This window comes from Kitasatospora misakiensis (assembly GCF_042656005.1).
Classification (GTDB): domain Bacteria; phylum Actinomycetota; class Actinomycetes; order Streptomycetales; family Streptomycetaceae; genus Kitasatospora; species Kitasatospora misakiensis.
In genome coordinates, this window is record NZ_JBHSOF010000053.1 from 1 (window position 1) to 55,358 (window position 55,358).

Annotated in this window: 52 protein-coding genes and 1 riboswitch (1 of these 53 running past the window's edge); of the genes, 32 read left to right on the forward strand and 20 right to left on the reverse strand. The window is 74.3% G+C overall.

Annotated elements, in window-relative coordinates; genetic code table 11:
- Positions 1-67: 67 nt before the first annotated feature.
- A complete protein-coding gene (locus tag ACFP3U_RS30170) occupies positions 68-1,222 on the reverse strand; it encodes an alpha/beta hydrolase (RefSeq protein ID WP_380228900.1) in 1,155 nt (384 codons plus the stop codon).
- Positions 1,223-1,600: 378 nt separating this feature from the next.
- On the opposite strand from ACFP3U_RS30170, the gene ACFP3U_RS30175 reads away from it, so the two are divergent.
- The 7 genes from ACFP3U_RS30175 (at position 1,601) to ACFP3U_RS30205 (ending at position 8,409) form a co-directional block, all read left to right on the forward strand.
- Positions 1,601-3,439, forward strand: a complete 1,839-nt coding sequence (locus ACFP3U_RS30175; RefSeq protein WP_380228901.1) for a phosphatidylglycerol lysyltransferase domain-containing protein — start codon at positions 1,601-1,603, stop codon at positions 3,437-3,439.
- Positions 3,440-3,594: 155 nt separating this feature from the next.
- Complete coding sequence (gene folP, locus ACFP3U_RS30180) at positions 3,595-4,467, forward strand: dihydropteroate synthase (RefSeq protein ID WP_380228902.1); 873 nt, start codon at positions 3,595-3,597, stop codon at positions 4,465-4,467.
- Between the two features lie 26 nt (positions 4,468-4,493).
- On the forward strand, positions 4,494-4,994 hold the full coding sequence (locus tag ACFP3U_RS30185) for a nuclear transport factor 2 family protein (RefSeq protein ID WP_380228903.1): 501 nt from the start codon (positions 4,494-4,496) through the stop codon (positions 4,992-4,994).
- Positions 4,995-5,251: 257 nt separating this feature from the next.
- Positions 5,252-5,611, forward strand: coding sequence for a dihydroneopterin aldolase (gene folB, locus ACFP3U_RS30190; protein WP_030309935.1), 360 nt, complete (start codon positions 5,252-5,254; stop codon positions 5,609-5,611).
- 62 nt (positions 5,612-5,673) lie between these two features.
- Complete coding sequence (gene folK, locus ACFP3U_RS30195) at positions 5,674-6,273, forward strand: 2-amino-4-hydroxy-6-hydroxymethyldihydropteridine diphosphokinase (RefSeq protein WP_380228904.1); 600 nt, start codon at positions 5,674-5,676, stop codon at positions 6,271-6,273.
- A 261-nt stretch (positions 6,274-6,534) separates the two neighbouring features.
- Positions 6,535-7,029 carry a DUF3180 domain-containing protein gene (locus tag ACFP3U_RS30200; RefSeq protein ID WP_380228905.1) on the forward strand — a complete coding sequence of 165 codons (495 nt, stop codon included), beginning with the start codon at positions 6,535-6,537 and terminating at the stop codon, positions 7,027-7,029.
- 123 nt (positions 7,030-7,152) lie between these two features.
- Entirely contained in the window at positions 7,153-8,409 is a 1,257-nt protein-coding gene (locus ACFP3U_RS30205; protein ID WP_380228906.1) for a hypothetical protein, read from the forward strand.
- Between the two features lie 167 nt (positions 8,410-8,576).
- Here ACFP3U_RS30205 and ACFP3U_RS30210 read toward each other — a convergent pair whose 3' ends face one another.
- On the reverse strand, positions 8,577-9,152 hold the full coding sequence (locus tag ACFP3U_RS30210; protein ID WP_380228907.1) for a TerD family protein: 576 nt from the start codon (positions 9,150-9,152) through the stop codon (positions 8,577-8,579).
- A 112-nt stretch (positions 9,153-9,264) separates the two neighbouring features.
- Positions 9,265-9,762, reverse strand: coding sequence for a hypothetical protein (locus tag ACFP3U_RS30215; RefSeq protein WP_380228908.1), 498 nt, complete (start codon positions 9,760-9,762; stop codon positions 9,265-9,267).
- 70 nt (positions 9,763-9,832) lie between these two features.
- Between ACFP3U_RS30215 and arfB the strand changes: the two genes are divergently transcribed.
- Positions 9,833-10,267 (forward strand): alternative ribosome rescue aminoacyl-tRNA hydrolase ArfB, encoded by a 435-nt coding sequence (gene arfB / locus ACFP3U_RS30220; RefSeq protein ID WP_380228909.1) that lies wholly within the window; start codon positions 9,833-9,835, stop codon positions 10,265-10,267.
- A 50-nt stretch (positions 10,268-10,317) separates the two neighbouring features.
- On the opposite strand, the gene ACFP3U_RS30225 is transcribed toward arfB, so the two are convergent.
- The gene (locus ACFP3U_RS30225) at positions 10,318-10,845 is read right to left on the reverse strand and encodes a flavin reductase family protein (RefSeq protein WP_380228910.1); all 528 of its coding nucleotides are present in this window, start codon (positions 10,843-10,845) and stop codon (positions 10,318-10,320) included.
- A gap of 394 nt (positions 10,846-11,239) precedes the next feature.
- Here ACFP3U_RS30225 and ACFP3U_RS30230 point away from each other — a divergent pair, with 394 nt between their 5' ends.
- Both ACFP3U_RS30230 and ACFP3U_RS30235 read left to right on the forward strand, forming a co-directional pair.
- Positions 11,240-13,114, forward strand: a complete 1,875-nt coding sequence (locus ACFP3U_RS30230) for a GGDEF domain-containing protein (RefSeq protein WP_380228911.1) — start codon at positions 11,240-11,242, stop codon at positions 13,112-13,114.
- 180 nt (positions 13,115-13,294) lie between these two features.
- Entirely contained in the window at positions 13,295-14,266 is a 972-nt protein-coding gene (locus tag ACFP3U_RS30235) for a carbohydrate-binding protein (protein ID WP_380228912.1), read from the forward strand.
- Positions 14,267-14,348: 82 nt separating this feature from the next.
- Here ACFP3U_RS30235 and nagA read toward each other — a convergent pair whose 3' ends face one another.
- Positions 14,349-15,521, reverse strand: coding sequence for an N-acetylglucosamine-6-phosphate deacetylase (gene nagA / locus ACFP3U_RS30240; protein WP_380228913.1), 1,173 nt, complete (start codon positions 15,519-15,521; stop codon positions 14,349-14,351).
- Positions 15,518-16,462, reverse strand: a complete 945-nt coding sequence (locus ACFP3U_RS30245; protein WP_380228914.1) for an ROK family protein — start codon at positions 16,460-16,462, stop codon at positions 15,518-15,520. The genes nagA and ACFP3U_RS30245 overlap by 4 nt, the downstream gene beginning before the upstream one ends.
- Positions 16,463-16,813: 351 nt before the next feature.
- Here ACFP3U_RS30245 and ACFP3U_RS30250 point away from each other — a divergent pair, with 351 nt between their 5' ends.
- From ACFP3U_RS30250 to otsB, 3 genes are all read left to right on the forward strand, one after another.
- Positions 16,814-18,097, forward strand: a complete 1,284-nt coding sequence (locus ACFP3U_RS30250) for an extracellular solute-binding protein (protein ID WP_380228915.1) — start codon at positions 16,814-16,816, stop codon at positions 18,095-18,097.
- A gap of 73 nt (positions 18,098-18,170) precedes the next feature.
- Positions 18,171-18,458: a DUF3263 domain-containing protein gene (locus tag ACFP3U_RS30255; protein WP_380228916.1), complete on the forward strand. Its 288-nt coding sequence runs from the start codon at positions 18,171-18,173 to the stop codon at positions 18,456-18,458.
- A 97-nt stretch (positions 18,459-18,555) separates the two neighbouring features.
- Positions 18,556-19,407: a trehalose-phosphatase gene (gene otsB, locus ACFP3U_RS30260; protein ID WP_380228917.1), complete on the forward strand. Its 852-nt coding sequence runs from the start codon at positions 18,556-18,558 to the stop codon at positions 19,405-19,407.
- Here otsB and ACFP3U_RS30265 read toward each other — a convergent pair.
- Positions 19,382-20,860, reverse strand: coding sequence for an alpha,alpha-trehalose-phosphate synthase (UDP-forming) (locus tag ACFP3U_RS30265; protein ID WP_380228918.1), 1,479 nt, complete (start codon positions 20,858-20,860; stop codon positions 19,382-19,384). The genes otsB and ACFP3U_RS30265 overlap by 26 nt on opposite strands.
- Before the next feature lie 38 nt (positions 20,861-20,898).
- Positions 20,899-21,906: a glucosyl-3-phosphoglycerate synthase gene (locus tag ACFP3U_RS30270; RefSeq protein WP_380228919.1), complete on the reverse strand. Its 1,008-nt coding sequence runs from the start codon at positions 21,904-21,906 to the stop codon at positions 20,899-20,901.
- A gap of 175 nt (positions 21,907-22,081) precedes the next feature.
- Positions 22,082-22,215, forward strand: a riboswitch (SAM riboswitch).
- A gap of 18 nt (positions 22,216-22,233) precedes the next feature.
- On the opposite strand from ACFP3U_RS30270, the gene thrC reads away from it, so the two are divergent.
- From thrC to ACFP3U_RS30305, 7 genes are all read left to right on the forward strand, one after another.
- Positions 22,234-23,514: a threonine synthase gene (gene thrC, locus ACFP3U_RS30275; protein WP_380228920.1), complete on the forward strand. Its 1,281-nt coding sequence runs from the start codon at positions 22,234-22,236 to the stop codon at positions 23,512-23,514.
- A gap of 64 nt (positions 23,515-23,578) precedes the next feature.
- Positions 23,579-23,854, forward strand: a complete 276-nt coding sequence (locus tag ACFP3U_RS30280; protein WP_380228921.1) for a MoaD/ThiS family protein — start codon at positions 23,579-23,581, stop codon at positions 23,852-23,854.
- A 586-nt stretch (positions 23,855-24,440) separates the two neighbouring features.
- The gene (locus tag ACFP3U_RS30285; protein WP_030289665.1) at positions 24,441-24,644 is read left to right on the forward strand and encodes a cold-shock protein; all 204 of its coding nucleotides are present in this window, start codon (positions 24,441-24,443) and stop codon (positions 24,642-24,644) included.
- Positions 24,645-25,004: 360 nt separating this feature from the next.
- On the forward strand, positions 25,005-26,627 hold the full coding sequence (groL, locus tag ACFP3U_RS30290) for a chaperonin GroEL (protein ID WP_380228922.1): 1,623 nt from the start codon (positions 25,005-25,007) through the stop codon (positions 26,625-26,627).
- 149 nt (positions 26,628-26,776) lie between these two features.
- Complete coding sequence (locus ACFP3U_RS30295) at positions 26,777-27,136, forward strand: hypothetical protein (protein WP_380228923.1); 360 nt, start codon at positions 26,777-26,779, stop codon at positions 27,134-27,136.
- A gap of 210 nt (positions 27,137-27,346) precedes the next feature.
- Positions 27,347-28,096, forward strand: a complete 750-nt coding sequence (locus ACFP3U_RS30300; RefSeq protein ID WP_380228924.1) for an ABC transporter ATP-binding protein — start codon at positions 27,347-27,349, stop codon at positions 28,094-28,096.
- The gene (locus ACFP3U_RS30305; RefSeq protein WP_380228925.1) at positions 28,093-30,843 is read left to right on the forward strand and encodes an FtsX-like permease family protein; all 2,751 of its coding nucleotides are present in this window, start codon (positions 28,093-28,095) and stop codon (positions 30,841-30,843) included. The genes ACFP3U_RS30300 and ACFP3U_RS30305 overlap by 4 nt, the downstream gene beginning before the upstream one ends.
- Here the strand turns inward: ACFP3U_RS30305 and ACFP3U_RS30310 are convergent.
- A complete protein-coding gene (locus ACFP3U_RS30310; RefSeq protein ID WP_380228926.1) occupies positions 30,840-31,565 on the reverse strand; it encodes an HD domain-containing protein in 726 nt (241 codons plus the stop codon). The genes ACFP3U_RS30305 and ACFP3U_RS30310 overlap by 4 nt on opposite strands.
- 73 nt (positions 31,566-31,638) lie before the next feature.
- Here ACFP3U_RS30310 and ACFP3U_RS30315 point away from each other — a divergent pair, with 73 nt between their 5' ends.
- The 3 genes from ACFP3U_RS30315 (at position 31,639) to ACFP3U_RS30325 (ending at position 33,848) form a co-directional block, all read left to right on the forward strand.
- Positions 31,639-32,031 (forward strand): PadR family transcriptional regulator, encoded by a 393-nt coding sequence (locus ACFP3U_RS30315; RefSeq protein ID WP_380228927.1) that lies wholly within the window; start codon positions 31,639-31,641, stop codon positions 32,029-32,031.
- Complete coding sequence (locus ACFP3U_RS30320) at positions 32,028-32,999, forward strand: hypothetical protein (RefSeq protein WP_380228928.1); 972 nt, start codon at positions 32,028-32,030, stop codon at positions 32,997-32,999. The genes ACFP3U_RS30315 and ACFP3U_RS30320 overlap by 4 nt, the downstream gene beginning before the upstream one ends.
- Positions 33,000-33,161: 162 nt before the next feature.
- A complete protein-coding gene (locus ACFP3U_RS30325) occupies positions 33,162-33,848 on the forward strand; it encodes a copper homeostasis protein CutC (RefSeq protein ID WP_380228929.1) in 687 nt (228 codons plus the stop codon).
- A gap of 48 nt (positions 33,849-33,896) precedes the next feature.
- Here the strand turns inward: ACFP3U_RS30325 and ACFP3U_RS30330 are convergent, their stop codons facing one another.
- The gene (locus ACFP3U_RS30330) at positions 33,897-35,984 is read right to left on the reverse strand and encodes a HelD family protein (protein WP_380228952.1); all 2,088 of its coding nucleotides are present in this window, start codon (positions 35,982-35,984) and stop codon (positions 33,897-33,899) included.
- A 299-nt stretch (positions 35,985-36,283) separates the two neighbouring features.
- Here ACFP3U_RS30330 and ACFP3U_RS30335 point away from each other — a divergent pair, with 299 nt between their 5' ends.
- On the forward strand, positions 36,284-36,445 hold the full coding sequence (locus ACFP3U_RS30335; RefSeq protein ID WP_380228930.1) for a hypothetical protein: 162 nt from the start codon (positions 36,284-36,286) through the stop codon (positions 36,443-36,445).
- A 46-nt stretch (positions 36,446-36,491) separates the two neighbouring features.
- On the opposite strand, the gene ACFP3U_RS30340 is transcribed toward ACFP3U_RS30335, so the two are convergent.
- Together ACFP3U_RS30340 and ACFP3U_RS30345 are read right to left on the reverse strand one after the other, a co-directional pair.
- Positions 36,492-38,129 (reverse strand): DNA repair helicase XPB, encoded by a 1,638-nt coding sequence (locus ACFP3U_RS30340; RefSeq protein WP_380228931.1) that lies wholly within the window; start codon positions 38,127-38,129, stop codon positions 36,492-36,494.
- Positions 38,130-38,269: 140 nt separating this feature from the next.
- Positions 38,270-38,674, reverse strand: a complete 405-nt coding sequence (locus tag ACFP3U_RS30345) for a hypothetical protein (protein ID WP_380228932.1) — start codon at positions 38,672-38,674, stop codon at positions 38,270-38,272.
- Between the two features lie 129 nt (positions 38,675-38,803).
- Here ACFP3U_RS30345 and ACFP3U_RS30350 point away from each other — a divergent pair, with 129 nt between their 5' ends.
- Positions 38,804-39,067: a hypothetical protein gene (locus ACFP3U_RS30350; protein ID WP_380228933.1), complete on the forward strand. Its 264-nt coding sequence runs from the start codon at positions 38,804-38,806 to the stop codon at positions 39,065-39,067.
- A 69-nt stretch (positions 39,068-39,136) separates the two neighbouring features.
- On the opposite strand, the gene ACFP3U_RS30355 is transcribed toward ACFP3U_RS30350, so the two are convergent.
- On the reverse strand, positions 39,137-41,641 hold the full coding sequence (locus ACFP3U_RS30355) for a helicase-associated domain-containing protein (protein WP_380228934.1): 2,505 nt from the start codon (positions 41,639-41,641) through the stop codon (positions 39,137-39,139).
- Positions 41,642-42,067: 426 nt separating this feature from the next.
- Between ACFP3U_RS30355 and ACFP3U_RS30360 the strand changes: the two genes are divergently transcribed.
- The 3 genes from ACFP3U_RS30360 (at position 42,068) to ACFP3U_RS30370 (ending at position 45,204) form a co-directional block, all read left to right on the forward strand.
- Entirely contained in the window at positions 42,068-43,015 is a 948-nt protein-coding gene (locus tag ACFP3U_RS30360) for a hypothetical protein (protein WP_380228935.1), read from the forward strand.
- Between the two features lie 132 nt (positions 43,016-43,147).
- Complete coding sequence (locus ACFP3U_RS30365; protein ID WP_380228936.1) at positions 43,148-44,782, forward strand: alkaline phosphatase D family protein; 1,635 nt, start codon at positions 43,148-43,150, stop codon at positions 44,780-44,782.
- A 47-nt stretch (positions 44,783-44,829) separates the two neighbouring features.
- A complete protein-coding gene (locus tag ACFP3U_RS30370) occupies positions 44,830-45,204 on the forward strand; it encodes a VOC family protein (RefSeq protein ID WP_380228937.1) in 375 nt (124 codons plus the stop codon).
- On the opposite strand, the gene ACFP3U_RS30375 is transcribed toward ACFP3U_RS30370, so the two are convergent.
- The 4 genes from ACFP3U_RS30375 to ACFP3U_RS30390 all read right to left on the reverse strand — a co-directional run bounded on the left by ACFP3U_RS30375 (position 45,201) and on the right by ACFP3U_RS30390 (position 48,908).
- The gene (locus ACFP3U_RS30375; RefSeq protein WP_380228938.1) at positions 45,201-45,857 is read right to left on the reverse strand and encodes a potassium channel family protein; all 657 of its coding nucleotides are present in this window, start codon (positions 45,855-45,857) and stop codon (positions 45,201-45,203) included. The genes ACFP3U_RS30370 and ACFP3U_RS30375 overlap by 4 nt on opposite strands.
- Before the next feature lie 173 nt (positions 45,858-46,030).
- Positions 46,031-46,339 (reverse strand): Sec-independent protein translocase subunit TatA, encoded by a 309-nt coding sequence (gene tatA, locus ACFP3U_RS30380; RefSeq protein ID WP_380228939.1) that lies wholly within the window; start codon positions 46,337-46,339, stop codon positions 46,031-46,033.
- 209 nt (positions 46,340-46,548) lie between these two features.
- Positions 46,549-47,187 carry a class I SAM-dependent DNA methyltransferase gene (locus ACFP3U_RS30385; protein WP_380228940.1) on the reverse strand — a complete coding sequence of 213 codons (639 nt, stop codon included), beginning with the start codon at positions 47,185-47,187 and terminating at the stop codon, positions 46,549-46,551.
- 164 nt (positions 47,188-47,351) lie between these two features.
- Entirely contained in the window at positions 47,352-48,908 is a 1,557-nt protein-coding gene (locus tag ACFP3U_RS30390; protein ID WP_380228941.1) for an MFS transporter, read from the reverse strand.
- A gap of 135 nt (positions 48,909-49,043) precedes the next feature.
- Between ACFP3U_RS30390 and ACFP3U_RS30395 the strand changes: the two genes are divergently transcribed.
- Positions 49,044-49,670, forward strand: coding sequence for a TetR/AcrR family transcriptional regulator (locus tag ACFP3U_RS30395; RefSeq protein WP_380228942.1), 627 nt, complete (start codon positions 49,044-49,046; stop codon positions 49,668-49,670).
- Between the two features lie 58 nt (positions 49,671-49,728).
- On the opposite strand, the gene ACFP3U_RS30400 is transcribed toward ACFP3U_RS30395, so the two are convergent.
- Entirely contained in the window at positions 49,729-50,046 is a 318-nt protein-coding gene (locus ACFP3U_RS30400) for a cupin domain-containing protein (protein WP_380228943.1), read from the reverse strand.
- A gap of 163 nt (positions 50,047-50,209) precedes the next feature.
- On the opposite strand from ACFP3U_RS30400, the gene ACFP3U_RS30405 reads away from it, so the two are divergent.
- The gene (locus ACFP3U_RS30405; RefSeq protein ID WP_380228944.1) at positions 50,210-50,476 is read left to right on the forward strand and encodes a hypothetical protein; all 267 of its coding nucleotides are present in this window, start codon (positions 50,210-50,212) and stop codon (positions 50,474-50,476) included.
- Between the two features lie 100 nt (positions 50,477-50,576).
- On the opposite strand, the gene ACFP3U_RS30410 is transcribed toward ACFP3U_RS30405, so the two are convergent.
- The gene (locus ACFP3U_RS30410) at positions 50,577-51,734 is read right to left on the reverse strand and encodes an acyl-CoA dehydrogenase family protein (protein ID WP_380228945.1); all 1,158 of its coding nucleotides are present in this window, start codon (positions 51,732-51,734) and stop codon (positions 50,577-50,579) included.
- A gap of 322 nt (positions 51,735-52,056) precedes the next feature.
- Between ACFP3U_RS30410 and ACFP3U_RS30415 the strand changes: the two genes are divergently transcribed.
- On the forward strand, positions 52,057-53,265 hold the full coding sequence (locus ACFP3U_RS30415; RefSeq protein WP_380228947.1) for a TetR/AcrR family transcriptional regulator: 1,209 nt from the start codon (positions 52,057-52,059) through the stop codon (positions 53,263-53,265).
- A 67-nt stretch (positions 53,266-53,332) separates the two neighbouring features.
- Here the strand turns inward: ACFP3U_RS30415 and ACFP3U_RS30420 are convergent, their stop codons facing one another.
- Positions 53,333-53,647, reverse strand: a complete 315-nt coding sequence (locus tag ACFP3U_RS30420) for a hypothetical protein (RefSeq protein ID WP_380228948.1) — start codon at positions 53,645-53,647, stop codon at positions 53,333-53,335.
- A gap of 391 nt (positions 53,648-54,038) precedes the next feature.
- On the opposite strand from ACFP3U_RS30420, the gene ACFP3U_RS30425 reads away from it, so the two are divergent.
- Positions 54,039-55,358, forward strand: partial view of a threonine/serine exporter family protein gene (locus ACFP3U_RS30425; protein ID WP_380228949.1) — the 5' portion only. 519 nt of this gene lie beyond the right edge of the window; only the first 1,320 of its 1,839 coding nucleotides appear in the window; it begins with the start codon at positions 54,039-54,041; the stop codon falls past the right edge of the window.

The following is a 55,358-nucleotide window of genomic DNA, read 5'->3' on the forward strand; positions in this document are numbered from 1 at the left end:
CGATGCACGCACCCCAACGCCGCCCCGCCCGCCCTCCGGGCGGACGACGGGGGTTTGAAGACGGGCCCTAGCCGAGGTGGTGGCCCAGCCACTCCAGGGTGGCCGGGAGCTCGCGCACCCAGCTCTCGAAGTTGTGGCCCCCGTCGTCCAGGTACAGCGACTCGACCTGGAACTGCGGGTTGCCGGCCGCCACCTGCTGGGCCAGCTCGACGAACTGGACGGTCTGCGGGTAGTCGGCCTCCTTGCGGGTGGAGACCACCAGCATCGACAGCGCCGGGGCGGGCAGGTTCTGCAGCCGCCAGGTGAGGTCGCTCTGCTCGGTCAGCGTCCGGTCCCCGCCGAACAGGCTGCCGCCGGTGAACTGGTCCTCGACGACCTTCACGTCGCCGTGCAGCGCGGCCGTGACGCCGAACACGTTCGGGAAGCGCATCGCCAGCCGCAGCGCGCAGCTGCCGCCGGTCGAGTAGCCGAAGACCGCCCAGTCGGCGGGGGAGCGGCCGATCCGGTAGGCGGAGTGCAGCGCCTCGGGGACGTCCTTGGTGAACCAGGTCTCGGTGCGCGGCCCGCCGGCGACGTCCACGCACTCGGTGTTCCGCGGCGGGGTGAGGGTGGGGCGGGAGAGGACCACGATGGTCGGCTGCATCTTGCCGGCGCGCTGGAGCTCCACCGCCTGCTGGACGACCGGCAGCTCCTTCATCAGGTTGACGGTGATCCCCGGGTAGCCGGCGACGGCCAGCAGGACCGGGAACCGGGTCAGCGCGAGTTTGGGGTCGAAGTACTCCGGAGGCAGATAGACGAACATCTGATCGGACAGTCCGGTCTCCTTTCCGTTGACCCGGACCGACTCGACCCTGCCGACCTCCTCGGGTGCCCCTTTGGGAAGGTCCCCGACGGTCTCCATACCGCCCTCGTTGGTCGGCTGGACCAGTTCGGCGCCGGCCGGCGCGCCGCCCTTGTGGTTCTCGTTGCTGGTGAGGGCGAGCTTGGTGCCGCCGGAGCCGAGCAGGTCGTCCCATGAGGTGTAGAACCCGAAAGAGTTGTTGACGCAGAGCGCCAGCACCGCCAGCACCGACACCTGAGTGACCGTCATCAGGCCCACCCGGCCGAGCACCGGCAGCGGCCGCTGCCGGGCCAGCCGGGGCCACAGCCACAGGGTGATCACGAGCGCCGCCGAACCCAGGGCAAGCAGCGAGTTCATCAGCGCGTCGCTGGTCAGTTCCATGCAGTCGGCCTTCCGGTGGGGCACTGTCGGTGCAGGCTTCATCGTCTGGCGGTACGTCAGCCCGGGCCACCGCGGATAGGCTGTCCGGACGCCGGGAAGGGTCCGGGAGCCCGACGGCGCTCGTGCGCAACCGACGCCCTAAAATGCGGCGTCCACCGTACGTAGCACGTACGCGGGGGCTCGTCGCGCCACGCGGCGAGGGGCTCCCGGCACCCACCCCTCGGCTCAATTCGCAGCGTCCCCAGGGCGCCGGTTTACCCTTCGTTGCCGGTTCCTTGGTGTGCGTCTTGCCAGATGAAGGAAAACGCATGAAGGTCCATCACGGCTCCCACCCCGGAGTGACGGGACACCCCGCGACAGCCTCTACGCTGAACCCCCATGAGCGTTCCCGTGTCCGTTGAGTCGAGCCCCGAGCAGCCGCAGCGCCGTCGCGGCCTGCAGACGCTTCGTACCCAAGCGGCCGCCGTTCCGAGGGCCTGGCTCCCGGGTGCGGTCGGCTATGCCTGTCTGCTGATCGGACTGGTCGACATCGCCAGCGCGGTGTTCCCCAAGCTCCGGCACACCAAGGTGCACACCTTCGCCGGGCAGCTGCCCGGCGGCACCACGACGCTGGCCGCGGCCGGCACCCTGATGATCGGCCTGCTCCTGGTGCTGCTCGCGCACGCGCTGCGGCGCCGCAAGCGGCGCGCCTGGCGGGTGGTCTGCGTGCTGCTGCCGGTGGGCGCGGCGCTGCACCTGCTGCGCTGGCACCAGCTCGGCCCGGCGGTCATCTCGCTGGTGCTGTTCGCGGTCATGCTGGTCCACCGGCGCGAGTTCTACGCCAAGGCCGACCCGCGCACCCGCTGGCGCGCGGTGGTCAACCTGGTCGTGATGGGCACCGTGAGCGTGCTGATCGGCCTGCTGATCGTGAGCACCCGGACCAAGTACGAGCTGGGGCACCCGGGCCTGTACCAGCGGCTGGAGCACGTCCTCTACGGGCTGTTCGGCTTCGAGGGCTCGGTGCACTACAACTCGGACCGGATGGAGGACCTGGTCGGGTACCTGCTCGGCGCGATGGGTCTGATCACCGCCCTCACCACCACCTACCTGGCCCTGCGGCCGGAGAAGCCGAAGCCGGAGCTGACCGCCGAGGACGAGGTCAAGGTCCGGGCGCTGCTGGAGCGGCACGGCGAGCGGGACTCGCTCGGCTACTTCGCGCTGCGCCGGGACAAGAGCGTGCTGTTCTCGCCGACCGGCAAGGCGGCGATCTCCTACCGGGTGGTCTCCGGCGTCATGCTGGCCTCGGGCGACCCGGTCGGTGACGTCGAGGCCTGGCCGGGCGCGATCAAGGTGTTCATGGCCGAGGCCCGGGAGCACGCCTGGGTGCCGGCCGTGATGGGCTGCAGCGAGGTCGGCGGCGAGGTCTGGACCCGCGAGGCCGGGCTGGACGCGCTGGAGCTGGGCGACGAGGCGATCGTCGACACCGCGTCCTTCTCGCTCTCCGGGCGGGCCATGCGCAACGTCCGCCAGATGGTCAAGCGGATCGAGCGCAACGGCTACTCCTGCCAGGTCCGCCGGGTCGCCGAGCTCAGCTTGGAGGAGAAGCAGCGGATCGCCGACGCCGCGGCCCGCTGGCGCGGCACCGACACCGAGCGGGGCTTCTCGATGGCGCTCGGCCGGTTCGGCGACCCGGGCGACGACGACTGCGTGGTGGTCACCGCCCACAAGGCGCCGGAGGAGGGCGAGACCGGCGACGACCTCAAGGCCGTGCTGCACTTCGTGCCCTGGGGCGAGGACGGCATCTCGCTGGAGCTGATGCGCCGCGACCGGGCGGCCGACCCGGGCCTGAACGAGCTGCTGATCGTCGCCGCGCTGCAGGCGGTGCCGGCGATGGGGGTGCGCCGGGTGTCGCTGAACTTCGCGATGTTCCGCTCGGCGCTGGCGCGCGGCGAGCGGATCGGCGCGGGACCGGTGCTGCGCGCCTGGCGAGGGCTGCTGGTCTTCCTGTCCCGCTGGTTCCAGATCGAGTCGCTGTACAAGTTCAACGCGAAGTTCCAGCCGGAGTGGGAGCCGCGCTTCCTGGTCTTCCCGAACACCCGGGACCTGCCGCGGATCGGCTTCGCGGCGATGCAGGCGGAGGCCTTCATCACCCTCGGCATGCCCCGCTTCGGCCGCCGGCCGCAGCGCCAGGGGACGCTGGCGGGCGGGGCCCGGCCGGAGGTCACCGAGGCCGCCTGACCCCTGCGGAACGCCGCCGGGCCCCGTCGAGGACCTCCTCGGCGGGGGCCGGCCGGCTTTCCGGGGCGGGGCGCGGGCAGGGCGTGGGGACGGGCTCCGGGCGGCTGCGGGGCGGGTGCCGGGTGGCCGGGTGCGGGCCGCCGGATAATGGGGTTATGAGCAATTCGGTGCCCTACTCGCTGCCCTCCGGACTGCCGCGGCTGGACCGTTGCGCCGTCATGGGCGTGGTCAACGTGACCCCCGACTCCTTCTCGGACGGCGGGCTGTGGCACGACCCCGCCAAGGCGATCGCCCACGGCCTCGCGCTGCGCGCCCGCGGCGCGGACCTGGTCGACGTCGGCGGCGAGTCCACCCGCCCCGGCTCGCAGCGGGTGCCCGAGGAGGAGGAGCTGCGCCGGGTCGTCCCGGTGGTGCGCGAGCTGGCCGCCGCCGGGGTGCTGGTCTCCGTCGACACCATGCGGGCCTCGGTGGCCGAGCGGGCGGTCGAGGCCGGCGCGGTGGTCGTCAACGACGTCTCCGGCGGCCTGGCCGACCCCGCGATGGCCCGGGTGGTGGCCGAGACCGGCGCGCCGTTCGTGGTGATGCACTGGCGCGGGCAGTCCGCCGACATGGACCGGTTGGCCGTCTACGGCGACGTGGTCGCCGACGTGGTCGGCGAGCTCACCGCCCGGGTCGACGCGCTGCTCGCCGCCGGGGTCAAGGAGGACCAGCTGATCCTCGACCCGGGGCTCGGATTCGCGAAGACCGCCGAGCACAACTGGGCGCTGCTCGGCCGGCTCGACGAGCTGACCGCGCTCGGCCGTCCCGTCCTGGTCGCCGCATCGCGCAAGCGGTTCCTGGGTACGCTGCTGGCCGACCCGGAAACCCGGGAACTGCGCCCGGCCCGGGAGCGCGACGACGCCACCGCCGCGGTGTCGGTGCTGTCGGCGCGGGCCGGGGCCTGGGCGGTGCGGGTGCACGACGTGTCCGGGACGGCGGACGCCGTCCGGGTGGTCGCGGCCTGGCAGCGCGCGGCCCGGCAGGGGTGAGCGCGCTTGGCGAAGACGGGAGGGTCATGGCAGGTGACGGCAGGTTGAGCGGGGAGACGGCGGGCCGGCGGTCCGCCGAGGCGGACCGCGAGGCGGTCCTGGAGGCCAACCGGACGCTCTACGAGGCGCTGGAGAACGGCGACCTCGCGGTGGTCGAGGACGCCTGGCTGGGCGCCGCGGAGGCGGACGACAAGGGGGGCGTGGTCTGCGTCCACCCGGGATGGCCGGTGCTGCGGGGGCGGGCGCAGGTGACGCGCTCCTACATGCTGATCATGGCGAACACCGAGTACATCCAGTTCATCCTCACGGACGAGGAGGCGGAGGTGCACGGCGATGTGGCCCTTGTCACGTGCACCGAGAACATCCTTTCCGGCGGCGAGGCGGAGGAGGAGGGCGAGCTCGGTCCGCTGGTCGGCGGAAAGGTCGTGTCGACCAATCTCTTCCGGCGGACGCCGGCCGGGTGGAAACTGTGGTCGCACCACGGTTCACCCGTTCTGACCAGCGCCGACGAGGACGACGAGGACTGATTCCGGGAACCGGCGGAAAACCGGGGGAAATCATCGCCGGCCGGTGGTCGGGGAATTCCCGGCAGGCCACCGAGCGTTCATGTCAATCGCCATTGCGGCGTGCGTGACGACGGTTAGTGCCGGGTAGGACGGTCGGGTGTTGTCGGCGTGCGCGGGTAGATTCGAAAAATCAGCGGCGGGCGCGACGCCCGTCTCCGCCCTGCCCGCCCACCTCGTCCGGGGCGGGGCCCGTCCGACTGGGAGCAGTGATTCGTTTGCTGGACCGCGTCACCCTGCGGGGCCTGCGTGCCCGGGGCCACCACGGCGTCTTCGAGCGCGAACGGGCCGAGGGCCAGACCTTCGTGGTGGACCTGGTGCTGTACCTGGACACCCGTCCGGCCGCCGCCGGCGACGACCTGACCCGTACGGCGCACTACGGCATCGTGGCCGAGGAGGTCACCGCGATCATCGCCGGCGAGCCGGTCGAGCTGATCGAGACGCTGGCCCAGCGGATCGCGGACCAGTGCCTGAAGCACGAGCCGGTGGAGGAGGTCGAGGTGACCGTGCACAAGCCGGACGCCCCGATCACCGTGCCGTTCGACGACGTGACCGTGACCATCCACCGGACCCGCGGGTGATCCGTCCCGCGCGTCCGGTGCCCGCCGCAGAGCGGCCCGTCTCACCCCCAAGGGATAGCGCGATGACCACAAGTGACCCGACCGCCTCGCCGAGCGCCTTCGACCTGGAGCAGCGGGTGGACTCGGTCGACACCACCCTGCACAGCCAGCGCTGCGCCGTGATCGCCCTCGGCTCCAACCTGGGCAACCGCCTGGACACCCTCCAGGGGGCCGTGGACGCCCTCGCGGACACGCCCGGGCTCAAGATCAAGGCCGTCTCCGCGGTGTACGAGACGGACGCCGTGGGCGGCCCCGCGGAGCAGCCCGCCTACTACAACGCGGTGGTGGTGCTCCGCACCTCGCTGCCGCCGCACGACCTGCTGGACCGCGGCAACGCGATCGAGGACGCCTTCGGCCGGGTCCGCGACGTCCGCTGGGGCCCGCGCACGCTGGACGTCGACATCCTGAGCTACGAGGGCGTCGTCAGCGAGGACCCGCGGCTGCTGCTGCCGCACCCGCGCTCGCACGAGCGGGCCTTCGTGCTCGCCCCGTGGCTGGACGCCCAGCCGGAGGCCGAGCTGCCCGGGCACGGGCCGGTCGCGGCGCTGCTGGCGGCGCTCGGCGGCGCGGACGCCCAGGGTGTCCGGCGGCGCGAGGACATCCGGCTGACGCTGCCGGAGTAGGGCCGGACCGCCGGGGCCCGCTCGCTTGCGGCTGGGCCGCTCCGCGTCGCCGCGGCGGGTCGGGGAACTCGGGCGGGGCCGCCGACCGTCCCCATAGGTGTCCGCCCCGGTCCGGGTCCGCTCCGGGCCGGGCCGGGTACGGTGGCCTGACGCCGCCGTACCGGTGACCCCGGGGCGGCCGGTTCCGTCGTCGCCCGCCGCCCGCCGCCCGCCCCCGTCGCCGTCGCTGTCGCCCGTTGCCCGGGAAAGGACCTTGTCCGAGTGAAGCTGCTTCGCCTCCGCCTGCTGGTCGGCATCACCGCCGTCACGACGGCGCTGTCCTGGGCCGGTGCCAAGCTCTGGGCCTCCCTGGACACGCTGCCCGCCGTGCCGGGCGCGGCGCCGGTGGTGCTGGCCGCGGTGGCGGTGATCCTGCTCGCGACCGCGCTCTCGCTGCGCTCGCGGCTGAAGGCGGCGCGGGAGCGGCAGCCCGGGGCGAAGGGGGTGGACCCGCTGGGCGCCGCCCGCGCGGTGGTGCTCGGGCAGGCCAGCGCCCTGGTCTCGGCGGTGGTCACCGGCATCTACGCGGGCGCCGGGATCCACCTGCTGGGCGAGCTGGACGTGCCGGCCCGCAAGGACCAGGCGATCACCGCCGGGTTCGCGGTGCTGGCCGGCGTGGCGGTGATCGCGGCGGCGCTCTGGCTGCAGCACATCTGCAAGCTGCCGGAGAACCACGACGACCCGGGCGCGCACGGACCGGCGGCCACCCACCGCTGACCAGGCAATTTCCGGTGATCTTGAGTGATTTCCCGGACGCCTCCGGTTATTCCGGCACGGTGTCAAGGGCCGAAGCCGACCCTGGGCTGACACGGCCCCAATTCGCACGCTAGTTTCTTGGGCATGTCTCGCGGACGCCACCGTCATTCCTCCGTCCTCGGCCGGGTCTTTCCCCCCACCGCCGCCGGCGTGCTTCTCGTCGCCGCGCTGGGGGCGCTGCTGTTCAGTCAGGACACCGTGCTGGTCCGCTCGGTGGGCGCTGCCGCGGTGCTCGCGACGCTCGGCTTCGCCGTGCTGCTGCGGCAGCGCGACCGGGCCGCCCGGGCGGCGGCCGAGGTCTCCGTGGCGCAGCGGCTGCGGGCCGAGGAGCGGTTCGAGGAGCAACTCGCCGAGGCCGAGTACGCGGCCGAGGTGGCCGAGGAGCGGGCGACCCGCTTCGGGCGGCGGCTGACCGCCGAGAAGTCCCGGCTGGCGAAGGCCGAGACGGAGATGGCCCGGCTGCTCAAGGAGCGGGCCGTGATGGTCGCCGAGCAGGCGCTCAAGGAGGCCGAGGCGGCCCAGCGGGCGCTGGCCGCGAGCCGTCCCAGGTACCCGGCCAGCCCGGCCGCCTACGTTCGGGCCGGGGCCGCGCTGCGGCAGCTGGAGCGGCGGGCGGCGCAGCAGGAGGCGCAGCGCGAGCGGGAGGCCCGGCGGGAGGCGGAGCGCGCCGCCGAGCGGGAGCGCGCGGCGGGTGCGGAGGTCGCGCTGCGGGCGCGGTCGGTGCCCGCGACGACGTCCGCGACCTCCGCAGTGGCGGCCTCGCCGGTGCCCGAGCGGGTCGTGCCGGCGGTTCCGGCTCCGGTCGCCCCCGCGGTGCCCGCGCCCGGGGCGGCGCCGTCCGCGGCCGCCGTCCCGGCTCCCGCCGCCCCGGTCCGGCCGGTGCTGACGGCGACCGTGGGGCAGCTCGGCGGATCGCCCGCCGCGCAGTCGGTGCGGCCGGCCGAGCGGCAGCGCCCGCGGTCGGCGGCGCAGGCGGCGCCGCGTCCCCAGGGCTTCAGCTTCTTCGGGCGGGGCGCCGGCGCGGTGGCCCGGCCGACCGCGCCGACGCCGGCCGTGGGCAGCGTCGCGGAGCTCGGCGAGCGGGCGGACCTGGCCGACGTGGTCGGGGACGAGGTGGTCGCCGCCCAGGCGCAGGCCGAGGAGCGGTCCCAGGCCCAGGCCCAGGCACAGGCACAGGCCCAGGTCCGGACACAGGCGCCGGCCGGTCGTCCGGAGGCCTCCGAGGAGCGGACCCAGGTGCTGCCGCTGGTCGGCGCGACGGCCGGGCCGGAGGTGGTCGATCTGACCCCGCACGACGAGACCGAGCAGATCGAGGTGCCGGAGCTCCGCGCCTCCCGCTGAGGCGGCGCCCGGCGGTCGTCGAGCGGACGTCGAGCGGCGCGGGTGGACGGAGTGCCGTCCCGCCCGCGCCGCTCCGTCGTCCCGCGGGCGCGGTGCCCCGGAACGACGCGGCGCCCGCCCCGCCGGGTGGCGGGACGGGCGCCGGACGGCACCGCAGCGGCGGAGCGTCAGATCTGGACGCCGAAGTCCTGGGCGATGCCGGCCAGGCCGGAGGCGTAGCCCTGGCCGACCGCGCGGAACTTCCACTCGGCGCCGTTGCGGTAGAGCTCGCCGAAGATCATGGCGGTCTCGGTGGCGGCGTCCTCGGAGAGGTCGTAGCGGGCGATCTCGGCGCCGCCGGAGGCGTTCACCACGCGGATGTAGGCGTTGCGGACCTGGCCGAAGTTCTGCGACCGGGCGACGGCGTCGTAGATCGAGACCGGGAAGGTGATCCGGGCGGCCTCGGCCGGCAGCGTGGCGAGGCTGACGTTGATCGCCTCGTCGTCGCCGGCGCCCTCGCCGGTGCGGTTGTCACCGGTGTGGACGACGGTGTTGTCCGGGGTGCTGGTGTTGTTGAAGAAGACGAAGTGGCTGTTGGACAGCACCTTTCCGTCCGCGTTCAGCACGATGGCGCTGGCGTCCAGGTCGAACTCGGCACCGGTCGTGGTGCGGACGTCCCAGCCGAGGCCGACGGTGACCGCGGTCAGGCCGGGGGCCTCCTTGGTCAGCGAGACGTTGCCACCCTTGGAGAGGCTCACTGGCATGGTGTGTGCTGTCCCTTCGATTGCTTGTTGCCGGGGATAACGCGGGAACCGCGAGAGTTGGTTCCGCGCGGCCGGGGCTTTCCGCCGCCGGCACGGCTTCGGGTATTCCCCGTCAGACGCGGCGGAACCTGCCCTGGAGTTCCCAGATGACCGGATTGTCGGCGAGATCCGGGTGCATGTCGAAGAGGTCGGCGAGGGTGTCCTGGAGAAAGTCCCGGGCCTCGCGGCGGAGGTCCCCGTGGCGCACCACGGCGGGCGGCTCGTCCGGCAGCCAGGTGGCGGTGACCTCGACCCAGTTGAAGCGGCGGGCGAACCGCAGCAGCTGGGTGTTCTGGGTGAAGTCGAGGTCGGCGGTCTGCACCCGGGCGGCGCGGCCGCCGGCCGGGTCGCGGTCGAGTTCCTCGACGATGTCGCAGAGCGCCCAGGCGAAGTCCAGCACCGGGACCCATCCCCAGGCTGTGGACAGATCCGCGCCCTCGGCGTCGAGGTAGACGTCGCCGCAGAACAGGTCGTACCGCAGTTCGCGCACGCCGGCGGACCGGTAGTCGGTCTGCGGGGGGTCGGGGAAGCGGTTGGAGAGGGAGTAGCCGAGCTCGATCACACTGGCCATTGTCGGGGTTGCCGGAGCCCGACCGGATAACCGGGTGACCGGGCGCGGTCCGGCGCGGGATGATGGGCGCATGCCTGAGCCCATCCGCGTACGGGGGTCGGTGGTCGTCCCCGACGCCGAGCTCGTCTGGCGCTTCTCGCGTTCCTCCGGCCCCGGTGGCCAGCACGTCAACACCTCCGACACCCAGGTCGAGCTCCGCTACGACCTGGCCGCCTCCGCGGCGCTGCCCGAGGTGTGGAAGGAGCGCGCCCTGGAGCGGCTGGCCGGCCGGCTGGTGGACGGACGGGTGCTGGTGGTCCGGGCCTCCGAGCACCGCTCGCAGTGGCGCAACCGGGAGGTCGCCGCGGCCCGGCTGGCCTCGCTGCTCGGCGAGGCGACCGCGCCGCCGCCGAAGGCGCGCCGGGCGACCAAGCCCAGCCGGGGCATGGTCGAGCGGCGGCTCTTCAACAAGCGGCACCGCTCCGAGGTGAAGCAGGGGCGGCGCTCCCCGCGCGGCGGCGAGTAGGGCGTGATCCGAAAGACACGCCCTGGCGCCGGTCCGGCCGGGCGGCCGGTTCAGCCCAGGGTGCGGTAGCCGCCGCGGAAGTACAGCAGCGGGCGGCCGCCGGGGTCGGGCACCAGGGCCTCCAGGACCCGGCCGAGCAGCAGGGTGTGGTCACCGGCGGCTATCCGCTGCTCGGTGCGGCACTCCACGGTGGCGAGCGCGCCGTCGATCAGCGGGGCCCCGCTGTGCGGGCCGCGGTGGTGCGGGGCGTCGGCGAACAGCAGCCGGTCGCTGAGCCGGCCCTTCATGGCGAACCGCGATCCGAGCGCCTTCTGCTCCTCCGACAGCAGTGAGACGGCCCAGGTGTCGGCCCGGGAGAGCACCTCGTCCATCCGGGAGTCCTCACGGACGGAGATCAGGACCAGCGGCGGCTCCAGCGACACGGAGAGGAAGGACGTGGCGGTCATGCCGACGTCCTCGCCGTCCTCCGGGTCGTGGACGGTCACCAGGCTCACACCGGAGGCGAGCTGGGAGAGCGCCGCCCGGAACTCGTCGGGGGTCGCGTGGGAGGCAGCTTCGGGCTGCGGGGACGGGTACACGTACCGCACGGTAGTCCGCGGCCGGTCGGAACGACATCGGGCCCTGGTCGTAGGACCAGCGGAGCAGCGCGGCTCGGCCCCCGGGGCGGCGGGAAGGTGACGTTTCGCGCCCGACCTCACTCCCAGGAGTGACGGGAAGGGCCTGCCCGGCGGTCAGTCGGCTTCAGTGCGGGGCCCCGGTGACCGACATCGGAAATGTTCCGATGGGGTTTTATGTCCCGTTATGGGGCGGATGAACCGATTAAGGGCGCATTAGCGTCGTGTGATTTAAGTCACAAGTGCTGACCTATTGCTGACCGAGCGTGCCGAACGCTGTGCTCCCTGTGATTCAGTTCTTCTGGCAATCGGACGATAACCAATCAAGACCTATCCGAAGCAGCCGGGGAGCCCCCGCATGGAAGCCGAGTCGGAGCCGTATGTCCGTCTCGCGACCCTCCGCACCTTGCACCGGGTCGTGGCGGACCTCAACGCTGCCCGCAGCCTGGCGGGAACGCTGCAGGCCGTGGTCGAGGGCGCGGTGCACGGGCTCGGATTCGACGCCGCCGCGGTCAGCCTGGTCCGGCCCGACGGCGACCTGGTGGTGGCGGCCGTCTGGGAGCTGGAGGAGAGCGCCATGGGCGGCCCCTCCGTCCTGCTCGGCCAGGTCGGCTCCCGCGAGTCCTGGGACCGGCTGCTCGGCGTCAGCGACCACTGGGGCACCCTGCGCTTCCTCCCCTACGACCGCGGCTGGGCCGTGGCCAGCGACATCCCGCGCTGGATCGGGGACGGCCCGATGCCCGTCTACGCCAACGACTGGCACCCCGCCGACGGCCTGCTCGCCCCGATGTACAGCGCCGGCGGCGACCTGCTCGGCGTCCTCTCGGTGGACCGCCCGCGCAGCGGCAAGCGCCCCGGCGCCTGGACCCGCGAGGCCCTGGAGATGTTCTCCCTGCAGGCCTCCATCGCGATCGGCAACGCCCGGCTGCGCGCCGAGATGCAACGCGCGCTGGCCCGCCTGGAGAAGGAGCAGCAGGCCCTGCGGGCCAGCGAGGAAAGCTTCCGCCAGGCCTTCGAGTACGCCCCCAGCGGGATGGCCATCACCGAACTGCACGGCGCCGGGCGCGGCCAGCTGACCAGGGTCAACGACGCGCTCTGTCGCCTGCTCGGCCGCCCCCGGGCGGTGCTGCGCCAGCAGAGCTTCGCCGACCTCGTCCACCCCGACGACCGGGCGCTGCTGGAGCGCACCAGCGCCGAGAGCGGCCGGGCCGAACTCAGGCTCTCCCGCCGGGACGGCGGCTACCAGTGGGTCTGCCTGCGGAACTCGATCGTGGCCGACGCCGCCGAGGGCCCGAGCTTCCTGCTCACCCACGTCGAGGACATCGAGGACCGCAAGCGGCACGAGCTCCAGCTCGCCCACCGGGCCAGCCACGACGCGCTCACCGGCCTGCCGAACGGGGCCGAGCTCAAGGCCCGGCTCGGCCGCCGGCTCTGCGGCCAGCCGCAGGCGGTCGCCGCCGGGCACCAGGCCGGGCCCGCCGACACCGGCCACGGCGGCGCCGGGTACGCGACCGTGGTCCACCCGGAGGCCGGGCACGCGGAGGACGGCTTCGGCGGATATCCGGAGAACCTGTTCGGCGACCTCCACCGGGCGCACGGCGGGTACGGGAGCGCCGACCCGGCGCACGGCTACGGCCTCGCGGACGGCTACCCGGCGGTGGCCGGCGCGCCGGGCGGGCTGAACGGGCCGGGCGGGCCGAACGGCTACGGCGACCGCGACCATGTGCACGCCGTGGTGCCGGCCGACCACGGCCCGGGCGGGGAGATCTGGTCGGGCCCGTTCCGGTCGAGCCCCGCGACCACCGTCGAGAAGGGGCTCGCGGTGCTCTTCTGCGACCTCGACGGCTTCAAGTCGGTCAACGACCGGTTCGGGCACAACGCCGGCGACGCCGTCCTGGTCGAGGTCGCCCGCCGGCTCAGCGCCGCCGTACGGGACGGCGACACGGTGGCCCGGCTCGGCGGCGACGAGTTCGTGGTGCTGGCCGACGGCATCGGCCGCGACGAGGCGAAGGACCTCGCCCACCGGCTGCGCAACGCGATCATCCCGCCGATGCGGATCGACGGCCGGGCGATGCGGGTCGGCGTGAGCCTGGGCATCGGCTGGGCCGGCTGCGGGATGAGCACCGAGGAGGTCCTGCACACCGCCGACGAGCGGATGTACGACGAGAAGCGGGCCCGGGGCGGCGCGGTGCGCGGCGCCCGCGGCGAGCGCTCGCACCGGCGGGCCGGCTAGTAGCTCCCCGGCCGGTCCCGGGCCAGCGTCGGGGGGCAAGCTACTCGCGGGTTGTCAAAGGGGCTTTTCGGGGCGTACTCGACGGCAGGTAGGGTTCCGGGGTACGAGCGACCACGACCACGACCAGCGCCGGCGGCAGGGCAGCCCGGCGGCGCTAACGCGATGGGGGAGTTGACCACCGTGACCACCGCCGGCAGCAGCGGGGCGCCCCAGGGACCGGAGGGCGGCGCCCCTCAGGACGACGATCCGTTCGGCTACCTCTACCGTCCGGCCGACGGCGCCTCCGGGCAGCCGGCCGAGCCGCAGCAGGGCGTGCCCCGCACCCCGTACAGCCGTCCGATGGAGGTCGGCCGTGCCCAGTACGGCCAGCCGCCGCGGCAGCAGCAGCCCTATCCGCCGCAGCAGCAGGGCTACCCTCAGGCCCAGCCGCAACAGCCCTACCCGGCGCAGGCCGACTTCGGCGGCGCCCCCACCCAGCAGACCCGGTACGCCGAGCACTCCCGCCCGCAGCCGGGCGAGGAGCGGCCGAGCAGCGGCCGGGGCAAGGGCGCGGTCATCGGCGCGGTGGCCGTGGTCGCGGCCGTCGCGATCGGCGCCGCGGTGGCCCTCACCGGCGGGGACGCGGACAAGGACAAGAGCGCCAAGGGCGGCTCCTCGGTGAGCGCCCCGGCCGCTCCGGGCGCCGGCACCGGCACGGCGGGCCCGGGCGGCTCCGCCTCGGCCACGCCGTCGGCGACCGCCTCCGGCGCGGGCGGCCTGGGCACGGTCGACGCGAGCCAGCTGCAGGCGCAGAACGCTCCGGCCGGCAACACCGTCAAGGGCGCCAAGTCCTCGGACGGCAGCTACCTGACGCTCAACCCCGGCGGGACGGTCACCTGGTCCGGTGACCTGCCGACGGCCGGCACCTACAAGTTCACCGTGCACTACAGCAACGCCGCCGGCGACGTGCGGGCGACGGCGACGGTCAACGGCAAGGACTGGCCGGGCGGACTGGGCTTCAAGAACTACTCCCCGGGCAAGGACCCCGCCTCCTCCTGGTTCAACACCTACATAACCCCGCCGATGCAGGCGGGCCCGAACAGCGTCGTGATCTCGCTGCCGCCGGGCAGCGGCACGATCCTGGTCGACCAGGTGGTGCTGGAGGCCGCGTAGGTCCTCATGGAAGGCCCCGGGCCCGACGTACGACGGCCGCCCGTTCCCCGAGGGGAGCGGGCGGCCGTTCGGCGTGCCGGGGTCAGACGGTGGCGATCGGGGTGAAGCGGTCGCCGCCGACGATCCACTCGCCGCGGCGCATGACGGCGACCAGGTCGTAGCTCGCGGAGTCGACGACGACGAGGTCGGCGAGCTTGCCGGCCTCCAGCGTGCCGACCTGGTCGGCGAGGCCGAGCAGCCGGGCCGGGACGGTGGAGAGCGACTCCACCGCCTGGCCCAGGCCGAGCCCGTTGACCGTCACCGAGCGCTTGAACGCGACGTCCAGGGTCAGCGTCGAGCCGGCGATCGCGCCGCCCTCGACGAGCCGGGCGACGCCGTTCTCGACCTCGACCTGGAGCGGGCCGAGCGGGTAGCGGCCGTCGCCCATGCCGGCCGCGCCCATGGCGTCGGTGATGAGGGCGACCCGGGAGGCGCCGGCGGTGCCGTAGGCGAGGTCGAGCACGGACGGGTGCAGGTGGACGCCGTCGTTGATCAGTTCGACGGTGACCCGCTCGTCCTCCAGAAGCGCCACGATCGGGCCGGGCGCGCGGTGGGCGATGCCGGGCATGGCGTTGAACAGGTGGGTGGCGACGGTGGCGCCGGCCTCGATCGCCTCCAGGGTCTTGGCGTAGTCGGAGTCGGTGTGGCCGACGGCGGCGATCACGCCGAGGTCGGCGAGCATCCGGACCGAGTCGAGGCCGCCGGGCAGCTCGGGCGCCAGGGTGACCATCTTCGCGTGGCCGCGGGCGGCGTCGACCAGCTTGCGGACCAGCGCCGGGTCGGGGTCGCGCAGCAGGTCGGGGCGGTGGGCGCCGCAGCGGTGGTGGGAGATGAACGGGCCCTCGAAGTGGACGCCGGCGAGCACGCCGTCCTCGACGAGCTCGGAGAGGACGGCGGCCTGGCGGATCAGGTCGTCGATCTCGCCGGTGACGGTGGAGGCGACCGTGGTGGTGGTGCCGTGTTCCAGGTGGGTGCGGGCGACCTTGAGGGCCTCCTCGGCGATGCCGGAGGCGTAGGAGGCGCCGCCGCCGCCGTGGACGTGCAGGTCGACGAAGCCGGGGAGCACGGTGTACCCGGTGAGGTCGAGGTCGCCGGGGGTGGCGGAGCCGCCGAGCCCGGCGATCCGCTCGCCCTCGACGGCGAGGCGGTCGCCCTCGACGACGCCGCCGGGCAGGACCAGCCGGGCGCCGGACAGTGCGAGTCGGTCCGCGGTCACGCGGTCACCTCCATGGAGAGCAGATCCCAGGCGAGCAGGCCGGCGCCCAGCGACGCGGCGGTGTCTTTGAGCATGGCGGGTACCACTTCGGGGGGCATCTGGAAGGTCAACCGCTCGGTGACGGCCGCCCGCAGGGGGGTGAAGAGGGTGTCCCCGGCCTCGGCCAGACCGCCGCCGACGATCACCCGGGACGGGTCGAGCAGGCTCTGGGCGAGGACGATGCCGTCGGCCAGGGCGCCGACCGCGCGCTGCCAGACCGCGACCGCGCGAGGGTCCCCGGCGTCCACCGCGACGGCGCAGGCTGCCGCGTCGGCCTCGGGCTCGCCGACGGCCTCGGCCCAGGCGCGGGAGACGGCGGAGGCGGAGGCGAGGGTCTCCAGGCAGCCGCGGGCCCCGCAGCCGCAGGCGGGGCCGCCGGGGCGGACCACCACGTGGCCGATCTCGCCGCCGTAGCCGTGGGCGCCGGCCTCGATCCGGCCGTCGATGCCGATGGCGCCGGCGATGCCGGTGCCGAGGGCGATGAAGAGGAAGCGCTCGACGCCCCGGCCGGCTCCGAGCCGGCCCTCGGCGAGGCCGCCGGAGCGCACGTCGTGGCCGAGGGCGACCGGCATCGCGCCGTCCGGGCCGGCCAGGCGCTCGCCCAGCAGCCTGCGCAGGGGCAGATCGCGCCAGCCGAGGTTGGCGGAGAAGACCGCGATCCCCCGCCGCTCGTCGATCGTCCCCGGGACGGCGACGCCCGCCGCCAGGGGTGCGGCGCCGAACCGGCCGCGGCCCTCGTCCGCCAGGTCGGCGGCGAAGTCGAGGATGGCGGCGACCACGGCGTCCGTGCCGTGCTCCCGCCCGGTCGGGCGGCGTGCTTCGAACAGCACGGAGCCGTCCTGGGCGAGCAACGCGGCCTTCATGCCGGTGCCGCCAACATCGAGTGCGATGACGTGCTTCACGCGGGACAGTTTCCCTCGGTCCGGTCTAAGAGGTCTAGTCCAGTTGTCGGATTGGTCTGGTCCAAAGGAGTGAGCTTTGTCGCAGAAGTGTGCGGTGTGCGGCACTTTGCGCGAACCGCCGGTGTGCTGCCGGGGAGGAGTGGAGGCGGGGTCGGCGGGTCGGATCGGCGGATTTTGTTGCGCGGTGTGCAACAAATCCCGCACTTCGATAACTACCCGGCGTTCCGGGCCCAGAGGTATGGACCACTGCATGCCCGATTTGGCACCATTGCGGCCTCCCCCCGGCCGGATCTCCCCCCGATCAGATCCGTCCCACCCCGTACAGGATCCCCCTCGAAGGCGGTACCCGCGTTGGACAGGCGCGCCCAGGTCCCCACCCGGTCGTTCGGCGTCGCGATGGCCGGTGCCCTCGCCGGAGCCCTCGTGCTCACCGGCTGCGCCGGCCAGAACGACGGTCCGGTCACCCTCCGGCTGGTCGCGGCCGACTACGGCGAGAGCGCGGACACCAGCTCCAAGCTGTACTGGGAGGACGTCGCCCGCCGCTTCGAGGCCGCCAACCCCGGCATCAAGGTGGACGTCGACGTGGCGAGCTGGACCGACATCGGCAAGCGGGTCGACGACCTGATCAGGAGCGGCAAGTCGCCCGACCTGCTGCAGACCGGCGGCTTCGCCGACCAGGCCGCCGCCGACCGGCTGTACAGCGCCGCGGACGTGCTCTCCCTGGAGACCCAGGCCAACATGATGGAGTCGTTCTCGCACGCCGGGCAGGTGCTCGGCACGCAGTACGGGATCCCGTTCGTCTCCTCCTCCCGGGTGCTCTTCTACAACAAGGCGATCTTCCAGAAGGCCGGCATCACCCAGCCGCCGGCCACCTGGAACGAGCTCAGGGCGGCCGCCGAGAAGATCAAGGCCAAGGTCCCGGGCGTCACGCCGTACGGGCTGCCGCTCGGGCCCGAGGAGGCGCCGGCCGAGTCGATGCTCTGGACGCTGAGCGGCGGCGGCAGCCTCTCCGACGACGTCGGCAACTACACCATCGACAGCGACCGGAACCAGGCCACCTTCGGCTGGCTGCGGAGCAATCTGGTCGCCACCGGTCTGACCTACCCCGAGCCGGGGAAGATGAACCGCACCCCGGTGTTCGCCGACTTCGCGGCCGGCAAGGTGGCGATGCTCAACGGCCACCCGACGCTGCTGCGGATGGCCGCCAACGCCAAGATCGACTTTGGGACGGCGCCGATCCCCAAGAAGGACGGCCTGGCGAAGACCGGCAGCCTCGGCGTGGCCGACTGGATGATGGCGTTCAAGGCCAACGGCCACAAGGCCGAGATCCGCCGGTTCCTCACCTTCGTCTACGCGAAGGAGAACCAGCTCAAGTTCGACGAGACCTACAACCTGCTGCCGGTCACCCAGGACGCGTTCGACGCGATGACCAGGGACCCGAAGCACGAGGACCTCAAGCAGTTCGCGGCCGGGCTCGGCAACGCGAGCTTCTACCCCTTCGGCGACCCGGCCTGGGCCGAGGTCTCCAACCGGATCAAGGCCGGCATCGGGGCGGCCGCGACCGGCGAGGCCAAGCCGGTGCTGGAGGACCTCCAGCAGGCGGCGGTCAAGGAGGCGGCCCGGGTCCGCAAGTGAGTCCGGGCCTCGGGGAGTGTCGGGTCCTCGGGGGAGAATGACACTCCGTAGTGATGGGCGGAGGTGGGCCCCGATGGGCGCGGACGAGGAAGCGGCGCAGCCGGAGCGGGAGCGGTCGGACGTGCCGGACGCGCCGGGCGGGCTGGACGCCCGGGACCGGGCCGTTCTGGCGCTGGAGGGCCGTAGCTGGCGGACGGCCGGTGCCAAGGAGCGGGCCGTCCGGGAGGAGCTGGGGCTCTCCAGCACCCGGTACTACCAGCTGCTGAACGCGCTGCTGGACCGGCCGGAGGCGCTCGCGCACGCCCCGGTGCTGGTCAACCGGTTGCGCCGGGTCCGCGACGCCCGCCGGGCGGCGCGGTAGCCCCGGCCGGCACCCCGCCCGGCACCCCGCCCGGCACCCTGGCCGGTCCGTCGGGTCCGACGGGTGGCCCCCGGCCCGGGTGGGTACGGTGCCAGGCATGGGCCTTGCCGACATTGCGCGACCGCTGACCGACGCCGGCCGCGCGGGGCTGGCGGCGCTGCTCGCCGCGCCCCGCGACGCCGTGATCGCCCTCGACTTCGACGGGACGCTCGCCCCGATCGTCGCCGACCCGAGCCGGGCCCGGGCGGCGGCCGGCGCGACGGCCGCGCTGCGCGCGCTGGCGCCGCGGGTCGGCGCCGTCGCGGTGGTCACCGGCCGCCCGGCCGCGCTGGCCGTCGAGTACGGCGGACTCGCCGGGATCGACGGGGTGGTGGTGCTCGGCCACTACGGCGCGGAGCGCTGGGAGGACGGCGAGCTGACCGCGCCGCCGCCGCACCCGGGCGTCGCCGCGGTGCGCGCGGAGCTGCCGGCGGCGCTGAAGGCGCTCGGCGCGCCGGACGGCACCTGGGTGGAGGACAAAGGCCGCTCGGTGGCCGTGCACACCCGGCGGACGGCCGCTCCGGAAGCCGCGTTCGAGCTGCTGCGGGCGCCGATGGAGCGGCTGGCGGACGCCCACGGCCTGGTGGTGGAGCCGGGCCGGCTGGTGCTGGAGCTGCGGCCGCCGGGGGTGGACAAGGGGGCGGCGCTGACCGGGCTGCTGCGCGAGCGGTCGGCCCGTTCGGTGCTCTTCGCGGGCGACGACCTGGGGGACGTCCCGGCCTTCGCGGCGGTGGAGGAGCTGCGCGCGGGGGGCCTGGCCGGGCTGCTGGTGTGCAGCGGCGCGGTGGGGGACGCGCCGGTGCGCGAACTCGCCGACCGGGCGGACCTGGTGGTCCCGGGCCCGGCCGGCGTGGTGGAGCTGCTCGGCGCGCTGGGGGAGGAGCTCAGCCGCCCGGCCGCAGGGCGTTGAGCTGGTCCAGGAACCACTGCTGGGGCGGCAGCGCCGTCGCCGCGGCGGCCAGCCGCTTGGTGCGGTCGGTCCGCTCCTCGGCCGCCATGGTCAGCCCGGCGTGCAGCGCGTCGGCGGTGGCCACGATGTCGTACGGGTTGACGCTCAGCGCGTCCTCGCCGAGTTCGGCGTGCGCGCCGGCCTCCCGGGAGAGGACGAGCGCGCAGCCCCGGTCGGAGACCACCGGGACCTCCTTGGCGACCAGGTTCATGCCGTCCCGGATCGGGTTGACCAGGGCCACGTCGGCCATCCGGTAGGCGGCCAGCGAGCGCGGGAAGTCGTCGTCCACGTGCAGGATCAGCGGCTGCCAGTCCGGTGTGCCGAACTCCGCCACGATCTCCGCGGCGAGCGACCGCACCTGGTCGGTGTAGGCCCGGTACTCGGCGAGGTCGGTGCGGGACGGGTAGGCGAAGGCGATGTGGACCACCCGGTCGCGCCACTCGGGGCGGGTGCGCAGCAGGTGCCGGTAGGCCAGGAAGCCGCGGACGATGTTCTTGCTCAGCTCGGTGCGGTCGACCCGGACGACGGTGCGGCGGTCGCCCACGGCGGCGCGCAGGGTGGCCAGCCGCTCGTCGACGTCCGGCCGGTGGGCGCGCTCGCGCAGGAAGTCGGCGTCGGCGCCGAGGCCGTGGACGCCGAGGGCGGTGGTGCGGCCGGCGTACGTCACGGTGAGCGCCTCGCGGTGGACCTCCGCGCCGAGGAACCGCTCGCAGCAGTCGGCGAAGGCGAGCGCCCAGCGGCGGGTCAGGAAGCCCGCCCGGTCGGCGCCGAGGACGCCGGTGAGGACGGCCTCGGCGATGTCGTCGGGCAGCAGCCGCAGGTACTCGGGCGGCGCCCAGGGGGTGTGCGAGAAGTGGCCGATCCGCAGGTCGGGGCGGGCCGCGCGGAGCAGCGCCGGGACGAGCGAGAGGTGGTAGTCCTGCACCAGGACGGCGGCGCCGGGGGCGGCCTCGGCGGCGAGGGCCTCGGCGAAGGCGGTGTTGTACGCGGTGTAGGCCTGCCACTCGGTGCGGAAGCCGGCGTCGAAGGCGGGGGCGGTCGGGGTGTTCCAGAGCAGGTGGTGGACGAACCAGAGGGTCGAGTTGGCGATGCCGTTGTAGGCGCGGGCGAAGGTCTCGGGGTCGATGTCGAGCATCCGGACGGCCTGGCCGCCGACCTCGTGGCCGGCCCGGTCGAGGCGGCCGTCGGGGGCCTCGCGGGCGGCCCGGCGGTCGGCGTCGGACAGGGCGGCGCAGACCCAGACGGCGTCCGGGTCGTCGATGGCGGAGAGCCCGGAGACCAGGCCGCCGCCGCCTCTGCGGAGGGTCAGCGTGCCGTCGTCCGCGGTGCCGAACGACACCGGTCCCCGGTTCGACGCCACCAGGACGGAGGCGGAGCCGGACGGATTCGAACGCTCGCTCGTGAGATCACCCATGGTTGGTTGGTTGCCGTGGGTCCGCGGCGGCAAACCCCTCAGCGTCGGGTGGCGTACTCGGGGACGGTGTGCATCGGCGGGCGCTCGGTACCGGTGACCGGGTGGGTGTGGGCGGTGAAGGCGCGGGTCAGCGGGTCGCGGGTGAACTGGGTGAGCAGCGGGTGGACCAGATCCGCGGAGGCCTTCAGTCGGTGCGTGCGGTCCAGTCGTTCCAGCGCGGTGCGGTAGATCGTGGCCGCCATTCGACCGAGTGCCTGGGCGTCCTGGTGCCGGTGGTGACGGACGCCGACGTCCACCTGGGCGAGCGCGTCCAGGCCGGCCGTCTCCAGGGCGTCGACGAGCAGGCCGAGCTCGACGCCGTAGCCGGTGGGGAAGGGCAGCCGTTCGAGCAGTGAGCGGCGGGCCGCGTACTCGCCGCCGAGCGGCTGGACGAAACCGGCGAGTTCCGGCCAGTGCAGGTTGAGCAGGGGGCGGGCGACGAGTTCGGTGACCCGGCCGCCGCCGGCCGGGACCACCGCGCCGTCGGTCTCCAGCGGCCGGTCGTACATCGCCTTGACCAGTTGGATGTCCGGCTCGGTGAGCAGCGGGCCGATGATGCCGGAGACCAGGGCCGGGTCGAACTCGCGCAGGTCGGCGTCGACGAAGCAGACGATCTCGCCGCGGGTGACCAGCAGCGAGCGCCAGAGCACCTCGCCCTTGCCGGGGGCGGCGGGCAGCCGGGGCAGGATGGCGTCCCGGTGGACGACGGTGGCGCCGGCCTCGGCGGCCACCTCGGCGGTGCCGTCGACGGAGCCGGAGTCGACCACCACCAGCTCGTCGACCAGCGGCAGCCGCTCCATCAGCTCGCGCCGGATGACCCGGACGATCCCGCCGACGGTGGCCTCCTCGTCCAGGGCGGGCAGCACGACGCTGACGGTGCCGGCCGGGCCGAGCGCGCGTTTGGCCGCCGGCAGGGTGTGCACCGGGCGGTCGGCCGCGTTCCACGAGCGCCGGCGCAGCCAGGACGCCGTCTCGGGGAGGAGCGCGGGGATCGGTTCGGCGGGCACGGTGCTCTCCTCGGCGGACGGGGTCTCCCCGGCCGGAGGCGGGGGGAGGGTGGGACGTGTCATCTCGCGTGGCGGACGGTCCCGTTCGGGACCGAGGCCTTCGGATACAGTCTTCGTACAGCGGTCGGACCTTCGCACGCCGGGGTCGCCGCTGAGCAGGACCACAACTTCACAGAGCTCATCCAGAGGGACTGAGGGAACGGCCCGTTGACGTCCCGGCAACCTTCTCGCTCGGCCGGCCTTCGGGCCCCGGCGGGACAGGTGCCAATTCCGGCCTGGGGCGCGACCGCGTCACGGGGAAGATGAGGAGAGAGGCCTCCGCCCATCATGTCTATCGACACCGTCGCACCCGCCGCCGTCGACCTCGGCCCCGCCACTCAGCTGTCCTGTCGCGAGTGCGGCACCCGGTTCCCGCTCGGCCCCAGCTTCGCGTGCCTGGAGTGCTTCGGCCCGCTGGAGATCGCCTACGACTTCGGCAGCGAGGGCGCCGAGGAGCTGCGCAAGCGGATCGAGGCCGGTCCGGCGTCGATCTGGCGCTACGCGCCGCTGCTGCCCGTCCCGGCCGACGTGGCGACCAAGCCGAACCTCAACCCGGGGTGGACCCCGCTGGTGAAGGCGGACAACCTGGGCCGCGAGCTCGGCTTCACCGGGCAGCTGCACATCAAGGACGACTCCGGCAACCCGACCCACTCCTTCAAGGACCGCGTGGTGGCCTGCGCCATCGAGGCGGCCCGCGCGTTCGGCTACACCACGCTGTCCTGCTCGTCGACCGGCAACCTGGCCGGCGCGGTGGGCGCGGCGGCGGCCCGGGCGGGCTTCCGGTCCTGCGTGTTCATCCCGCACGACCTGGAGCAGGGCAAGGTCGTGATGGCCGGGGTGTACGGCGGCGAGCTGGTCGGCATCGAGGGCAACTACGACGACGTGAACCGGTTCTGCTCGGAGCTGATCGGCGACCCGGCCGGCGAGGGCTGGGGCTTCGTCAACGTCAACCTGAGGCCGTACTACGGCGAGGGCTCCAAGACGCTCGCCTTCGAGATCTGCGAGCAGCTCGGCTGGCGGCTGCCGGAGCAGATCGTGATCCCGATCGCCTCGGGCTCCCAGCTCACCAAGATCGACAAGGGGCTGCAGGAGCTGATCAAGCTGGGCCTGGTCGAGGACCGGCCGTACCGGATCTTCGGCGCCCAGGCGGCGGGCTGCTCGCCGGTCTCGGCGGCGTACAAGGCCGGCCACGACGTGATCCGCCCGGTCAAGCCGGACACCATCGCCAAGTCGCTGGCGATCGGCAACCCGGCCGACGGCCCGTACGTGCTGGACATCGCCCGGCGCACCGGCGGCGCGGTCGAGGACGTGACCGACGAGGAGGTCGTCGCGGCGATCCGGCTGCTGGCCCGGACCGAGGGCATCTTCGCGGAGACCGCGGGCGGGGTGACCGTCGGCGTGCTGAAGAAGCTGGTCGAGACCGGGCAGCTGGACCCGTCGAAGGAGACCGTCGCGATCAACACCGGCGACGGCCTGAAGACGCTCGACGCCGTCGCGGACGCCGGGATGACCGCCGTCATCCGGCCGACCCTGGACGCCTTCCGGGGCGCCGGCCTGGCCTCCGCCTGATCCCCGCCCGACGTCTGCCACTCCCCAGCTCCACCCGCTCAGCGCCCGCAACGAGGAGACCCCCATGAGCGCCAACGTCCGCATCCCGACCATCCTGCGCACCTACACCGGCGGCGCCAGCGAGGTGCCCGCCGAGGGCGCCACGCTGGGCGAGGTCATCGCCGACCTGGAGCGGAACCACGCCGGGATCGCCGCGCGCATCCTGGACGACACCGGCAAGCTGCGCCGTTTCGTCAATGTCTACGTGAACGACGACGACGTGCGGTTCGCCGAGGGTCTGGCGACCGAGATCAAGGACGGCGCGAACGTTTCGATCATCCCGGCGGTCGCCGGCGGGTGAACCGTCGGACGCGCCCGTTCCCCGCGGGTCGGGCGCGCCGTTACCGGCCGTCCGCGGCACGGAATTCCGTGCCGCGGACGGCCGTGCGCATTTTGGCGGGAATGTATTCCGTCCCGGGCGGAGTAAAGTGTCGCTGGACCGGGAACAGGGGCGCGCCCGCCCCTTCTCCGGGAACGAATCCGCCGCATCGCCACCGCCGCCGCCGTCCCGCCCGCCGAGACCCGCGGCGGGCCTGTGACCCGGAAACATGTCAGGCCGGTGTCAGAATTCTGGCGCGGATTTTGGGTAATACGTCCGCTATGTCCGGCGGGAAATGCGGCGGCTTATCCCGATTGCTCCCGTACTGTCCTCCGGTGCCGCGGGTGAATTCCCCGCCATTGACCCTGTTGCAGAGGGCGTCGATCCGGATACATTCAGCCGCGGTCGACGCAATCGCCCGTTCGCCGGACGCCGTTCGGCGGCATCGGGAGGATTGTGGCGTGCGCGGCTGTGCCCAGGGGGGGTCCCCGGGCCGGCCTCCAACCAGACCCGGGCCCGCAGACCTGCGGGCGCGTGAAGGGCCAGCACAGCACTAGGGGAGTTCGGAATGGCTCAGGGCACCGTCAAGTGGTTCAACGCGGAGAAGGGTTACGGCTTCATCGCGGTCGACGGTGGTGCGGACGTCTTCGTCCACTACAGCGCGATCCAGATGGACGGCTACCGCACCCTTGAGGAGGGCCAGCGGGTCGAGTTCGAGATCTCTCAGGGGCAGAAGGGTCCGCAGGCGGACATGGTCCGCGCGGCGGTCTGACCTTTCCGACACCCGGGAGCTCTGCTCGGCCCATTCGGCTGGCGCACCTCTTGCTTCACGGCGGGCCCGGACGACCTCGGTCGTCCGGGCCCGCCGTCATGTCCGGACGCGGTCGCCGGCGTGGGGCAGGAGGGGGTGCGGGCGGGGGTGCCGCGGCTCGCGGGTTGCCCGATTGGGCTTGCACTCGCCCACCCAGAGTGCTAATCATTGGCGTTAGCACTCACAGCGTGAGAGTGACAGCGGACCGGGTCGGTGAGGCCCCCGGGAGCGGTAGGGGAAAGGACCCCCGCACACCAGGGCCGTCCGTCGCGGGCACCCCTTGGTCCGAGCAGTCGACCGTGTCCCGGAGGACCACTTCTGATGGCCAAGATCATCGCCTTTGATGAGGAAGCTCGCCGCGGCCTTGAGCGTGGCATGAACCAGCTCGCCGACGCGGTGAAGGTCACGCTCGGCCCCAAGGGCCGCAACGTCGTGCTGGAGAAGAAGTGGGGCGCCCCCACGATCACCAACGACGGTGTCTCCATCGCCAAGGAGATCGAGCTCGAGGACCCGTACGAGAAGATCGGCGCGGAGCTCGTCAAGGAGGTCGCCAAGAAGACCGACGACGTCGCGGGTGACGGCACCACCACCGCCACCGTGCTGGCCCAGGCGCTCGTCCGCGAGGGTCTGCGCAACGTCGCCGCCGGCGCCAACCCGATGGCCCTGAAGCGCGGCATCGAGAAGGCCGTCGCCGCCGTCTCCGACCAGCTCCTGGCCCAGGCCAAGGACGTGGAGACCAAGGAGCAGATCGCCTCCACCGCCTCCATCTCCGCCGCCGACACCCAGATCGGCGAGCTGATCGCCGAGGCCATGGACAAGGTCGGCAAGGAAGGCGTCATCACCGTCGAGGAGAGCAACACCTTCGGTCTGGAGCTCGAGCTCACCGAGGGCATGCGCTTCGACAAGGGCTACATCTCGGCCTACTTCGCCACCGACCTGGAGCGTATGGAGACCTCGTTCGAGGACCCGTACATCCTGATCGCCAACTCCAAGATCGGCTCGGTCAAGGACCTGCTGCCGCTGCTGGAGAAGGTCATGCAGAGCGGCAAGCCGCTCGTCATCATCGCCGAGGACGTCGAGGGCGAGGCCCTGTCGACCCTGGTCGTGAACAAGATCCGCGGCACCTTCAAGTCCGTCGCCGTCAAGGCCCCGGGCTTCGGCGACCGCCGCAAGGCCATGCTCCAGGACATCGCCATCCTCACCGGTGGCACCGTGATCTCCGAGGAGGTCGGCCTGAAGCTGGAGAGCGCCGGCATCGACCTGCTGGGCTCCGCCCGCAAGGTGGTCATCACCAAGGACGAGACCACCATCGTCGACGGTGGCGGCGACAGCGAGCAGGTCGCGGGCCGCGTGAACCAGATCCGCGCCGAGATCGAGAACAGCGACTCGGACTACGACCGCGAGAAGCTCCAGGAGCGCCTCGCCAAGCTGGCCGGCGGCGTGGCCGTCATCAAGGCCGGCGCGGCCACCGAGGTGGAGCTCAAGGAGCGCAAGCACCGCATCGAGGACGCCGTCCGCAACGCCAAGGCCGCCGTCGAGGAGGGCATCGTCGCCGGTGGTGGCGTCGCCCTGCTGCAGGCCGCCGTCGCGTTCGACAAGCTGGAGCTGGACGGCGACGAGGCCACCGGTGCCAACATCGTCAAGGTCGCGCTGGAGGCCCCGATCAAGCAGATCGCGACCAACGCCGGCCTGGAGGGTGGCGTCGTGGTGGAGAAGGTGCGCAACCTCCCCGCCGGTCACGGCCTGAACGCCGCCACCAACACCTACGTCGACCTCATCGCCGAGGGCATCATCGACCCGGCGAAGGTCACCCGCTCCGCGCTGCAGAACGCCGCCTCCATCGCGGCGCTGTTCCTCACCACCGAGGCCGTCATCGCCGACAAGCCGGAGAAGGCCGCCGCGGCCGCCGGCGGCGGCATGCCGGGCGGTGACATGGACTTCTGATCCTGATCGCTTCGATCGGATCGGCAGGTCTTTCGTCCGCGAGGGCGGTTCCCCGACGGGGAGCCGCCCTCGCGGCGTTCCCGGGGGCAGGGCGGTGTCGACGGCGGCGCGATTGCCGGGTTTCCCGGCCTTCTTGGGAGACTGGACGGATGGCTACCACAGACGACATCGAGACGGCGCTGCACACCGCGCGGGCGCTGATCCTGGCCGACCTGACCGCGCGGGACGCCGCCGACGCCGCCGTGGTGTCCCTGGTGGAGCAGGCCGTGACGCACCGCCGCTGGTGGCTGGAGCAGTGGCCGGACGGGACCGAGTACGTCCTGGGCCTGGTCGCCCAGGACGTCCAGGACGGACTGCTGGAGAGCCACGGGCGCTGGCCGCTCTGCGCGGACTGCGCGGCGGACGGCGACCCGCACGCGCTGAGCGTGGAGCCGGAGCTGGGGCCCGAGCCGCACTGGGTGTGCGGCAAGCGCGGCGCCGTGGTGGCCCCGGTGGGTGAGCTGGTCTAGCGCTCGCCTCCTTCCTGCTTCCTGTCCGACCCCCTTCCTCTTTCCTGACCCCCTTCCTCGCCGCCGTCGCGCCTCCGGGTGCGGCGGCGGCTTCTTTCGTGACGCGGCTGTGACGGACGACTGGTCGAATCGGCGGTCTGCATATGTAGTCTACCGACGTATGCCGCTGACTTGAGCATGGGCGGCAACGCGAACGAAGGGGGAACACCCATGTCCCAGTCAGATTCGGGCCGGCCGGTCCTGGAGCTGCGCGCCGTCACCCGGGTGCACGGGCAGGGCGCGGCCGAGGTGCACGCCCTGCGCGGCATCGACCTGGCCGTGCGCGCCGGCGAGTTCGTCGCCGTGATGGGGCCCTCCGGCTCCGGCAAGTCCACGCTGCTCACCCTGGCCGGCGGCCTCGACCGGCCCAGCGGCGGTCAGGTGCTGGTCGAGGGCGTCGAGCTGGGCGGGCTGAACCGCACCGCGCAGGCCGCCGTACGCCGCCGCTCGGTCGGCTACGTCTTCCAGGACTACAACCTCGTCCCGGCGCTGACCGCCGCCGAGAACATCTCGCTGCCCCGGGAGCTGGACGGCGTCTCCGGGCGGACCGCCCGCCGCGAGGCGCTGGCCGCGCTCACCGAACTCGGCATCGCCGACCTCGCCGACCGCTTCCCCGAGCAGCTCTCCGGCGGCCAGCAGCAGCGCGTCGCCATCGCGCGCGCCCTGGTCGGCGAGCGGCGCCTCGTCCTCGCCGACGAGCCCACCGGCGCGCTCGACTCCGCCACCGGTGAGGCCGTGCTGGCCGTGCTGCGGGCCCGCTGCGACGCGGGCGCCGCCGCGATGATGGTCACCCACGAGCCCCGGCACGCCGTCTGGGCCGACCGTGTGGTGCACCTCAGCGACGGCCGGGTCGTCCGGGAGACCACCGGGCGGCAGGCCGCGCACCCGCTGCTCGCCCAGGGGAACGGCGGTCACCGATGAAGCTCTCCGCCCTGCGCGTCGCCCTGCGGATCGCCCGCCGCGACGCCCTGCGTGCCAAGGGCCGCAGCGTCCTGGTCGCCGCGATGGTCGCCCTGCCGGTGCTCGGTGTCGCCGGCGCCGACGTCGTCCACCGCAGCGGCCAGCTCACCCCCGGCGAGCGGGTCGAGCGGCTGATGGGCGGGGCCGACGCCCTGATCACCGCCCACCGGCCGGGCCGCTCGGTCGACCAGGGGGTCTTCGCCGAGGACGGCGTGCAGGTGCTGCGGGAGGACCGGAGCGATCCGGCCGCCGCCTCGGCCGCCGCCGCCGCGAACTCCCCCGCCGAGCTGGTCGCCGGGCTGCTGCCCGGGGGCGCCGTGCTGCTGCCGGCCACCCCCGGGCCCGCGGTCAGCACCTCCACCCGGGAGGGCCTGTTCACCACCGCGACCGCCGAGGCCGACCTCACCGACCGGATCTGGCGCGGCCGGGTCGACCTGGTCGAGGGCCGGGCGCCGAGCGCCCCGCACGAGGCGGCCGCCACCCGGGCCTTCCTCGCCGAGGCCGGACTGCGGATCGGTGACTCCACCACGGTCAAGGGCCTCGACGGCGCGCCGTTCAAGCTGACCGCCGCGGTCGAGTACCCGGGGGACCTCAACAGGGTCGAACTGGTCGCCCGGCCCGACGAGTTGATCGCCCCGCTGGCCGCGTCGGCCCCGTCCGCCCCAGGTGCTTCGTCCGGGCTCACCGCGGCCGGGGCGGACGAGGCCAACCCCGTGCGCTGGCTGGTGCGGATGCCCGGCGGCGCCGCCCTGGACTGGCCCGCCGTCCGGAAGCTCAACCGGTACGGCTTCACGGTGACCTCGCGCGCCGTCGCGCTCGACCCGCCGCCCGAGTCCGCCGTCACCTACGACCCCGATCTGTTCAAGCTCCCGGACGCGGACAAGCGGGTCGTCATCCTGGCCACGGTGGCCGGGATGGCGCTGCTGGAGGTCGCCCTGCTGGCCGGCCCGGCCTTCGCGGTGGGCGCCCGGCGCTCACGCCGGCAGCTCGCCCTGATCGGCGCCGCCGGCGGCGACCGAGGCCACGTCCGCGCGGTCGTGCTCGGCTCCGGACTGGTGCTCGGCGCCACCGGCGCGGCCGTCGGCCTGGTGGCCGGCGTCGGACTGGTCGCCCTGCTGCGGACCTGGGCCGAGGAGGCGGGCGGCAGCCGCTTCGGACACTTCGCGATCGCGCCGCTCGACCTGCTGGCCATCGCCGCCGTCGGTGTGGTCACCGCACTGCTGGCCGCCGTGGTGCCCGCGGTCCAGGCCGCCCGCCGCGACGTGGTGGCCGGCCTCACCGGCCGGGACACCGTCGGCACGCCGAGCCGCAGGCTCCCGCTGCTGGGCCTGCTCCTGGTCGCCGCGGGCGCGGGTGCGGCGCTCTACGGCGCCGGCACCCAGCAGACCGGCGCCATGCCGGTGTTCGCGGGACTCACCACCCGGGCGCTCTCGGTGCTCGCCGGGGCGGTCACCGCCGAACTCGGCTTCCTGCTCTTCACCCCGCTGATGATCGCGGTGTTCGGCCGGCTGCCGCTCGGCCCCCGGCTGGCCCTGCGCGACTCGGCCCGCCACCGCGGCCGCACCGCGCCGGCCGTGGCCGCGGTGATGGCCGCCGTCGCCGGAGCCGTCGCCGTCGGCGTCTACACGACCGGCGCCGAGGCCCAGGACCGGGCCGCCTACCGGCCGACCGCCCCGATGGGGGCCATCGTGGTCGAAGCCCCGATGAAGCCGGACGACCCGAAGCTGCCGCGGCTGCGCGCCGCCGTCGAGCGGGACCTGCCGGACGCGGGCACGCGCGCCGACGTGCACGGCATGCTGTACGTCTTCTGCGACGGCTGCTCCAGCGTGGTGCAGGTCAAGGGGACGGGCGGCCGGTTCGACGACGGCGGCCCCGGGAGCCGCGCGCTGGTCGGCGACGCGACCGTGCTGCGCAACCTGTTCGGGGTGAACGACCGGGCCGTCGAGGAGGCGCTGGCCGCCGGCCGGGCGATCGTCTTCGACCGCACCCGGCTGCACGACGGCCGGGCGGTGCTCACCATGCTGGGCGCGGCCGGCGGCGGCCCGGTCCGGCCGGGCGAGGTGCCGCAGCCCGGCAGCAAGGAGATCGCGGTCGACGCGCTGCTGGTCGACAACCCGGACGCCGCCCGGTACGGCGGACTGCTGATGAGCCCGGACGCGGTGCGCACGATCGGTCTCGCCACCGAGTCGATCGGCTCGGTGTGGCGGCCCGCGCACCCGCCCACCACCAAGGTGCAGCAGCGGGTGGAGGCCGATCTGGCCCAGGTGGTCCCGCGGGCCACGCTGCACGTGGAGCGCGGCTTCCGGCCGAAGGACGACGTGATCAGCCTCGCGCTCGCCGGGTTCGCCGCGCTGGTGGTGCTGGGAGCCGCGGCCGTGGCCACCGGCCTGGCCGCCGCCGACTCCCGCAACGACCGGGCCACCCTGGCCGCGGTCGGCGCCCCGCCGCGGATCCACCGGGTCCAGGCCGGGCTGCAGAGCACGCTGATCGCCGGGCTCGGGGCGGTGATCGGCACGGCCAGCGGGTTCGTCCCCGCGATGGCGCTGCTGCGCTCGCACGCGAGCGGGCAGATCGGTGGGCCGGCGGCCCCGTTCACCCTGCCGTGGGGGCTGCTCGTGACGATCGCGGTGGTGCTTCCGGTGGCGGCGGGGCTGGGCGCTGCCGCGTTCACCCGCTCGCGGCTGCCGCTGGCGCGGCGGCAGGGCTAGGGCGTGTCCGGGGAGTCCGTGGCCGCCGGGAGCTCCGCGGACTCCGCTTCCCGGGGCTCCGCTTCCAGGCGGGCGAGCTCGGCGGCGAGGTTGGTCCGGGCGGGGGCGTCGAAGCGGGCGTGCGCGGTGGGCGTGCGGTAGAGGGCGGGGAGCGCGAGCAGCTGCCGGAGCACCGCCGCGCGCCCGGCGCGGAAGTCCGGCTCGGGCACGAAGGCGTACTCCTCCCGGACGGCCGCCGCGTACGCCGTGTAGGCCTCCGGAGCGCCGCCGAGGACGGCGAGGTCGGCGTCGCACAGCACCTCCCCGTCGCGGTCGCCCGGCTCGGGGCGGTGGGTGACGGTGAGCCGGACCAGCCGCGCCACCTCCGCGATCCGGTTCTCGGGCAGTCCCGCCTCGGTGAGCGCCCGGACGGCGAGGACGGCGCTGCGCTCCTCGTTCTCGCTGCGGTCCGGGCGGTAGACGGCGTCGTGGAACCAGGCGGCCAGCCGGACGGCGTCCGGGTCGTCGGCGTGCCCGGCGAGCGCGTCCACGTGGGCCAGCACCGCGCGCAGGTGGTCGGTGGCGTGGTAGCGGCGCTGCGGTTCGGACCAGCGGCGCAGCAGCTCCCGGCCGGACGGCTCGGGATCGGCGCTCGCGCCGCAGCGGCGGAGCAGGGCGGTCCAGGCGGCGAGGAGCTCGGGGTCGGCGTCGGTGTCGGCTGTCGGCTCGGGCATGGGGGTCATTCTGGCGGCTCGCGACACGCCGATGAGCGATTCATCTGGACTGGATATGCCGGTAGCCGATATATATAGACACATGACAGAACGGGCCATGCAGGAGCCCACGCTGCTCCTGCTCACCGCGCTGGCCGATGCCCCCAGGCACGGCTACGCGCTCATCCAGGAGATCGCCGCGATCTCGGACGGCCGGGTCAAGATGCGCACCGGCACCCTGTACGGAGCGCTGGACCGGCTGCTCCAGCAGGGCCTCATCGAGGTCGCGGCCGAAGAGGTCGTCGACGGCCGCGCCCGGCGCACCTACGCGCTCACCGAGGGCGGCCGGGGCGCGCTGGCCACCGAGGCGGAGCGGCTGCGCGCCGTCGCCGAGGAGGCCCAGCGGCGGCTGGCGGCCGTCCGGCCGGCCGTCGTCCGACCGGCGACCGGTTCCGCCAAGCTCGCGTTCACCATGGTCAGGGGGGCCTTCGCATGACCACCGATCAGACGATGCCCGGACTGCTGGGCGAGCCGGTGGCGCTGCGCGCCGCGCTCAAGCTCTACCCGGCCCGCTACCGGCGCGAGCGCGGCGACGAGCTGACCGCCGTCTTCGCCGACTCCACCGCCGAGTCCGGCAGGCTCGCCACCGCCCGCGAGGCCCTCGACCTCGGGGCGTACGGGCTGCGCATGCGCACCGGCCTGACCTCCTCCTCGACCACCGGACGGCTGCTCGCGCTCGCCGCGCCGCTGATCGCCGGGGCGATCGCGGGGGGCGGCCTGGCCCGCGGCGTGCGCGACGCGGTCACCCCGGCCTGGTCCTCGATGTGGGACCTGCCGGACCGGATCGTCCAGGTGCCCGGCTATCTCTGGTACGTCGGCCAGGTGGCCGTGCCGCTGCTGCTGGTCGCCGCCGTACTGGCCGGCCGGTGGCGGCTCGCCCGGACCGCCGGGCTCGCCGTGGCGTCGGTCGGGGTGCTGGGCGTGGCGTGGGCGGCGCTCGCCCTGCCCGACGGCTGGCTGACCTTCCTGCAGTCCTGCGAGGCGACCCCGCAGCTGTTCGCGGGCCTGCTGTTCGCGCTCGCGCCGCAGGAACTGCTGGAGCGGCCGGGCCGGCGTGAGTGGGTGCTGGTGGTGGCCGGGCTGGCCGCCGGCGGGCTCGTCCTGGCGGCGGAGGACTTCTACAGCTCCTACGTGCTGATGGACGGCACGGGGGCTGCGGTGCTGCTGCTGGTGCCGCTGTTCGCGCTGCTCTTCGCGGTGCGCGGGCGGCTGTGGCCGGCGGCGGTCGGGCTGGCGGTGCTGCCGCTGACCCTGATGTTCAGCCTGTTCCGGCTCTGGCAGGTGACCGGCGGCGCGGCGAAGCTGCTGCCGTGGGCGCTGGGCGTCGCGACGGTGATGGTGCTGCTCGGCATGGTGCTGGGCCGCACGCGGACCGGGGCGGGAGGTGACCGGAGCCTGGCCTGAGCCTGCTCGGGCCGGGACGACCGGGGCCTTGCCTCCTCTCGTGCGGCCGGACGACCCGGATGTGGGACCGGGTCGTCCGGCCGTTCGGCTGTCCGCGTGCGGTGCGTCCGGGTCGGTGCGCGGGGGTCGCCGGGGGCGGTGCGATGTGGCAGGCTATCCGATATGTCTAGACCAATTTTCGAAGTCATCGCGCTGACGCCCCAGGACGCCCAGGCCGCCGAGTCGGGCGGCGCCGACCGGCTCGAACTGGTCACGGACATGGCCGCCGACGGGCTCACCCCCGCCGTCGAGGACTTCGCCAAGATCCGGGCCGCCGTCGCGCTGCCGCTGCGCGTCATGCTCCGGATCCGGGACGGCTTCGCGCCCGGCGACCTGGACGAGCTGCGCGCCCGCGCCGCCGCCCTGCGCGCCGAGGGCGCCGACGAGTTCGTGTTCGGCTTCCTCGACGCCGAGGGCAAGGTCGACCTGGCCGCCACCGAGGCCGTCGCCGAGTCGGTGGCCGGCTGCCGCTGGACCTTCCACCGGGCGATCGACCACAGCGCCGACCGGGCCGCCGTCCGCGCCGCCGTCGGCGCGCTGCCCGGGCTGGACACCTTCCTCACCTCCGGCGCGGCCGGCGGCGTGGACGCGGGCAAGGACGTCCTGCTGGCCGAACTGGCCCGGGCCGGCGAGCCCGGCCACACCCAGCGGATCCTGATCGGCGGCGGCCTGCGCGCCGAGCACCTGCCGGGGCTGCGGGCGGCCGGCTTCGACGCCTTCCACGTCGGCGGCGCGGTGCGGGCCGCCGGCTGGCAGTCGCCGGTGGACGCGGCCAAGGTCGCCGAGTGGCGGGCGCTGATCGACGGCTGAACCCGTCCGGGGCCGACCCGCGGTGGCGGGTCGGCCCTGGCGCCGGCGTTACCGCAGCTGCTCCGGCAGCGGCTCGGCGTGCAGCACCTCCAGGCCGGAGACCGCACGGGTCAGCGCCACGTACAGCCGCCGCAGACCGGTCCGCTCGTCCGGCTCGCCCGCGACCACCGCGGCCGGCTCGTCCAGCACCACGTAGTCGTACTCCAGACCCTTGGCCAGCGAGGCCGGGACGAGGGTGAGCCGGGCCTCGGCGCTGGTCTCGGTGCCGGGGGCGAGGTAGGGCAGCCCGGCCGCCGTCAGCGCCTCGGCCAGCAGCGGGATCCGCGCGTCGGCGGCGATCAGACCGGTCGAGCCCTCCCGGCCGAGCGCCCGCCGGCAGGCCTCGACCACAGCCTCCGCCCGCTCCTCCTCGGCGACCCGGCGCAGCGTCAGCGAGCCCGGGGCCTCGCGGACCGAGGTGGCCGGGGCCAGGCCCGGGGCGATCGACGGCAGCAGCCGGGAGGCGTAGGCGATGACCTCCTCCGGCACCCGGAAGCCCTTGGTCAGCTCCTCGACGTGCGCGGCCGGCTTGCCCAGGTGGTGCAGCGCCTCCGGCCAACTCGCCGTCGCCCAGGGGGTGGTGCCCTGGGCGAGGTCGCCGAGCACGGTCGCCGAGCCGGTGCTGCAGCGGCGGCCGACCGCGCGGTACTGCATCGGCGAGAGGTCCTGCGCCTCGTCCAGCACCACGTGTCCGAGCGAGGCGGTGCGCCGCACCAGGTCCGTCGCCTCGTCGACCAGGACGGCGTCGGCGGCGGTCCAGCGGGCGGTCTTCACCGAGCGGCCGGGCTTGGGCCACAGCACGGCCGCCTGCTCCTCGGCGGTCAGCACGCCCTCCGCGCAGGCGGCCAGGAACTCCGGGTCGGAGAGCAGCCGCAGCACCAGCTTGGCCGGGTCGACGGCCGGCCAGCACTGCTTGACCGTCGCCTTCACGGCGGCGTTGCGGGCCACCGCGTCCTGCACCCGGTCGTCCGGGGCCTCGCCGGACTGCTCCATCTTCAGCAGGACGGCGTGCGCGATCCGCTGCGGCAGCGCCTCGGCGGCTGCGCCGTAGCGGATCTCCCGGCCCTTCAACTCCTCGATGATCTCGGTCAGTTCGTGGACCGGCACGCGCCAGCGGCGGGAGCCGCGGACCACCACGCAGGGCTCGGTGGGCAGCGCGATGCCCGAGCGGACCGCCCGGCGCAGCACCTCGGCCATCCGGGCGTCGCCCTTCAGCCGGGCCGCCTCGGGGGAGTCCTCGCCGCGCACCTCGACGTGCCCGACCAGCTGCTGCACGGTCGCCTGCGCGACGTCCAACTCGCCGAGCGCGGGCAGCACCTGCTCGATGTAGGAGAGGAAGGCGTTGTTCGGGCCGATCACCAGGGTGCCGGTGCGGGCCAGCCGCTCCCGGTGCGCGTACAGCAGGTACGCCACCCGGTGCAGGCCGACGGCGGTCTTCCCGGTGCCGGGGGCGCCCTGGACGCAGAGGGTGCCGGAGATGTCGGCGCGGACGATCTCGTCCTGCTCCGGCTGGATGGTGGCCACGATGTCGCGCATCGGGCCGACGCGCGGCTTCTCGATCTCGGCGGCTAGCAGGGCGGAGGCGGTGTCGCCCTCGGCCGGGTCGGAGAGGTGCTCGTCCTCGTACGCGGTCAGCTCGCCGCCGGTGTAGCCGAAGCGGCGGCGGCGCTCGACGTCCATCGGGGCGGTGCGGCTGGCCCGGTAGAACGGCTGGGAGACCGGCGCGCGCCAGTCGATCACCATCGGATCGCCGTCGGCGTCGTGCACGTGCCGGCGGCCGATGTAGAAGCTCTCGCCGCCGGAACCCTCGCTCAGCTCCTCGCTGATCGCGTGCAGGTAGTCGAGCCGGCCGAAGAACAGCGGGGTGTGCGCGAGGTCGGCCAGGGCGGCGATCCGGGCCTCGATCTGGTTCTGCAGCACGATGGCGGTGACCCAGGTGCCGGTCACGTCGCGGATGTCCAGGGACTCCACGTCCTCGCGCATCGCGCGCAGCGCGGCCCGGGAGGAGGCGAGGTGGTCGCGCTCGCGCTGCAGGGGGTCGGTGGTGGGGGTGGCGGGCACAGCGAACCTTTCCGGCTGCCCCGTACGCGGGCGCAGCGGATCGTCGGAGCTCACAGTGGGGACAGCCGGCCGGTTGCCGAGCGGCCGGCACCTCCCCCGGCTGCCCGCGCGACTTCAGCGGGTACCACGGTTCGGGAGGGGACAGACGGACGATCTTAGCCGCGTCGGCCCCGGGGTTCCAGCCCCAAGCCCCTCGGGGTTCCACCCCCGAACCGCTCGGGGTTCCGCCCCCGAGGGGCTCGGGGCCTCCGTACCTCCGGAGGACGACCTCCGTCCCGTCGGGTACGGCCTTTGGGGTGATGGCCGCGGCCGATCGGGTGCCTACCGTGGAACACATGAGCACTCCACAGCACCGCACCCGTACCGCCCCGGCCGGCGCCACCGCCGCCGCCGGGCGCCGCCGTCACCCGCTGGGCACCGCCGTGCGCAACGTCGGCATCGCCCTGGACACCGCCGCGCGCGTGATCTTCCTCGGGCGCGACGGCGTCCGCTACTGAGCCCTCCGAGCCGGGCCGTCCGAGCCGGGCCGTCCGACGGCTCCCGCTACAGCACGTCGTCCGCGTCGATGATGCGGTAGGCGTAGCCCTGTTCGGCGAGGAAGCGCTGGCGGTGGGCCGCGAAGTCCTGGTCGACGGTGTCCCGGGCGACCACGGAGTAGAAGTGGGCGGCGTGGCCGTCCGCCTTGGGGCGCAGGACCCGGCCGAGCCGCTGGGCCTCCTCCTGCCGGGAGCCGAAGGTCCCGGAGACCTGGATGGCGACGGTCGCCTCGGGCAGGTCGATGGAGAAGTTGGCGACCTTGGAGACGACGAGCACGCCGATCTCCTTGTTGCGGAAGGCCTCGAACAGCTTCTCGCGCTGGGCGTTGCTGGTCTCGCCCTTGATCACCGGGGCGTCCAGGACCTCGCCGAGCTCGTCGAGCTGGTCGATGTACTGCCCGATGATCAGCGTCTGGTCCTTCTCGTGCTTCTTGACCAGGGCCTCCACCACCCGCCGCTTGGTCGCCGTGGTGGCGCAGAACCGGTAGCGCTCCTCGGGCTCCGCGGTGGCGTAGGCGAGCCGCTCGGAGTCGGTCAGGGTGACCCGGACCTCGCAGCAGTCGGCGGGCGCGATGTAGCCCTGCGCCTCGATCTCCTTCCACGGCGCGTCGAAGCGCTTCGGGCCGATCAGGCTGAACACGTCGCCCTCCCGGCCGTCCTCACGGACCAGGGTGGCGGTCAGACCGAGCCGGCGGCGGGCCTGGAGGTCCGCGGTGAACTTGAACACCGGGGCCGGCAGCAGGTGGACCTCGTCGTAGACGACCAGGCCCCAGTTGCGCGCGTCGAACAGCTCCAGGTGGGCGTAGACGCCCTTCCGCTTGGTGGTCATCACCTGGTAGGTGGCGATGGTGACCGGGCGGATCTCCTTCCTGGTGCCGCTGTACTCGCCGATCTCGTCCTCGGTGAGCGTGGTCCGCTTGACCAGCTCGTGCTTCCACTGGCGGGCCGAGACGGTGTTGGTGACCAGGATCAGCGTGGTCGACTTGGCGTGCGCCATGGCCGCCGCGCCGACCAGGGTCTTGCCGGCGCCGCAGGGCAGCACCACGACGCCCGAGCCGCCGTGCCAGAAGCCCTCGACCGCCTGCGCCTGGTACGGGCGCAGGCTCCAGCCGTTCTCCTCCAGGTCGATGGGGTGCGCCTCGCCGTCCACATAGCCGGCGAAGTCCTCGGCGGGCCAGCCGAGTTTGAGCAGCACCTGCTTGATCTGGCCGCGCTCGGAGGGGTGCACGACCACGGTGTCCGGGTCGACCCGGGCGCCGACCAGCGGGGCGATCTTCTTGGAACGCAGCACCTCCTCCAGCACCGGACGGTCGGTGCTGCTCAGCACCAGGCCGTGGGTGGGGTGCTTGGCGAGCCGCAGCCGCCCGTAGCGGGCCATCGTGTCGGCCACGTCGACCAGCAGCGCGTGCGGCACCGGGTAGCGCGAGTACGTCACCAGGGCGTCGACGACCTGCTCGGCGTCGTGGCCCGCGGCCCGGGCGTTCCACAGCCCGAGCGGGGTCACCCGGTAGGTGTGCACGTGCTCCGGCGCCCGCTCCAGTTCGGCGAACGGCGCGATGGCCCGTCGGCAGTCGGCGGCCTTGGGGTGGTCGATCTCCAGGAGGAGAGTTTTGTCGCTCTGGACGATGAGCGGTCCGTCGTTCACGCGGGGAAGCCCTCCACTGGCTGACAGGTCGGTCGGGTCCGTGGGTCCTGCGGGATGCCGACCCTCCAGTGTCGCGCATCCGGCCGGGTGGAGGGGACCGCCCCGGGTGACCGTCCTCGTTCACCGCTCTCGGTGAGCGGCTACTTCCACTCGTAGAACTTGCCGGTGGACTTGCCGTCCGCGGCGACCTCGTACTCGAAGAGGCCGACGACGTGGTTGAGGCGGTCGAGCTGCGGTGAGCTGGTGGAGAAGAACAGCGAGCCGCGCCAGCTGGTGCCGCCGCCGTCGGTGAAGTGGCCGATCCCGATGCCGTGCCAGGTGACGCTCTGGCCGTCGGCCGTCATGTCGACGCCCTGGCCCTCGCCGCGCAGACTGCCGTCGGCGCGGAGTTCGGACTCGTAGGTGCCGAAGCCGTTGACCGCGGTGCCGTAGTAGCTGCCGCCGCCCTCGAACGAGACCTCCACGACGACGTGGCCGTCCCCGGCGTCGAGGACGCGTCGGCCGATGTCCCGGCCCTGGGTGTCGCCAATGAGATCGCCGAGCATGATGACTCCTTTCATCAGCCCCCGCATTCCGGACTACGCCGGTGGAGGCGATGCGTCAACCGCGGGTACGGGCCGTGCGGGACGGGGTGCGGGGGGTGACCGTGGCGGGAGTGGCTCGTTGATCCGTGCATGAACAAGTCGAAGCGCGTCCTCACCGCTCTCGCCCTGGCCGGTACGGCCTTCGCCGCAACCGCCTCCACGGCCACCTCCGCGCACGCGATCGCGGGCGTCGGCGAGGGGCCGGGCGGACTGCTGGCCTCCCCCGGGTTCCTGCTCGCCGAGCTGGCCGGGGCCGACACCGTGATGCCGGTCGGGCAGGGCGACCTCGCCGCCATGGCGGACAAGGCGATCAAGGAGAAGCAGGCCGAGCAGGCCCAGCAGCAGGGCCACTGAGACCCGGGGGCCGCGTCGTACGGCCCCGTGCGTCGTACGGCCCCATGTGCCCTACGGCCCCCGCGCCGGTCACTCGTCGAGTTCGGCGACTCCGGTGATCCGGTGCAGCGCGAAGGTGCGCAGTTCGCCGTCGTGGTGGTCGAAGGCGGTGACGAAGCCGCCCTCGACCTTCACCGGGTCGATGATGCGCTGGCTGGCGAGGCCCTCCGCGTTGAGGTAGCCGATCCACATCCGCTCGCCGAGCAGGACCGCCGTCTGCAGGGCCGCCAGGGTCTCGGCGGCGGCCGTGCGCGGCAGCTGGCGCCCCGCTGGGACGGTGGGCTCGCGGCGGACGGCGGTGGCGGCCCGGTCGCCGGCCCGGATCGCCTTGACGGCGGCGGCGAGCAGGGTGTCGTCCGGCGTCGGCGGGCCGTCCGGGACAGGCACCGGGGCCGCGCGGGGCGGGGTGCGGTGGCTGTCCGGGCGGGTGATCAGCACGTCGCCCTCGGCGGACTCGGCGGCCGGCGCGTACCCCATCGCGCGCAGCGTGCCGAGCAGCGCGTCCGGCGCCGCCTGGGCGGCCAGCACGGTGGGCGCGAGCAGGCGCAGCCGCAGGTCGGCGGAGCGGCGGTCGGCGAGGATCTCGTTCAGCAGGGCCGGGTCGTCGCAGCGCAGGTAGGACGAGGCGGCGCCGACCCGCAGCAGGCCGTGCCGCCGGGCGACGTCGTCGATCAGGTAGCCGAGCGGCTGCGGGACCGGCGTGCGGGAGTGCTGGGTGAGGAAGGCCCGCAGGTCGGCGGCGGTGCGCCCGGCGTCCAGGGCGCGGCGGACCGACTCGGGGGTGAACCGGTAGACGGTCGCGCCGCCCTTGGACTCGATGTCGGCGCAGAGCGCGAGCGCGTGGGCGAGCGGGGTGAGCAGCGGGCCGGGGGCGATCGCGGTGAGGTCCGGCTGCAGGATGACGTGGTCGAGCGGCCGCGGCAGCAGCGGGGCGAGCACGCCGGCCGGGTCGGCCTCGGCGGTGAGCAGGGCGCGGGCGGGGGCGGCGAGGGCGCCGCGGCCGGTGATGCCGAGGAGCTCGGCCTCGGCCAGGGTCCAGGTGACCAGGTGCTCGCGCAGGTCGCGGCCGTCGGGGTCGGTCGGTCCGCCGCGCAGCGGGCGCTGCCAGCGCAGGGTGGGCAGCAGTTCGCCGGTGGTGGCCGGGGTGCCGGGCGGGAGTTCGGCGAGCAGGGCGAGGGCGGCGCGGCGGACGGAGGGGGCGAGGGTGCGGTCCAGCTCAGGCCCGAGCGCGGCGCGCGCCTTGCCCTTGCCGTCGGAGCTGCCGGCCAGGGCCGGGACCCGGGTGGCGGCGAGCCAGGCGCGGGCGAGCACGGTCCAGCGCTCGGCGGTGTCCAGGCGCAGCCACTCGTCGTACCCGGGGGTCGGCGCCCAGTGTTCGTCGACCTCGCCGTCCGGGGCCAACAGGCCTGAGGTGTAGGCGAGTTCGAGCCAGAATGCGGCGACCGACTCGGTGGTCTCCAGGGCCTGGGCGGCCCGCTTGAGGTCGCGCACGCCGAGGCCGCCGGCGCGCAGGGTGGGCGGCGGGGTGAGGCCCCAGAGGTCCAGGAGCTCCTCGACGGTCCGGACGGCGGTGTGCGCCTGCCCGGCGGCGGCGCCGTCCACGGCCTGGGGATCGCGCGGCGCGGCGGCGGGCGCGGGCTCGGGCTGGACCGGCTCGACGGTGCGGTGCGAGCGGCCGCCGCGCAGGTGCAGGGCGAGTTCACGGGGCAGGACGACGCTGCCGGGGCTGGTGGGCAGCAGCAGGCCGCGGGCCAGCAGCCACTCGACCGGGCTCTGCGCGTCCTGCGCGGTGACCGGGCGGGTGGCGTCCGGGACGGTGCCGGTGGGCGGGCCCCAGACCAGCCGCTCCAGCAGCCGCAGCGCGGCCTCGGGGGCGGTGGCGAGCAGCGCGTCGCAGCGGGCGCGGTCGCCGAGCAGCGTGGCGAACGCGGTGACGGCGGTGACCGGGTCGGGCGTCGCGGGCTGCCCGGCGGAGGCGAGCAGCTGCTGGAGGCGGGCCGGGGACATGCCGGTGCTCGCCTCGGCGAAGGTCGGGCCGAGGCCGGTGCGGCCGGGGTTGGCGGCGGTCGGCGCGAGCGCCTCGCGGGCCGCGATGACCAGGCGCAGGCCGTTGTCCGGGCCCCAGAGCAGGGCCCGGTCGCGCAGCGTGGCCAGGGCGCGGGGCAGCGCGGTGGCGACGGCGGACCGGTCGGCGGCGCTCAGCGGGGTGGCCTCGGGGTGCGGCTTCACCTTGACCGGCCCGGCCAGCAGGGTGCGGACGGCGGTCGGCGAGGCGCCGTCGGGGAGCGCGGCGAGGGCCTCGGCGACCTGGAGGGTGAACCGGTCCAGCCGCTCCAGCGCGCGCAGGGCGGAGGCGCGGGAGGACAGCCGGGCGGTGAGCTGGGTGAGGTCGCCGGGCACGGGGTTGAGCAGGTCGGGGCGGGACCGGAGCAGGGCGGCGAGGTCGTCGTCGGGACGGGCGCGCAGTTCCTCGGCGAGGGTGCGGGGGCCGGCGACGGGCTTGGCCTGGCGTTGGGAGCCCTGCTGTGTGGTCATTCGACCTAGGTTAGTCGGGCGACGGCGGGGTGGGAGGGCCCCGGCGTCGGCGGAATCCGCGGCGTCGGGGGGATCCCCGGCACCGGTGGGGTAGCTCGGTGGCGCGGCGTCGGCGGCGCGGGTGGGGACACCGGTGGGGACGCGGGCGGGAGCGCGGATGCGAACGCGGGTGCGGCCGGGCGGCGTTCCGGCTCGCGTGGCGGGGCGGCGGGTGGGTACCGTCACGGTCGGCGGGGATGACGCCTCGTCCGGACGTGTGTCGGGTCCGGTTCGGTACGGGCAAGGCGGGGTGTGGGGATGTCGGACGGCGAGTGGTGGCGCAAGCAGGGGCCCTGGAGCGAGCCGCCGGGCGGTGCCGGGGCATCCGGTGCCGGGACGTCCGGCGGGGCGTCCGGTGCGGGGACTTCCGGTGGGGACGGGGACAGCGTGTACGCGCGGGAGCCGGCGCCCGCCGCTCCGCCCCGCCGCCCGGTGCCGCCGCGCCCCGCCGGGCCGCCGTCCGGTGGGGCGCCGGACGGGTCGGCCGGCGCGTTCCTGCCGGCCCCCGCGCGCTCCGACCGGGGTGCGGGCCGGGACGGCGGCTCGCCGTGGACGGCGAAGCCGGTCGACGACGCCCCCGCGGACCCCGAGGCGCTGCCACCGGCCTACCGCGCCGTGAGCATGGGCGACTGGGACTACGTGACCATCGACTTCGGGGACGGCCCGATCGCCTCCAACCGCCCGATCCCCGACCAGCGGTCCGCCACCGAGCCCGGTGCGGAGCCCGGACCGGAGCCGGGGACGGCGGCGGACGACCCGGCGACGGCGGGGGATGCCGCAGCGGACACAGCGGACACAGCGGACACAGCGGGCAAGGGCAAGGGCAAGGGCAAGGGCAAGAGCAAGGGCCGGGGGAGGAAGGCGGCCAGGGCCCAGGCCCAGGCCCAGGCGCGGGGCAAGGGCGGTCCGCCGGCGTCCGCCCCCGCCGACGGCGCCCCTGACGCGGCGGGCGGGCCGGCCAAGCCCGGGTCGGCAGGCGGACGCCGCCCCTCGTTCCTGCTGCTGCTCTCCGCCGCGGTCCTGATCGGCGGCGCCGTCACCGGTCAGCTGATCGCCATGCTGATCGGCTGGGCACTCGGCTACCTCTCCCGCCATCTGTCCGACTTCACCCGCAAGTTGGCGGTGTTCGGGATCCCGCTGATGGTGATCAGCGGGAGTTCGCTCTGGTACTGGGGCCGCGCGCAGGGCCGCTGGGGTGCGGCGCCGCAGCCGGGCGAGCAGGGCTCCCACGCGATGTGGGAGGCCGCGCCGGGGGTGCTGCGGGTGGCGGCGGTGCTGTCGGCGGTCTTCCTGCTCCTGATGTCCCTGCGTCGAAAGGGCGGTGGCACGGCCTAGCGGACGTCGGCACGGACCCTGGGGCCGAAGTGGGACGAAGGCGTCGCCTGCTGTTCATGGAGCGTCGCACACCCGCCTGATGGAATGTCAGCCGTGGTGTTATCGGTCCGCAACAACAGCAGGAGGCCCCCCATGTCGTCATCCCCGTCCCCGGCCACCCCCGGGCGGTCCGCCGTGATCGGCCGCCGCGGCCTGCTGGTCGGCGCGGCCGTCGCCGCGGGCGCCCAGGCGCTCAACATCCGTACGGCGCACGCGGAACCGGTCCGGCGCGACCCGTTCCTGCTCGGCGTGGCCAGCGGGGACCCGCTGCCCGACGCCGTGGTCCTGTGGACCAGGCTGGTCGCCGACCCGTTCGACGCCGCGTCCCTGGGCGCCCGCTCCGTGCCGGTGTCCTGGGAGGTCGCCGCGGACCCGGGCTTCCGCCGGGTCGTCCGGCGCGGCGTCGCCGTCGCCGAGGCCGGATACGCGCACAGCGTGCACGTCGACGTCCGTGGGCTCCAGCCCGGCCGCGACTACTGGTACCGCTTCCGCACGGGCCGCCACCTGAGCCCGTCCGGCCGCACCCGCACCGCCCCGGCGGCCGGCGCCCGCCCCGGCCGGCTCCGCCTCGGCGTGGTCAACTGCCAGGACTGGCAGCACGGTTACTGGCCCGCGTACACCGCCCTGGCCGCCGAGGACCTCGACGCCGTCGTGCACCTCGGCGACTACATCTACGAGACCGACCCGGACAGCCGGTACCCGGACCGCCTGCACACCACCCCGCAGACCCCCGGCCTCAACCAGTTGCTCACCCTCGCCGACTACCGGGCCCGGCACGCGCTGTACAAGACCGACCCGGCCCTGCAGGGCGCGCACGCGGCCTTCCCCTGGATCGTCACCTGGGACGACCACGAGGTCGAGAACAACTACGCCGGCCTGGTCGACGAGGTCGACGACACCGGCGCCCGCCACCAGGACACCGCCGCGATGGCCCGCGAACGCGCCGCCGCCTACCAGGCCTACTACGAGCACATGCCGCTGCGGAACCCGTACCGCGCCGGCTCGCCCGACTACCGGCTGTACCGCCGCTTCGACTTCGGCGACCTGCTGCGCCTCAACGTGCTCGACACCCGCCAGTACCGCACCGACCAACCGGGCGGCCACTCGCAGGACTTCGGCGCCGTCGGCGACGGCCTGGGGAACACCGCCGGCACGCTGACCGGCGCCGAGCAGGAGGAGTGGCTGCGCCGCGGGCTGGCCGGCTCCGGGGCCCGCTGGAACGTCATAGCCCAGCAGGTGATGATGAGCCAGATCCGCTTCCCCAACTTCCTGGACCCGGCGCACCCGCTGCCGCCGCTCGCCAACCTCGACCAGTGGGACGGCTACGACCCGGCCCGTGCCCGGCTGCTGCGCTTCCTGCGGGACGCCGCGGTGGCCAACCCCGTGGTGCTCGCCGGCGACATCCACTCCTCCTGGTTCAGCGACCTGCGGATCGACCGCGACGACCTCGCCGCCGCCCCGGTCGCCGTCGAGTTCACGGCGACCAGCATCAGTTCGGACTTCCCGGCCGCCTTCGACGCGCCGCTCAAGGCGCTCAACCCCACGCTCAACCCGCACGTGCGGTACTTCGAGGGCCTGCGCCGCGGCTACCTGCGGCTGGACGTGGACCGGGAGCGGTGGCTGACCGACGCCCGGACGGTGGACAGCATCGCCGTGCGGGAGTCGCCGGTGCGGACCTCCGCCTCCTGGGCCGTGGTGGCCGGCGAGCCGGGCCTGGTCCCCGCCTGACCGTGCCTGACCGTGCGCCGGGCCGGCCGTCCGGCACAATCGGCGGCATGCTGAGAATCGGTTCCGTGGTGCTCGGAGTGGTGGACGTCCGCCGCGCGGTGGCGTTCTGGGGCGAGGCCCTCGGGTACGTGCCCCGTGACGGCGTGGTCGAGGACGACTGGGTGGTGCTCCAGCCGGCGGACGGGGCGTCCGGCGTCCAGGTGGCGCTCGGCCGGAGCGTCACCCCGCCGCAGGAGCACCCCCGGGTCCACCTGGACCTCTACGCGGCGGACGCGGCGGACCAGGCGGCCGAGGTGGAGCGGCTGCTCGGCCTCGGCGCGCTCCGGACCGACTGGGACCTCTATCCGGAGGACCCGGACTTCGTGGTGCTGGAGGACCCGGACGGCAACCGCTTCTGCGTGATCGACGCGAGCCGCTCCTAGCCATCCCCGTGGTCCCTGTCGTCACGGTCGTCGTCCCGGTCCCAGTGGTGCTTGCCGTGACCGGGGCGGCGGCCGGGGCGGCGGAGGCGGCGGTGCTCGGGATCGTCCTCCAGGCGCTGGGCGCGGGTCTCCATGCCGGAGCGGACGGTCCGGCTCAGGGCGCCGGCGGCCGCCGCCAGGAACACGAAGTTGTAGGCGATCTGCAGGAGCACCACCAGGCGCGGCCCCTGCCCCGCCGGGGTGATGTCCCCGTAACCGATGGTCGCCATCGTGACGACCGTGAAGTACAGCGCGTCCAGGCGGGTCTCCAGCCCGTCGAACTCCCCGGGGCGGTCGGCCAGGACGTAGTAGGTGCCGGCGAAGACGGTCAGCGAGAGGCAGATCAGGAACGCCAGCCAGACGCCGGGGTGGCGGCCGGTGCCCCGGATGCTGTCGACGATCCGGGAGAGCAGCAGCCCGGTCAGCATGGTCAGCACCGCCCCGAAGAGCACCCAGCCCACCACCGGCTGCTCGTTGCCCAGGGCGCGCAGCGGCAGGGTGAAGTAGCCGAGCATCAGCAGCGTGAAGGAGCCCAGCAGCAGACCCCAGGCCCGCGGGTCGGGACGGTCCCGGGGCGGCGGGGCCGTCGGCGGGGGCTGCTGGTTCGCGAACATCCCGGCCAGCCTGCCCCGGTGCGACCGCGACCGCGCCCCGGGCTGCTCCGTCCGGGGCGGGTCGCCGGGCGTGTGGGCGGGTGTGCGTGCGTGCGGCCGGCCGGGGCCGGACACGACGAAGCCCCCGCCGTGGGGCGGGGGCTTCGGCCGGCTTCGTGCCGCCGCGTGTCGGCTCAGGCGGTGGTGGTGGACCGGGGCTGCTCGGTGGCCTTGGTCACATTGGTCGGGTTCACGGCCTGGCGGGGCTGCTCGGCGGCCGGCTGGGCCGGCTGGGCCGGAGCGGCGGTGCTCTGGGCGGTGCCCGGCGCGGCGTCGGCGGCGGGAGCGTCGTCCTCGCGCATCGCCTTCGTCTCCGCTTTGAGGATCCGCATCGACTTGCCGAGGCCGCGGGCCATCTCCGGCAGCTTCTTCGACCCGAACAGCAGGATCACGACAGCCAGCACCACAAGCACGTGCCAGGGCTCAAGACCGTTACGCAGCATCCCTGGCCACCGGTCCCTTCTCGTCTAGAGTCGTACGTCACAGTTGGGCAAAGCGCCCGTGCTGGCCAGTATGCCTGCCCGGGGCGGCGAACGTATACACCGGTCGGGAAACGCTGGTCAAAAACCAGGTATTGCGCGGACGGACGATCGAGCGGCTCGGCGGGCATCGTGCCTGGTCGGCGGCCCCCCCGACCGCACCGCCCGCACCATCAGTCCCGACGGGCCAGCAGGTAGCCGCGGCGGGTCTCCGCCTCCTCCGGGTACGGGCCGCGCTCCAGCCTGGCCGTGACGGTGAACCCGGCCTCGGCCAGCAGGCCGGCGACGGTGTCCGGCTCCAGGAAGTGGAAGTCCACGTCCACCGGGTGGCCCCACCACTCGTCCAGCGTCCGCACCTCGGTGCCCAGGTGGAAGGAGACCAGCAGCACCCCGGACGGCCGCAGCACCCGCCGTATCTCCTCGAAGGCGGGCCGCAACTCCTCGGGCGCGAGGTGGATCACCGAGTAGAGCGCCACCGCGGCGGCGAACTCGCCGTCCGCGGCGGGCAGTCCCAGCAGGTCGCCGACCCGGAACTCCAGCCCGGGGTGGTCCCGTCGGGCGACCGCCACCATCGCCGGCGACAGGTCCACGCCGACCGCCTCGGCCCCGCGCTCGCCCAGCCACCCCGTGACGTGCCCCGGCCCGCATCCCAGGTCCGCCACCGTCCCCCCGGCGGCCTCCTCCAGCACCACCCCGAGCAGCGCCCGGTCCATCACCTTGAACGCCAGCTCGCCGCCGATCCGGTCCCGGTACTCCTCCGCCACCGTGTCATAACTCGCCCGCACCCGCCCGTGGTTCATGTCGTCGACCATGGTTGCACCCTGGCACGCCGCCACCGCCCTCCGCACCCGGATATCGCGCGTCCCGCGGGGGAGAGGCCGGCCGGGGGCGGGTCCGGACAACGCGGCGGCCCCTAGAAACCGCCGGGTGGGCGGGGGCCGCGATGACGCGCGTGCGGGGGATCGGGCGGGGCCGGTCAGACGGTGGCGGGGGCGGCGTCGGGGGCGGTGGGCGCCGGGGCGGCGGCGGGGAGGTGGTGCATCAGGCGGTAGGCGAGGAGCGAGGCGCCGACCGCGAGGACGAGGCCGACCACGGCGGCGACGTGCAGCCCGTCGGTGAAGGCGGTGCGGGCGGTGGCGAGGAGGTCGGTGCCGAGCCGGGCGGGCAGCTGGGCGGCGACGGTGACCGCGCCGCCGAGGGTGTCCTGTGCGGTGCGGGCGGCCTCGCCGTCCAGCCCGGCCGGGAGGGCGCCGTCCAGCCGGGAGCGGTAGACCGCGGCGCCGGCCGCGCCGAGCAGCGCGATGCCGAGGGAGCTGCCGAGCTCGACGGCGGTCTCGGAGGTGGCGGAGGCGGCGCCGGCCCGCTCGACGGGGGCCGAGGAGACGACCAGCTCGGCGGTGAGCGTCATGGTGCCGACGGTGCCGGCGGCCAGCACGCCCGCCGCGGTGAGGACGAGCGCCAGCGGCGAGTCCTTGCCGACCAGGGTCATCATCGCGAAGCCGGTCGCGCCGATCAGGAAGCCGCCGGCCATCATCACCGCCGGGCGGACCTTCCCGGCGAGCGCCGAGCTGAGGCCGACGGCCGCGCCGACGCCCACGCTGGGCACGAGCGACCAGAGCGAGGCGGTGAGCGGGCTCATGCCCTTGACCAGCTGGAGGTACTGCGAGGTGAAGAGGGTGAAGCCCATCATCGCGAACATCGCCACGGTGTTGACGGTGATCGCCCCGCTGAAGGCGCGGATCCTGAACAGGCCGAGGTCGAGCAGCGGGTTGGCGGCGGTGCGCTGGCGCCGGTAGAACGCGCCGCCGAGCAGCAGGCCGGCCAGGACGGCGAGCGCGGCGACCACGTCCCAGCCGTCCACCGCGAGCGTCTTGACGCCGTAGACCAGCGGCAGGACGGCGCCCAGCGAGAGGACGGCGCCGAGCAGGTCGAAGCCGCCGCGCTGCGGGGAGCGGTACTCGGGGAGCAGGACGGGGCCGGCGAGCAGGACCAGGGCCATCACCGGGACGGCGAGCAGGAAGACCGAGCCCCACCAGAAGTGGTCGAGCAGCAGGCCGCCGGCGACCGGGCCGAGGGTGGCGCCGGCGGTCAGGATGCCGCCCCAGGCGCCGAGCGCGATCTGACGCTGCTTGGGGTCGTGGAACATGTTGCGGATCAGCGCGAGGGTCGAGGGCATCACGGTGGCCCCGGCGACGCCCAGCAGGGCGCGGGCGGCGATCAGCTGACCGGCGCCGTCCGCGTAGGCGGCGAGCACCGAGGCGCCGGCGAAGCCCGCCGCGCCGACCATCAGCAGCCGGCGGCGGCCGATCCGGTCGCCCAGCGCGCCCATGGTGATCAGCAGGCCGGCCAGCAGGAACGAGTACATGTCCATGATCCACAGCTGCTCGGTGCCGCTCGGCGCCAGCGTGGTGGAGATGTAGGGGACGGCGAAGAAGAGCACGCCCATGTCCATGGTCAGGACGAGGGTCGGGAGCAGGAGGACGGCGAGGCCGATCCATTCGCGACGGCCTGCGCGGCCGGTGGTTGCGGTCATGGGGAAGACGGTACGGACGTGTCAGACGTTTGTCTAGTACGAGCGTCTGAATCGATCGTGCGAGACGTTCGTCCGAGATGGGTGTGTGAGACGGGCGTGCAAGACAAACGTCTTGATCGGACGTAGCATGCGGGCATGGGAAATCGTGAGGACCTCATGGCCGGCGCCAAGCGCTGCCTGACCGAGAAGGGCTACGGGCGCACCACGGCCCGGGACATCGCCACCGCCTCCGGCGTCAGCCTGGCGGCCATCGGCTACCACTTCGGCTCCAAGGAGGCGCTCCTCGACGCGGCGCTGATCGAGGCGACCGAGGAGTGGGCCGCCGCGCTGGGGACCGTCGTGGCGCGGGCCGCCGAGGCGTCCGAGGACCCGGAGGAGCGGTTCGTCGCGGTCTGGGACGGCGTGCGCGAGACCATCGCCGAGCACCGCGGGCTGTGGGCCTCGCAGTTCGAGGCGATGGTGCACGTGGAGCGGGTGCCGGAGCTGCGGGACGCGCTCGCCGCGATCCAGAAGGACGGGCGGCTCGGGCTGTCGGCGCTCTTCCAGGGTCTGCCCGAGGTGCCGGACACGGAGGAGGAGCTGTCCCGCGGCATCTTCTACCAGGCGCTGCTGGTGGGCCTGGCCGGGCAGTGGCTGGCCGCGCCCGAGCTGGCGCCCAGCGGGCGGGACTTCCTGCGCGGTCTTGAGCTGGTCGGCGGCTCGGTGCTGAAGCCGAAGGCCGTCCCGGCGGGCGGTCCGGAGTGGCACGGGCCCACCGGCTGAACCTCAGGCGGACCTCAGGCGGACCTCAGGCGGACCTCAGGCGGACCTCGGGCGGATCTCAGGCGGTGACGGCCGTCAGCAGCACCACCGAGTCGACGTGGGCGAGCAGGCCGTGCCGTTCCTGCGGCACGGTCTGCAACTGGCCGGTCGAGAGCTCCTCGCGGCGCCCCGCGATGGTGAGCGACACCCGCCCGCGCAGCACCTGGAGGCTGGCGGCGGCCGGGGCGTTGTGCTCGTCGAGTGAGGTGCCCGCGGTCAGGGCGATCACGGTCTGCCGCAGCACCCCGTCGTGCAGCACCAGATGGGCGCTGCGGCCGTGCGGGCTCTCGGCCGCCCGGGCCGCGTGCTCCGCGACGAGCTGTTCGAGATCGACCATCGCGCGTCCTCCTGCCGTCCTGCGGCGCCGGGCGCCCCTGTGCGGCCCAGCGTCCCGGACCGGCCCCGGGCCCGCACGCCGAGCGGCGCCCGTTCCGGTGCGGGTACCCGCGCCCGGGTGCGCTCGGCGTGCGGCGGGGGCCGACTGCACCCATCGTGGAGGCATGGCGACCAACGAGCGTTCTTTCAACGGGTTCCAGGTCAACCGCTCGCTGCTGGCCGGCGGCGCGGTGCTCACGGGTATCGGCGCGCTGTTCGGGACGGCGGGCGCGGTGATGGTGTGCGCGGCGCTGGCCACGGCCGGCCGCGACTGGGTACGACGGCTGGACACCCCGCCGACCGCCCTGGCCCATCGGGCCCTGCACGAGGCCAAGGTGGCGTCGTCGGCGGGCTGGGAGGCGTGGCGAGCCGAGCACCACTCGCCCAACTGAGTCCGGTGTTCCGGCGGTTCACCCGCCCGGCCTCGGCCGGACGGGTGAACCACCGGCGGCGGGTCCCGGGGCTCCGGGCCCCGCTCCGCAGCCGGGCCGGTTACAGCCCGAGCGACTTGGCGACGATGCTGCGCATGACCTCGCTCGTGCCCCCGTAGATCCGGAAGACCCGGTTGTCGGTGTAGAGCCGGGCGATCGGGTACTCCAGGATGTAGCCGTAACCACCGTGCAGCTGGAGGCACTTGTCGATCACGACGGAGGCCGACTCGGTGCAGAACAGCTTCGCCGCCGCGGCGTCCGCCACCGTCAGCTCGCCGTCCTGGTACAGCTCCAGCGCGCGGTCGACCATCGACTGCTGCGCCATCACCTGAGCCTCGCAGTCGGCCAGCGTGAACTTGGTGTTCTGGAACTCGGCGACCGTCTTGCCGAACACCTTGCGGTCCTTGACGTACTGCACCGCGAACCGCACCGCCGCCGCGGCGGCCGCGTACGCGCCGACCGCGATCGCCAGCCGCTCCTGCACCAGGTTGTGGGTCAGGTAGGCGAACGCCCTCCCCTCGTCCCCGAGCAGGTTCTCCACCGGCACCTTGACGTCGCTGAAGGCCAGTTCGGCGGTGTCCGAGCTGCGCAGGCCGATCTTCTGCAGCTTGCGGCCGACGGTGTAGCCGGGGGAGGCGGTGTCCACGCAGAGGATGGACAGTCCGGCCCGGCGGTTCTCCGGGTCGTACGGCGCGGTGCGACAGACCACCAGGACGAGGTCGGCGAGCACGCCGCCGGTGATGAAGGTCTTGGCGCCGTTGAGGACGTAGTGGGTGCCGTCCTCGGAGAGCCGGGCGGTGGTCGTGATGCCGGCGAGGTCGGAACCGGCGCCCGGCTCGGTCATCGCGATCGCGGTCATGAGGTCGCCGGAGACGAAGCCGGGCAGCCAGCGCGCCTTCTGCTCCTCGTTCGCGTACTCCAGCAGGTAGGGCAGCACCAGGCCGGTGTGCACCCCGGAGGAGCCGAAGCTGACGCCGGCCCGCATGGTCTCCTCGACCACCACCGCCTGGTACTTGAAGCCGCTCTCGCCCGCGCCGCCGTACTCCTCGGGCACCTCGATGCCGAACACCCCGAGCGCGCCGAGCTTGCGGTAGAAGTCGCGCGGCGGGTGGCCCGCGGCCTCCCAGTCCTCGTAGACGGGGACGACCTCGTTGGCGATGAAGTCCCGGATGGTCTCCCGGAAGGCCTCGTGGTCCTCGGTGAACACGGTGCGGCGCACGGCGGCGCTCCCTTCGACGGTGCCTGACCCGGCGCGGCCGGGCGGCCCGCCGATGGCCCCACAAGTTAATCGGGGGTAGCTTCGGCTGTCCAGGGTCGGGCGAAGGGCGTCCGGGCTGCTGCCGGGGGCCGGAAGGAAAGGCTCCGCAAGGCCCTAAGTGAATGCCTGCTAGCCTGCCGGGACAGGTGTACGAGCCGGTTCCGGGCCGGTCTCGGGGCCGGTCTCGGGGCCGTCGCCGGTGCCCTTGCCGGAGCCCAGTAGCTGTCGATCAGGAGCCGGGAGCCCGGGCGGCGGGCCTCGGCCGGCCGGAGGGGTGGGCGTCATGGTGGTGCGACGGCCGCCCGTGCGGGCCCGGCGGGCGCAGATCCTGGCGGTGGCCGCCGAGCGCTTCCACCGCGACGGCTACCACCGGGTCTCGATGGCGGAGGTCGCCGCGGGCGTCGGCATCACCGCGCCCGCGCTCTACCGGCACTTCCGGGGCAAGACCGAACTGCTCGACCGCACCCTCCGGGTGGGCCTGGACGCGCTGGCCGACGCGGTGCGCGCCGCCGGCTCGGCCGCGGAACTCACCGCCGGGCTGGCCGCCGTCGCGGTCGCCCACCGTCCGCTGGGCACCCTGGTGCAGCGCGACGCCCGGCTGCTGCCCCCGGACCGGCGGGCGGCGCTCCGCCGCGAACTGCGCGCCGACGTCGGCCGGATGGCCGCCGTACTGCGCGCCGAACGCCCCGGACTCGGTGCCGCGGACGCCGAACTGCTCTGCTGGTCGGCGCTGTCGGCGGGCGCCGGGCTCTCCTACCTGTCGGCCGCCCCGCAGCCGCGCCGGGCCGAGCGACTGCTCCGCGAGGTGCTCGCGGCGGTGCTCGCCGTCCGCTTCGACGCCGCCGGGGCCGTCCGGGCGTCCGCGTCCGCCCCGGTGTCCGTCTCTGAGGCCGGGTCGCAGCCGCGCCGGGAGGAGCTGCTGGCGGCGGCCGTCCGGCTGTTCCACCGGCGGGGCTTCGACAACGTCAGCACCGACCTTCTGGGCGCCGCGGTGGGGATCGCCGGGCCCAGCGTCTACCGGCACTTCGACAGCAAGGCGCAGTTGCTGGCCGCGGCCCTGGTGCGGGGGCGCGAGCGGCTCTGGCACGAGGTCGGCGGCGCGATCACCGGCACTCCGGGCGAGCCGGAGCGGGCCCTGACGGAGGGCCTGGCCGCGTACGTGGACTTCGCCCGGCGCCACGGGGACTACCTGGGCGTGATGCTGAGCGAGACCGAGCGGCTGGCGCCGCCGGACCGGCGGGCCGCGGTGGACTTCCGGCGGGACTTCCTGCGCGGCTGGGTGGACCTGCTCGTCCGGACCCGGCCGGAGGAGGACGCGGTGGCTGCCCGGATCCGGGTGCACGCGCTGTTCTCGCTGGTCAACGACGGGGTGCGGAACCGGCCGTCCAGCATGCGGCCGGATCTGGACGCCTGCCTGCTGCGACTCGGCCGCGCCGTCCTGGGCCTTCCCGGGCCGGAGGAGCCGGTTGCCCCGCACGACGCGGCCGGGTGACCGCCCCACGCTGGTGGGGCGGTCACCCGGCCGGGATCGGCGGAGGCGCTCAGGGGAGGAGAGCGGTTCAGCCGCCGAACTGCGGGGCGACCAGCGCGGCGAGGTTGCCGTTGCCCTGCAGCGCGCCGATGTTGCCGGCGTTGCCGGTCGCGGCGAGCGTGTTGCTCTGGTTGCTCGCACCTGAGCCGGTGGCGGTCTGCTGGTTGCTGATCACGTTGCCGTGGACGTTGCCGATGATGTTTCCGGAGCCGGTGTTGCTCACCACGCTGCTGTTGGAGTCGTGGTTCGCGCCGGCGCCGTTGTCGGCGTGGGCGGTGCCGATGCCGACGAGGAGGAAGGCCCCGAGGGCGGTGACGGCGGCGGCTGCGCGGATACGGGACACGGTGGTCTCCCTGAGGATGGGGTGCGAATGGTGGCGCGTTCCGGAGTGGCCGCTCCGCAGCGCCGTTGCCTGACGTCGCACGACCAGGATTCACCGGCGTCACGGACGAACTCCACCGAATGGGCGGGGATTCGCCCGATGGTGGTACCCGGATGATTGTCCGACTGCCGTGCCGATCGTGCGCACCTTCACCCCGATCGTCGCCGGGGGCCGGGGGCCGGGGGCCGGGGGCCGGGGGCCGGGGGCCGCCACCGCGCCGGACAGGCGTCCGCGTACGGCCGGGCCCGCCGTCCCGCACATGTGCGTCCGGGAGTTCGATCAGGCAAGGTGTATCCGAAGATCGATCGGCGGCCCGGGGGACCGGCACCGCCAGGGGCGGCAAGGAGCGGAAGTGCCGAAGCGGGGCCGGCCGGGCGGCGGCAAGAGGGCCAGGGGCGGCCGGGGCGTCCGGTCGCAGCGGCAGGCCCGTCCCGCGGCCGGGACGCGGCCGGTCCACCCGTCCGACGCACCGCCCACCGAGGGGCTGCTCGGACACCCGGCCCCGGTCGTCGAGCCGACCGTGGAGATCCCGCTCGTCCTGCCCGCTCCCGAGACCAGGGGCCTGCTGGCACCCGAGCCCGAGCCGGCACCCGAGCCGGAACCGGCACCCGAGCCCGAACCGACGCCGGCCGACGCCGAGCCGCTCGCCCCGCCGCCCCGCCGCCGCTCGGTGGCCGAGGACACCCTCACCCCCGAGGAGTGGCGCGCCGCCGGCTACACCCCGCCGACCGGCATCCCGGTCGGCACGCTCAAGCCCGGCGCCCCCGGCGAGGCGCCGTGGCCGGACCGGATGCGCACCCTGCTGCGCACCCCGATGTCCGAGCGCCCGGCCTTCGAACGGACCGCCCGCGAGCTGCACCCCTCGGCCGCCGCCGGCCGCAACGTCCCGCGCGTCCTCGACCTGACCCTGCGCATCGGCGAGCTGCTGCTGGCCAGCGGCGAGGCCGCCGAGGACGTCGAGGCGGCCATGCTCGGCATCGCGCACGCCTACCGGCTGGACCACTGCGAGCCGCAGGTCACCTTCACCCTGATCGGCATCTCGCACCAGCCCTCGCTGGTCGAGCCGCCGATCACCGCCGACCGGGTGGTCCGCCGCCGCACCTCCGACTACACCCGGCTGAACGCCGTGTACGAGCTGGTCGCGGACATCACCGCCGAGCGGGTGAGCGTCAACGACGCCTACCGCCGGCTCGCGGCGATCCGCCGCAACCGGCACCCGTACCCGGCCTGGATGCTCGCCCTGAACACCGGTCTACTGGCCGGCGCGGCGACCTTCCTGGTCGGCGGGCGGATCGACGACAAGGCCGGGCTGGTGTTCCTCAGCGCCTTCGTCGCCGCCGTGCTCGGCGACCGGCTGGCCTCGCTGGTCGCCCGTCGCGGACTGCCGGAGTTCTACCAGTTCGTGCTGGCCGCGATGCCGGCCGCGGCCTCCGGCATCGTGCTCTCCTTCAACGACCTGGGCCTGCGCGGCTCGGTGGTGATCACCGGTGGGCTGTTCGCCCTGCTGCCCGGGCGCGCCCTGGTCGCCGCCGTGCAGGACGGTCTGACGGGCTTCTACATCACCGCCGCGGCCCGGCTGCTGGAGGTGATCTACCTGGTGGCGGGCATCGTCATCGGCGTGATGCTGATCCTCTACCTGGGGGTCGGCTTCGAGGCGAAGCTCAAACCGGAC

Bases quoted from the DNA above. Each gene is read 5' to 3' on its own strand.
- ACFP3U_RS30170 (WP_380228900.1), bottom strand. From the start codon at position 1,222: ATGGAACTGACCAGCGACGCGCTGATGAACTCGCTGCTTGCCCTGGGT.
- ACFP3U_RS30175 (WP_380228901.1), top strand. From the start codon at position 1,601: ATGAGCGTTCCCGTGTCCGTTGAGTCGAGCCCCGAGCAGCCGCAGCGC.
- folP (WP_380228902.1), top strand. From the start codon at position 3,595: ATGAGCAATTCGGTGCCCTACTCGCTGCCCTCCGGACTGCCGCGGCTG.
- ACFP3U_RS30185 (WP_380228903.1), top strand. From the start codon at position 4,494: ATGGCAGGTGACGGCAGGTTGAGCGGGGAGACGGCGGGCCGGCGGTCC.
- folK (WP_380228904.1), top strand. From the start codon at position 5,674: ATGACCACAAGTGACCCGACCGCCTCGCCGAGCGCCTTCGACCTGGAG.
- ACFP3U_RS30205 (WP_380228906.1), top strand. From the start codon at position 7,153: ATGTCTCGCGGACGCCACCGTCATTCCTCCGTCCTCGGCCGGGTCTTT.
- ACFP3U_RS30210 (WP_380228907.1), bottom strand. From the start codon at position 9,152: ATGCCAGTGAGCCTCTCCAAGGGTGGCAACGTCTCGCTGACCAAGGAG.
- ACFP3U_RS30215 (WP_380228908.1), bottom strand. From the start codon at position 9,762: ATGGCCAGTGTGATCGAGCTCGGCTACTCCCTCTCCAACCGCTTCCCC.
- arfB (WP_380228909.1), top strand. From the start codon at position 9,833: ATGCCTGAGCCCATCCGCGTACGGGGGTCGGTGGTCGTCCCCGACGCC.
- ACFP3U_RS30230 (WP_380228911.1), top strand. From the start codon at position 11,240: ATGGAAGCCGAGTCGGAGCCGTATGTCCGTCTCGCGACCCTCCGCACC.
- ACFP3U_RS30255 (WP_380228916.1), top strand. From the start codon at position 18,171: ATGGGCGCGGACGAGGAAGCGGCGCAGCCGGAGCGGGAGCGGTCGGAC.
- otsB (WP_380228917.1), top strand. From the start codon at position 18,556: ATGGGCCTTGCCGACATTGCGCGACCGCTGACCGACGCCGGCCGCGCG.
- ACFP3U_RS30265 (WP_380228918.1), bottom strand. From the start codon at position 20,860: ATGGGTGATCTCACGAGCGAGCGTTCGAATCCGTCCGGCTCCGCCTCC.
- thrC (WP_380228920.1), top strand. From the start codon at position 22,234: ATGTCTATCGACACCGTCGCACCCGCCGCCGTCGACCTCGGCCCCGCC.
- ACFP3U_RS30280 (WP_380228921.1), top strand. From the start codon at position 23,579: ATGAGCGCCAACGTCCGCATCCCGACCATCCTGCGCACCTACACCGGC.
- ACFP3U_RS30285 (WP_030289665.1), top strand. From the start codon at position 24,441: ATGGCTCAGGGCACCGTCAAGTGGTTCAACGCGGAGAAGGGTTACGGC.
- groL (WP_380228922.1), top strand. From the start codon at position 25,005: ATGGCCAAGATCATCGCCTTTGATGAGGAAGCTCGCCGCGGCCTTGAG.
- ACFP3U_RS30295 (WP_380228923.1), top strand. From the start codon at position 26,777: ATGGCTACCACAGACGACATCGAGACGGCGCTGCACACCGCGCGGGCG.
- ACFP3U_RS30300 (WP_380228924.1), top strand. From the start codon at position 27,347: ATGTCCCAGTCAGATTCGGGCCGGCCGGTCCTGGAGCTGCGCGCCGTC.
- ACFP3U_RS30305 (WP_380228925.1), top strand. From the start codon at position 28,093: ATGAAGCTCTCCGCCCTGCGCGTCGCCCTGCGGATCGCCCGCCGCGAC.
- ACFP3U_RS30310 (WP_380228926.1), bottom strand. From the start codon at position 31,565: ATGACCCCCATGCCCGAGCCGACAGCCGACACCGACGCCGACCCCGAG.
- ACFP3U_RS30315 (WP_380228927.1), top strand. From the start codon at position 31,639: ATGACAGAACGGGCCATGCAGGAGCCCACGCTGCTCCTGCTCACCGCG.
- ACFP3U_RS30320 (WP_380228928.1), top strand. From the start codon at position 32,028: ATGACCACCGATCAGACGATGCCCGGACTGCTGGGCGAGCCGGTGGCG.
- ACFP3U_RS30325 (WP_380228929.1), top strand. From the start codon at position 33,162: ATGTCTAGACCAATTTTCGAAGTCATCGCGCTGACGCCCCAGGACGCC.
- ACFP3U_RS30335 (WP_380228930.1), top strand. From the start codon at position 36,284: ATGAGCACTCCACAGCACCGCACCCGTACCGCCCCGGCCGGCGCCACC.
- ACFP3U_RS30345 (WP_380228932.1), bottom strand. From the start codon at position 38,674: ATGCTCGGCGATCTCATTGGCGACACCCAGGGCCGGGACATCGGCCGA.
- ACFP3U_RS30350 (WP_380228933.1), top strand. From the start codon at position 38,804: ATGAACAAGTCGAAGCGCGTCCTCACCGCTCTCGCCCTGGCCGGTACG.
- ACFP3U_RS30355 (WP_380228934.1), bottom strand. From the start codon at position 41,641: ATGACCACACAGCAGGGCTCCCAACGCCAGGCCAAGCCCGTCGCCGGC.
- ACFP3U_RS30365 (WP_380228936.1), top strand. From the start codon at position 43,148: ATGTCGTCATCCCCGTCCCCGGCCACCCCCGGGCGGTCCGCCGTGATC.
- ACFP3U_RS30370 (WP_380228937.1), top strand. From the start codon at position 44,830: ATGCTGAGAATCGGTTCCGTGGTGCTCGGAGTGGTGGACGTCCGCCGC.
- ACFP3U_RS30375 (WP_380228938.1), bottom strand. From the start codon at position 45,857: ATGTTCGCGAACCAGCAGCCCCCGCCGACGGCCCCGCCGCCCCGGGAC.
- tatA (WP_380228939.1), bottom strand. From the start codon at position 46,339: ATGCTGCGTAACGGTCTTGAGCCCTGGCACGTGCTTGTGGTGCTGGCT.
- ACFP3U_RS30385 (WP_380228940.1), bottom strand. From the start codon at position 47,187: ATGGTCGACGACATGAACCACGGGCGGGTGCGGGCGAGTTATGACACG.
- ACFP3U_RS30390 (WP_380228941.1), bottom strand. From the start codon at position 48,908: ATGACCGCAACCACCGGCCGCGCAGGCCGTCGCGAATGGATCGGCCTC.
- ACFP3U_RS30395 (WP_380228942.1), top strand. From the start codon at position 49,044: ATGGGAAATCGTGAGGACCTCATGGCCGGCGCCAAGCGCTGCCTGACC.
- ACFP3U_RS30400 (WP_380228943.1), bottom strand. From the start codon at position 50,046: ATGGTCGATCTCGAACAGCTCGTCGCGGAGCACGCGGCCCGGGCGGCC.
- ACFP3U_RS30405 (WP_380228944.1), top strand. From the start codon at position 50,210: ATGGCGACCAACGAGCGTTCTTTCAACGGGTTCCAGGTCAACCGCTCG.
- ACFP3U_RS30415 (WP_380228947.1), top strand. From the start codon at position 52,057: ATGGTGGTGCGACGGCCGCCCGTGCGGGCCCGGCGGGCGCAGATCCTG.